Here is a 54,223-nt window from a genome sequence, read left to right as displayed (position 1 = left end):
TGGCGCCGCCGCCGGCGGAAGACCGAGCCGGTCGCCGCTGAGCCGACGCCTGCTGCTGAGCCTGACCCGACGCCTGCTGCCGAGCCTGAGCCGACGCCTGCCGAGGCTGAGCCGACGCCTGCCGAGGCTGAGCCCACGTCTGCTGCGGCCGCCGAGTCGGCTGCTGCCGCTGAGTCGAAGCCGGCCACCGAGGCCGAGCCGACGCCGGCCGCCGAGGCTGAGGCGAAGGCTGCCGCCGAGCCGACGCCTGGTGCTGAGCCCGAGGCGACGCCGGCCGCGAAGGCCGACCCAGCCCCGGAGCCTGAGGCAACCGACGAGCCGGCCGCTTCCGTGCCCGAAAGCGCCGAAGCGTCTGCCCAATCCGGCAAGCCCGAGGCCGCACCGGAGCCCGCCGTACAGCCGACGAACACCTCCGACGACAACTCCTCCGAAGCGGATGACTCCGACGAGGACCGCCCGAGCGTGGGCGTGACCTACGAGCCGGAGGAGTCCCCGGAGGGCTTCCCGCTGGAGTACGGCGAGATCATCATCGGCCTCCCCAAGCCCGGCGAGGTCCCCGAGTCCGAGCGCATGGTCGACCCGCAGTCGGTAGCCGCCGAGGTCCCGCCGAAGAAGCCCAAGCGCACGGCGAAGAAGGCGGCCTCTAAGCAGCCCGAGCCTTCGGATGATGCCCAAGGCACCAATGCCGAGCCGCTGCCCGAGGCAACCGAAGAGCCGCAGCCGGAGACTCCGGTAGCCGCCGAGGAAACCTCCGCCGCGGACGCGACCGACGAGACGCCAGTCGAGGACTCCACCCCGGCCAAGGCCGCGGAGGAGAAGGTCGCGGACCAGCAGTCCGACTCGGACGCAGCTGAGCAGACGACTGACGACAGCAAGTCCGAAGCTTCGGACGATGCAGTTGCTTCTGCGGAAGCCACCGAGCCTGCGACGGACGAGGTAGCTCCTGAGGGCGCCGCCGAGTCCGACGCTGCGCCCGCGGAGGCAGCCTCCGACGCAGATGCATCTACAGAGGCGGACGCACCTGCTGAAGCAGACGAGCCTGCTGACACCAAGGCGACCGGCGACACCCCGTCGGAGGATGCCCCCGAGGCAGCGTCGGACACTGATGAGTCTGCTGACGCCGCCGAGCCGACCGACGCAGCTGCAGCCGACACCGCTGCCGCTGCCGACGACACTGCCTCCGACGCCGCCGACGTCACTAAAGCCGACGCGGTCGCCGAGACCTCCGCCGAGAAGAGCGCCGACGCGCCCTCCGAGGACAGTGCCGACGCCTCTACCCAGGACAGCGCCGAGGCCTCCTCCGAGGACGGCGCTGACGCGCTCTCCGAGGACAGTGCCGAGGCCTCGTCCGAGGACAGCGCCGAGGACGGCCCGGACGCCTCCACCCAGGAGCGCGCCGAGGACAGTGCCGACGCCTCCACCCAGGACAACGCCGACGCCTCCACCGAGGACAGCGCCGACGCATCCGCCGACGACGGCGCCGACGCCTCCACCGAGGACAGCGCCGACGTACCCGCCGAGGACGCCGCCTCCGACGACGCTGCCTCCGAGGAGACCAACTCCAACGACGCGTCCCCCGCAGACGACGCGTCCCCCGAGGAAACCCCCGAGCCCGAGCTCTCCGCCGAGGAGCTCGCCGCGAAGGCCGCCGAGCAGCAGGCGGCCATGGCGCTCATCACCGCGCTGATGAAGCTCCGCGGGGCGCTTGCCGACAGCAAGCTTCCGCTCGACGTCGTCGGTGCCGACGAGGCCCGGCAGCAGCGCAAGGCGATGCTCGACCAGCTCGACGACTACGTGCTCCCGCGGCTCGTCCAGCTCGAGGCCCCGGTGCTCGCCGTCGTGGGCGGCTCGACCGGTGCCGGCAAGTCGACGCTCGTCAACAGCCTGATCGGCCAGGTGGTCAGCGAGCCCGGCGTACTCCGTCCGACCACTCGCTCTCCGGTCCTCATCCACAACCCGGCCGACGCCGAGTGGTTCGCCGGCGACCGCGTCCTGCCCGGCATGGCGAGATCGAGCGGTGACAGCCCGGGCGGCATGGAGGACCCCGGCCAGATCCGTCTGGTCGCGGCCGACACCATCCCCAAGGGCCTCGCGGTCCTCGACGCCCCGGACATCGACTCCGTCGTCGAGGCCAACCGCGACCTCGCGACGCAGCTCCTCGCCGCGGCCGACCTCTGGCTGTTCGTCACCACCGCGGCCCGGTACGCCGACGCCGTCCCGTGGGAGTTCCTCCAGAGCGCCTCCGACCGCAGCACCGCGGTCGCCGTCGTACTGGATCGCGCCCCCGCGGACACCATCGACGACATCACCGGTCACCTGGCCCAGATGCTGCTCGAGCGCGGCCTCGGCGACTCGCCGTTGTTCTCGATCAAGGAGACGACGGTCGACGAGCGCGGCATGCTGCCGACCGAGACCGTTGCCTCGATCAAGGACTGGCTGATCGATCTGGCCGCCGACGCGGAGGCGCGGTCGGCCGTCGTACGGCGGACGCTGCAGGGCGCGGTGACCGCGATGACGAAGAAGACGCCGGCGTTCTCGAAGGCGGTCCGCGACCAGGCCGACACCTTCGTCGAGCTGCGCGCGAACGCCGAGACGGCGTACGAGCGGGCTGTGAAGGACATCGCGAAGGCGACGGCGGACGGCACGATGCTGCGCGGTGAGGTGCTGGCGCGCTGGCAGGAGTTCGTCGGGACCGGCGAGCTGCTGAAGGGGCTGCAGACGAACGTCGGGCGCCTGCGCGACAAGGTCCGGACGTCGATCGTCGGCAAGCCGGCGCCGACCCGGGACCTGAACGACGCGGTCGAGTCCGGGCTGGACTCGTTGCTGCGTGAGCACGCCGAGGCCGCGGCCGAGCGGGCCGAGGAGTCGTGGCAGTCGACGGCGGCGGGACGGCAACTACTCGCCGCGGGCGACCGCGATCTCGGCCGGATGTCGAAGGACTTCCCGGCGGCCGCCGGCCGTGCGGTGCGCGAGTGGCAGGGCTACGTGCTCGACCTGGTCCGCAAGGAGGGCGCGGACAAGCGCTCGACGGCGCGCATCCTCGCGTACGGCGTGAACGGGCTGGGCCTGTCGCTGATGGTCGTCATCTTCGCCAGTACGGCGGGGATCACCGGCGCCGAGGTCGGTGTCGGGGCGGGCACGGCGGTGGTCGGGCAGAAGCTGCTGGAGGCGGTGTTCGGCGACCAGGCGGTCCGGACCCTGGCGGCGAAGGCCCGGCAGGACCTTGACGATAGGGTTCATGCGTTGATGGATGCGGAATTCGCCCGCTACCTGGCTGTGCTCGACCAGCATCCGGTCGATCCCGAAGCACCCAGGCAACTGACCGAGGCCGCGCGCGCGGTGGAGGACTGCACGTGACGGGAATTGTGGATACGGTCAAGGGCCTGGTGCGCGGCTCTTCCGATGTCCTGACCAAGATCGAGGCGCTGGAGGACGCGGCCGAGGCCGGCAAGGGCCGCCTCGACCAGGTGGTGCTCAGCGAGGCCGAGCAGATCGTGGACCGGGCCGGGCAACGGCTGCGGATGTCCGGCGACCTGACGGTGGTGGCGCTGGCCGGTGCGACCGGTTCCGGCAAGTCGTCGCTGTTCAACGCGCTGACCGGGCTGGACCTGGCGGCGATCGGCACGCGGCGTCCGACCAGCTCGATGCCGCTGGCCTGTGTCTGGGGCGAGGAGCCCGCTGGTGAGGTGCTGAACTGGCTGGGCATCCCGCGCCGGCACCAGGTGCAGCACCGCAGCTCGCTGGAGGAGGCGCAGTCGGAGGACCTCGACGGCCTGGTCCTGCTCGACCTGCCCGACCACGACTCGACCGAGGTGGAGCACCGGCTGATCGTCGACCGCCTGGTCGAGCTGGTGGACCTGCTGATCTGGGTGGTCGACCCGCAGAAGTACGCCGACGCCGCGCTGCACAACCGCTACATCAAGCCGTTCGCGTCGCACTCGTCGGTGATGGTGTTCGCGCTGAACCACATCGACAAGCTCACCGAGGAGCAGCGCAAGAGCTGCCTCACCGACCTGGACAAGCTGCTGAAGTCCGACGGGCTGAAGAACCCGACAGTCGTCGGTACGTCGGCCGTCAGCGGCGCCGGGCTGGACGAGATGCGCGGCCTGCTGGTCAAGCGGGTCAGCAACAAGCGCGCCGCGCGCGAGCGGCTCGCGGCCGACGTCGACCGCGTCGCGGACCGGATGGCCAGCCAGTGCGGCAACGCCAAGACGCCGGAGATCGCGAAGTCGGACATCACCGAGCTGATCGACGCGCTGTCGGATGCTTCCGGCGTACCGGTGGTTGTCGATGCGGTACGACGCTCATATCTGCAGCGCGCTCGCTCCGCGACGGGCTGGCCGGTGACCAAGTGGCTGGGCCGGTTCCGGCCGGACCCGCTGCGCCGGTTGCACCTGGACGGTGCTGCTCGCCAGCTGGGCAAGGCGGCCCGCAAATCCGCGTCGAGCGAGGTGTCGATCGCCCGCTCTTCGTTGCCTGCGGCAACGCCGGTGCAGCGGGCCCGGATGGACACCGCGGTCCGGACGATCACGAACAAGGCCGCCGAGGGACTGTCGCGGCCGTGGGCCGACTCGGTGCGGTCCGCCGTACGGAAGCGTGAGGAGTCGCTGGGCGACGAGCTGGACCAGGCGGTGGCGCGGACCGATCTCGGTGCGACGTCGACGCCGGGCTGGTGGGGTGCCGCGCGGTTCTTGCAGTGGCTGCTGTTCCTGGTGGCGCTCGGCGGAGCCGTGTGGCTGGCCGTGATGGCCGTGTTCGGGTACCTGCAGCTCGAGGACCCGCCGCTGCCGCGCTGGAACGGGATCCCGTACGCGACGCTGATGCTGATCGGCGGCGTGGTGATCGGGGTGCTGGTGTCGGTGGCCTGCCGGCTGTTCGCCACGAACGGCGCGAACCGGCGAGCCCGGCTGGTGGCCCGCGCGCTGCGCTCGGAGCTGGAGAAGGTTGCCGACAGCCACGTCGTCGACCCGGCCCGCGCCGAGCTGGACGCGTACACGATCTGCCGCGACAAGCTGGCGATCGCGCGCCGCTGACCACGCGGACGACGCGGATCGCGCGGACCGGAGCCGGGCGCGGCGGATCGGATTCTGGCGCGGCGGATCGTCGTACTGGCGGAGGTTTGAACACAGAGACGGGGCCGTGAACAGGTTATTGCCTGTTCACGGCCCCGGTTTCTTGTTCAGGGCGCGCCTAGTTCTCCGGCGGGGTCTCCGGGACGTACTGGGCCATCGAGATGGCGATCGCCTCGTCGAGGTCCTTGTCGGTCGTCGTGCCGGAGGCCTTGATCGCCTCGATCCAGGCCTTGATGCAGGCCTCGTTGTACGCGATCACCTCGGGGGAGTTGGCCATCACCGCGGGGTCGGTGTCCTCGGGGAGGTCTCCGTCCAGGTAGAGGGCGAGGCCCATGATCGCGCCGTCCCAGCCCGGGCCGACGTACAGGGCACCGGCGCCGCCCGGCGCGGGCGGGCCCTCCATCGAGTGCTCCAGCTCGAACTCGGTGGTGTCACCGGTGCCCGGCGTGAGGCGGACCTCGAGGGTGCTGGTCGGGCCGCCGAAGGTGACCTTGTAGCGCTTCGGCGGCTCGCACTCGAGGATGTCGCCGCCGGCGTTGCCCTGGATCTGGAAGCTGCCGCCCGGCTTGAGCTCGCCGGTGACGGGGGAGAACCAGCGCGCCATCCGCTCGGGGTCGGTGAGCGCGTCCCAGACCTCCTCGGGCGTCCCGTGGTAGGTCCGCCGCATCCGCACGGTCGCCGTCTCACCGGTCCGGCTGACCTCGCGCTGGACCGCGGTGATGTGTTCCAGGATGTCCATCGGTGTGCTGCCCTCTGTGTCGTCGGTGACTGTCGGGGCCAGAATGCCGGGCTTTGCTTATATAAGTCAAGGCTAAGGCTTGTCGGTTGTCCCCAGGTTTGTTTTTGCTCGTCGTTCGAGGGCTGTTTCGCGGCATCTTCTCTGGTGACAGCACATCCGCGATCGGAGGAACGACATGAGCAACGACGCGTACCTGACTCTGCAGGGCTGGGTCGGCAGCGAGGTGCAACTGAAGAACCTGGACGGCGGTACGACGGTGGCGTCGTTCCGGGTCGGTTCGACAGCACGCAGCTTCGACAAGACCCAGAACCTCTGGGTCGACCGCCCGACGACCTGGTTCACCGTCGACTGCTGGCGCTCCCTGGCCCAGAACGTCGCCGAGTCCATCAACCGCGGCGACCCCGTCGTCGTCTACGGCCGCCTGCGAACCAACGAGTGGACCGAGAACGGCGAACCCCGCTCCCGCACCCTGATCGAGGCCTTCTCGGTCGGCCACGACCTCTCCCGCGGCACCACTACGTTCCGCAAACAGCTCCCATCGGGCTTTGCCGGCACGCCTTCACCCTTCGACGACCTACCGGTGCTGGGCGCGGAGGAGCTCGACCCGTTCAGCACGTCGTCCTCCTCGGAGGCTGCCTAGAGGGCTAGGTCGCCGGGGTGCGTGGGTACCGGTTCGACATGGTTTGGACTCTGCTCGCCGCACCTCGGTGGATCGTCGCCGCTGTGACAGCGCTGATCGCGTTCACGGGGTACTCGATCGCGTTCAAGCTGACCAAGGATCTGAGCTGGACGGCTGCCCTGCTGATCGGCGCGGCCGGCGCCGCGGTTGTCTTCCTGGCGGTCTTCGTGGGCCTCACGCTGCGCCGCCGGGATCTGAGAGCAGTGGGAGCCGACGAGCTGTCTCCGCGGCAACAGCTGAAGGCCTACCGAGCTGTCCAGCGCGGGCGGCTCGATCCCGACCCTGCCCTCCGTGAAGTCACCCTGCGCATCGCCGACCGTCGGCTGAAAGGATTTCAACGTCATCGACTTCTCGTGATCATCACCGCAGCTCTGCTGGCGGTGTCGGCAGTGCTCAGCATCTTGGACGGCCGCATGGTCGGCGCCGCGATCACCTTGGCCGGTGCCGCCGGGGCTGTCGGACTCCTCGTCCAGGCGAGGATTCTGAAGAAGCGGGCTGCCCAGCTCCTGGCTGCCGCGACCGGCGCCGGTTGGGACTGGGTGGGGGGCAGCGCATAGGCTCTGGAGCATGGCGGAATTCATCTACACGCTTCGTGGGGTCCGGAAGGCGCACGGGGACAAGGTCGTGCTCGACAACGTCACCTTGAACTTCCTGACCGGGGCGAAGATCGGCGTGGTCGGGCCGAACGGCACCGGCAAGTCTTCGCTGTTCAAGATCATGGCGGGGCTCGACCAGCCCTCCAACGGTGAGGCGCGGCTGGCCGAGGACGCGACGGTCGGGATCCTGCTGCAGGAACCGCCGCTGACCGAGGGCAAGACGGTGCTGGAGAACGTCGAGGAAGGCGTTGGCGACACCAAGAAGAAGCTCGACCGGTTCAACGAGATCAGCGCCGAGCTGGCCGATCCGGACGCCGACTACGACACGCTGCTCGCCGAGATGGGAGACCTGCAGACCGAGCTCGACCACCGCAACGCGTGGGACGTCGACGCTCAGCTGGAGCAGGCGATGGATGCGCTGCGCTGCCCGCCGGCCGACGCGATCGTCGACAACCTGTCCGGTGGTGAGCGCCGCCGGGTCGCGCTGTGCAAGCTGCTGCTGCAGCAGCCCGACCTGCTGCTGCTCGACGAGCCCACCAACCACCTGGACGCCGAGTCGGTGCTCTGGCTGGAGCAGCACCTGCAGAAGTACCCGGGTGCCGTCCTGGCGATCACCCACGACCGGTACTTCCTGGACAACGTCGCCGAGTGGATCCTGGAGATGGACCGCGGCAAGACCTACGGGTACGAGGGCAACTACTCGAAGTACCTGGAGACCAAGCAGGCGCGTCTCGTCGTCGAGGGCCAGAAGGACGCGAAGCGGCAGAAGATCCTGGAGCGCGAGCTCGAGTGGGTCCGGTCGAACGCGAAGGCCCGGCAGACCAAGAGCAAGGCGCGGCTGGCCCGGTACGAGGAGCTGGCCGCCGAGGCCGAGCGCGCCAAGAAGCTCGACATCGACGAGATCAACATCCCGGCCGGTCCGCGACTGGGCAGCACGGTGCTCGAGGTCAGCAAGCTGGAGAAGGGCTTCGGCGACCGCAAGCTGATCGACGGCCTGAGCTTCTCGCTGCCCCGGGCCGGCATCGTCGGCATCGTGGGCCCGAATGGCGTCGGCAAGTCGACGCTGTTCCGGATGATCGTCGGCGAGGAGACCCCCGACGTCGGCACCCTGAAGCTCGGCGAGACGGTCAAGATCTCGTACGTCGACCAGTCCCGCGGCGGCCTGGACCCGCAGAAGACGGTCTGGCAGCAGGTCTCCGACGAGCTCGACTACATCAAGGTCGGCTCGTTCGAGATGCCGAGCCGGGCGTACGTCGCGTCCTTCGGGTTCAAGGGCCCGGACCAGCAGAAGCCGACCGGCGTCCTGTCCGGCGGTGAGCGCAACCGGCTGAACCTGGCCCTGACGCTGAAGATGGGCGGCAACCTGCTGCTCCTCGACGAGCCCACCAACGACCTGGACGTCGAGACGCTGCAGTCGCTCGAGGACGCGCTGCTCGAGTTCCCCGGCTGCGCCGTGGTGATCTCCCACGACCGGTGGTTCCTCGACCGCGTCGCGACCCACATCCTGGCCTGGGAGGGCACCGACGAGGACCCGGCCCAGTGGTTCTGGTTCGAGGGCAACTTCGCGTCGTACGAGGCGAACAAGATCGACCGCCTCGGCGCCGAAGCCGCCCGCCCGCACCGAGTCACGCACCGCAAGCTGACGCGCGACTGACGCGGGCGGGGACAGCCGCTCCGCACGCCCGGCGGTAGTGCCCCTCGGTGAAGCGACCGAGGGCCTGAGCGCCCAGGCCAAGACCACGGTCGGCAAGGCCAAGGCGGCCCGGGTCACCGCCGGGTGGGCTCGGGCTCACAGCGCTCGTTCTCCCTTCCATGGAGTCCATCGAAGCCCCATCTCCCTGACCGGGAGGTGGGGCTTCGTCATGTCTCAGGCCCGAACAGTTTGCCTCCGAGCTAAGTATGGCTAATACTTAGCCTCATGGCACAGTATTCAGCGGACGTCGACGGCGTCTTCGTCGCACTCGCCGACCCGACCCGGCGTGGGGTGGTCCGGCGGCTCGGCCGCGGACCGGCGAGCGTCGGGGAGCTGGCGGACGAGTTCCCGATGACGCTCCCGTCGTTCATGAAGCACGTCCGGACGCTGGAGTCGAACGGGCTGATCCGGACCGTGAAGACCGGCCGGGTGCGGACCTGTGTGCTGAACCGGGAGCGGCTCGCGGTGCTGGACGACTGGCTCGCCGAGCAGCGCGCGGTGTGGGAGGAGCGGACCGATCGGCTGGAGAGTCTGGTCGACGAGCTGATGGAGGAGGAGCGATGAATCCGGAGCTCGATCTGGTGGTGGAACGCGTGATCCGGGCGCCGCGGGCGGTGGTGTGGAGCGCCTGGACCGAGCCGGCGCGGTTCGCGCGGTGGTGGGTGCCGGCGCCGGCGGTCTGCCGCGTGGAGCGGCTCGAGGTACGGCCGGGCGGCGGGCTGGTGACGCGGATGAGCGAGGACGGCGTCGACTTCGTCCCGCACCTGGACGCGATGTTCGTCGTCGCCGAGGAGCTGGAGCGGATCGTGTTCACCAACACGGTCGACAGCGCCTGGCGGCCCGCGAACCCGGCGCCGGTCGCGATGACAGCGGAGATGACGATGGCCGACCACGCGGACGGTACGGCGTACCGGATCGTGGTGCGGCACGGCGATCCGGCGTCGCGGAAGCTGCACGCGGAGCTGGGGTTCGCGGACGGGTGGGGATCGGTGACGGCGCAGCTGGCTGGAGTGGCGGAGGGGGAGGTTGCGGGATGAGGCTGGTGCTGACGGAGTTCGTGACGCTGGACGGGGTTTGTCAGGGGCCGGGGTCGCCGGAGGAGGATCCGAGTGATGGGTTCACGCGGGGCGGGTGGTTGATTCCGTTCCTGGACGAGACGTTCGTACGGCGTACGTCGGAGTGGCTGGACCTGGCGGACGGGCTGCTGCTCGGGCGGCGGACGTACGAGGCGTTCGCGCGGGACTGGCCGGCGATCACGGACCCGGACGACCCGTTCACCGGGCGGATGAACGCGCTGCCGAAGTACGTGGTGAGCAGCACGCTCACCGAGGCGTCGTGGGAGCCTTCGATGATTCTCTCGTTCGAGTCGGTGGCGGAGCTCAAGGCGCGGCCCGGGCGGGAGCTGCAGATCCATGGGAGCGGGCGGCTGGGGAACGCGCTGCTCGCGGCTGGGTTGGTCGATGCTGTGCGGTTGGTGGTCGCGCCGACGGTCGTTGGGTCGGGTCGCCGCTTGCTCGACCATCCTGGAGCACCCGTCGGGCTGCGGTTGACCAAGCACGAGGTCACGGGGACGGGCCTGCTGTTGCTCGAGTACGAAGCTATGGGCGCTGCTGAGGTCGGCACCTACGAAGGCGTCGGCGCCTTCGTCTGAGTGAGGGAACGCCCAGCAGCCGGAGACTCAGTCCCCTAAAACTCGGGTCGGCGGACGTGCAGCACTCAGTAACTGTCGCGTTGCCGGTCGGCCCACGCTCAGGTGGGCGCGGATGCGCGAGGCGGGCGAGGGTTAGTGAGTGGTGGAGTGACACTGACCGACGCCCACCACTGTCCACGCAGCCGCCGGCGGCATCGGCCTCGCCCGGAGACGGCGAATCGGGCGCGTGCGAAGGGCGTTGATCAGTGGTGGGTGTCGGCCGTGTGTTCGACCAGCTCAGCCAGCAGCAGGTGGCGGAAGGGCTGCAGAACGGTCCGTGTCGTGGGGACCGCACGATCGGGCTTCGTTCAGTGCGGCAGGGTCAGGATCTCCGCGCCGTCCTCGGTGATCGCGATCGTGTGTTCGCTGTGTGCCGTGCGGCCGCCCGTCACGCTGCGCAGGGTCCAGCCGTCCTCGTCGGTGACCAGTTCGGCGGTGTCGGACATGATCCACGGCTCCAGTGCCAGCAGGAGGCCGGGGCGGAGCTTGTAGCCGCGGCCCGGGCGCCCGGTGTTGGAGATGTGTGGGTCCTGGTGCATCGTCGAGCCGATGCCGTGGCCGCCGAACTCGGTGTTGATCTCGTACCCGGCCGCGCTGAGCACCTCACCGATCGCGTGCGACAGGTCGCCGATCCGCGCACCGGGACCGGCGGCGGCGATGCCCGCGGCGAGGGCGCGCTCGGTGGTGGTGATCAGCGCGACGCTCTCCGCCGGCTGCGAGTCGCCGACGATGAAGCTGATCGCGCTGTCCGCGGCGATGCCGCCGAGGAGCACCGCGAGGTCGAGGGTCAGCAGGTCGCCGTCGGCGAGTGTGTAGTCGTGCGGCAGGCCGTGCAGGACCGCGTCGTTGACCGACGTACAGATGTAGTGACCGAACGGCCCGCGCCCGAACGACGGCTCGTAGTCGACGTAGCAGGACTGTGCGCCGGCGTCGGCGATCATCGCCTTGGTCCACTGGTCGATCTCGAGCAGGTTCGTACCGACCGTGGCCCGGCTGCGCGCGGTCTGCAGGATGTTCGCGACCAGCGCGCCGGTCTCCCGCGCGCGGGGCAGCTCGCTGGGGCTCAGGATCTCGATCATGCGGGCGCCTCTCCGGTGCTACCAATAACTATCCCGGCCATATTATCCCGGGACTAGAATCGGTTCATGGTCAGGTTGCCGCTCACCCCCGCGGAGGTCGAACGCGGCCAGCGCCTCGGCGCGCTGCTGCGGCTGGCCCGGGGCGAGCGCTCGATGCTGGAGGTCGCGCTCGACGCGCGCGTCTCCCCGGAGACCCTACGCAAGATCGAGTCCGGCCGGGTGGCGACCCCGGCCTTCCAGACCATCGCGGCGATCGCCGGGGTGCTGGGGCTGTCGCTGGACGCGGTGTGGGTCGAGATCAGCCGGCCCGAGGGCGAGCCGGGGCGCAACGCGCGGGAGTGGCTGGCGTCGTAGCGCCGGGTTGTCCGCGTACGGCGATCGCCTGGGTGCCTAGTGCGTCTCGTACTGAGCGCGCATTGCTGCTGCTCGCTCGTACAGGGTGCTGCGAAGCCAGTCAGGCTGCAGGACCTCTGCGTGCGTGGCGAGCTGCCAGAACGCCCAGGTGGCATGCCGGGCGTCCTGGAACGTGACCTCCATGCGGAGGTGAGTGCTGGCGGCTGCGGTCCCCTCGGGCAGTTCCGGCTCCCCGGACGGCACCGGCTCCTCCGACAGTACGGCGAGCGCCGTGTCGACCAGCTCCTTGCGGCGCGCTGGGTTGACCTCCGCGAGGACCGTCACCTGGTCGCCGCTCGTGCGGAAGCGAGTACTGCGCTCCTGCCAGGCCTGGTCGAGGTCTACCTCGGCTGGGCGCTCAGCTGGTTCCGGCAGTGCCTCAGCGGCTAGCACACGGGAGAGGCGGTACGTGCGGTCGTCGCCGGCCTTCGTGGCGAGCAGGTAGCCCTGCTCGCGGACGGTGACGAGCCCGATCGGGTCCACCGTCCGCCACTCCGGCGGCTGCCCGGCAGGCGCGTACTGGATCCGCAGGCGATGCCCGGTGAGCACCGCGCGCCGGATCTCGCCCATCACCGGCTCGGGGATCTCGTCCGGGTCCCGCCGCCGCGACAGGATGTCGATCTCCGGGTCGAGCAGGAGTCGCTGCGCGGCGCCGGTGGCGGTGTCGCGGTAGCTGTCGGGGAGGGCGTCGACGAGCTTCAGCATCGCGGAGGCGAGCGCCGAGCCGAGCCCGAAGGCCTGCGCGCCGCGGCGCGAACCGGCGACCAGCAGGGCGAGGGCCTCGTCCGGGCCGAGGCCGGTGAGCTCGGTCTGGAAGCCGGGGAGCAGGGCGAAACCGCCGTGGCGGCCGCGTTCGGCGTACACGGGGACGCCGGCGGTGGAGAGCGCCTCGATGTCGCGCAGCACGGTGCGCGTGGAGACCTCGAGCTCGCGGGCGAGCGTCGCGGCGGACAGCCGGCCGCGCTGCCGGAGCAGGAGGACGAGCGAAACCAGACGGTCGGCGCGCATCGCCCGAAAATACCTGACCAAGGGTGTCGTGAATTGTTGGCAGGCTCATCAGCTCGACGAACCGAATGGAGCTGATGTGGCTGTGGAACGAACCGCGATCAACCCGGTGACGTGGTCGGTGGGGATGGGCTTCAACCAGGGCGAGCTCGTCACCGGCGCGACCCGCACGCTGTACTGCTCCGGGCAGACCGCGATGAACGCCGACGGTAAGCCCGAGCACGACGACGACCTGGCCGGTCAGCTCACGCTGAGCCTCGACAACCTGGAAGCGGTGCTGGCCGAGGCGGGGATGACGCTGGGGGACCTGGTGCGGCTGAACGTATACACGACGGATGTGGACATGCTGTTCCAGCACTACGGCGTACTGGCCTCGCGCCTGGGCGCAGCGGGGGTGGCGCCGACCACGACGATGCTGGGGGTGACCCGGCTGGCGATCCCCGGGCAGCTGGTGGAGCTGGAAGGCACAGCGGTCGCCTGAGGTAGTTGACGCCGCCTTACTGTCGTGCGGGCGGGAGCCTACGCTCTAGTGACCTACCGCGAACGGAAGGGTCTGCGTGGCAATCCTCCGCGCAGACCCAATCCGCCTCAGCGTTGGCCGATGTTTTCCGAGACCGCGTCGAAGACCCGGCCCACCGCGGCGAAGTCCTCCGGGGAGGCGAGGTCCACTAGGTGTTCACGGACGCCGGCGACGTGGGAGGGGGCGGCCTGTTCCAGGAGGGTGAAGCCGGCGTCGGTGAGTTCGGCCCAGACTCCGCGCTTGTCGGACTTGCAGGAGGTGCGGCGGACCAGGTCCGCGGCCTCCAGGCGGCCTACAGTGTGGGTCAGGCGGGAACGGCTCTGGTGCAGGCGGTCGGCGAGCTCGGCCATCCGCAGGCGCCGGTCGGGGGCCTCGGAGAGGCGGACCAGGATCTCGTAGTCGTTGATGCCCAGGCCGAACTGCCGCAGGTCGTCGTCCAGCTTGGCCATCAGGCGCGCCGTGCCCAGCAGGTACGCGCGCCACGCCACCTGCTGCTCGGAGTCCAGCCACCGGGTGCCAGTCGTCATCGTCACCCGGACAGTGTACCGGGAATGTAGTTCAGATTTAAACCGTTAGGGCTCACATAACAGGTTGAAATTTTAACTAGCCCCCGAGAGGACCTGATGAGCATCACCGGTACGACGACCGCGACCAGCACCATCCCCGGCCTGGTGGCCGGCACCTACGCCCTCGACACGGCGCACACCGAGATCGGCTTCACCGTGCGTCACCTGATGACCAAGGTGCGTGGCACCTTCCGCGAGTTCGAGGGTGAGATCGTGGTCAAGGACTCGCTGGAGGAGTCGACCGCCGCGGTCAGCGTCGAGCTGGCCTCCGTGCACACCCGCAGCGAGCAGCGCGACGGGCATCTGCGCTCCGGCGACTTCTTCGACGCCGAGAACAGCCCCAAGATGACCTTCACCAGCACCGCGCTGAAGCCGGAGGGTGACGACTTCGTCCTGGCCGGTGAGCTGACCATCAAGGGTGTCACCAAGCCGATCGAGTTCGCCGTCGAGTTCCTCGGCGTCGACCAGAACCCGTACGGCCAGAAGATCATCGGCTTCGAGGCGTCCACCTCGATCAGCCGCAAGGACTGGGGGATCGACTTCAACGTCCCGCTGGAGGGCGGCAAGCTCCTGATCGGCGACAAGGTGGAGATCCACCTCGACGTCCAGGCTGCGCTGCAGGACTAGCCGGTACGCCGGACCAGGCGCAACCGCGTACGCCGTACGAAGGCCCCGGCCCCTCGGAAGAGGGCGCCGGGGCCTTCGTCCTGTCAGGCCTGGACCATCCGCAGCGCGAGGTCGGCGTACAGGCTGCCGAGCGACTCGGGTTTGGTGCGGTGCGGGGTGTACCAGCGGGCGACGTCGATCGACAGGGACAGTACGGCGAGCGTCGTACCGGGGAGGTCGTCGACCGCGAACGAGCCGTCGGCGACGCCGTCGGCGAGGACCTGCTCGATCTGGGCCGAGATCGTACGGCGGATCGCCGCGACCTCGGCGAAGTGCTCGGGGGTTAGCGCGGCCAGCTCGTACTGGACGACGCGCGCGATGGTGTGGTGCTCGGCGTGCCAGGCGGTGAAGGCCGAGACCATCGCCCGCAGGCGCTCGGCGGGGGAGCCGGAGTCGGCGTCGGCGAGGACGGCGAGCGCCGCCTGGTGCCCGTACCGGCTGATCTCGAAGAGCAGCCGCTCCTTCGACGGGTAGTGGACGTAGAGCGCCGCCGGGGACATGCCGGCCCGGGACGCGATGTCGCGGGTGGTGGTCGCCTGGAAGCCGCGTTCGGCGAAGGCGTCGATGGCGCCGGTGAGCAGCCGGCGGGCGGCGGCCGGCTGGACGTGCTCCCACACGAGGGGACTGGTGACTGCGGACACGTTGACACTCTGCACCGGATTCGGGAAGCTAAGCAAGCGCTTAGCCATTTGTCTCACCCACCAGGTGACGACGGCCACAGCGCCGGACACAGCAGACCGCAGCTCGGGAGGCGCAAGCGATGGAACGGATCATCTTCGGCGAGGACCACCACGCGTTCCGGGCCAGTGCGAAGGAGTTCTGCGACCGCTCGCTGGTGCCGCGGATGGAGCAGTTCCTCGAGGAGAAGACGATCGACCGCGCGGTCTGGCTGGAGGCCGGCAAGCAGGGCTTCCTCGGGCTCGACGTCCCCGAGGAGTACGGCGGTTCGAGCGTCGGCGACTACCGGTTCAACGCGGTGTTCGCCGAGGAGGTCTCGAAGGTCTCGGCGTCGCTGTCGAGCTGCTTCGGGATCCACTACGACTGCGCCGCGCCGTACCTGGTCGACCTCGGCACCGAGGAGCAGAAGCAGCGCTGGCTGCCGAAGTTCAGCTCCGGCGAGCTGGTCGCCGCGATCGGGATGACCGAGCCGTCCGGCGGCTCCGACCTGGCCGGGCTGAAGACCAGCGCCAAGAAGGTCGACGGCGGCTGGGTGCTGAACGGCTCCAAGACCTTCATCACCAACGGCGACATGGCCGACCTGACCGTCACCGCCGCCCGGACCGACCCGAGCAAGGGCGCCAAGGGCATCACGCTGTTCGCCGTCGAGGAAGGCATGGACGGGTTCGCCCGCGGCCGCAAGCTCGACAAGGTCGGGCAGACCGAGTCCGGCACCTCGGAGCTGTTCTTCGAGGACGTGTTCGTGCCCGACGAGAACGTGCTCGGCGAGGTCGACCGCGGTTTCATCCACATGATGGAGCGGCTGGCCCAGGAACGCGTCGGGGCAGCGGTCTCGAACATCGCGCACGCCGTACAGATCCTCGACGAGACGATCGAGTACGTGAAGCAGCGCAAGGCGTTCGGTCAGCCGGTCGGGTCGTTCCAGTACAACAAGTTCCTGATCGCCGAGCTGGTCACCAAGGCCGAGGTGACCCAGGCGTACGTCGACAACGCGATCGTCGCGCACGACGAGGACCGGCTGTCGGCGGTCGACGCCGCGAAGACCAAGTGGTGGAGCGCGCAGGTGCAGAACGAGATCCTGGACGCCTGCGTCCAGCTGCACGGCGGCTACGGCTACATGAACGAGTACCGGGTGGCCCGCGCCTGGCGCGACGCCCGGGTCACCAAGATCTGGGCCGGCAGCAACGAGATCATGAAGGAACTCATCGGCCGCGACCTCGGCCTGTAGAAGGAGAACCCCCGTGCCTGAAGCAGTCATCGTCTCCACCGCGCGGTCGCCGATCGGGCGCGCCTACAAGGGATCGCTGAAGGACATCCGGCCCGACGACCTGGCCGTGCAGATGATCCAGGCCGCGGTCGAGAAGGCCGGGCTGACCGGCGACCAGGTCGAGGACCTGATGCTGGGCTGCGCCGAGCCGCACGACGAGCACGGCGGCAACATGGCCCGCCGGGTCGCCGTTCAGCTCGGCTGGGACAACACGCCCGCGACCACGGTCAACCGGTTCTGCGCGTCGTCGACGCAGACCGCGCGGATGGCGTACCACGCGATCAAGTCCGGTGAGGGCGACATCTTCGTCAGTGCCGGCGTCGAGTGCGTGTCGCGGTACAAGAACTTCGGCTCCGCCGGGGTCGGCGACCCGAGCTCGTTCAACCAGGCCTTCGCCGACGCCGTCCAGCGGACCGAGAAGTACGCCGAGACCAACGACGTCTGGCACGACCCGCGCGAGGACGGGCTGATCCCGGACATCTACATCTCGATGGGCCAGACCGCCGAGAACGTGGCGACGCTGCGCGGGATCAGCCGGGCGGATCAGGACGCGTTCGGCGTACGGTCGCAGAACCTCGCCGAGAAGGCGATCGGGAACGGCTTCTTCGAGCGCGAGATCACCCCGGTGACGCTGCCCGACGGGACGGTCGTGTCCAAGGACGACGGACCCCGCGCCGGTACGACGCTGGAGAAGGTCAGCCAGCTGCAGCCGGTCTTCCGGCCGGACGGGACCGTGACCGCGGGGAACTGCTGCCCGCTGAACGACGGCGCCGCGGCGGTCGTGATCATGAGCGACACCAAGGCGCGCGAGCTCGGACTGACGCCGCTGGCGCGGATCGTGTCGACCGGGGTCAGCGGGTTGTCGCCGGAGATCATGGGCCTCGGTCCGGTCGAGGCGTCCAAGCAGGCGCTCGCGCGGGCCGGGATGAGCATCTCCGACATCGACCTGGTCGAGATCAACGAGGCGTTCGCCGTCCAGGTGATCGGCTCGGCGCGCGAGCTCGGCATCGACGAGGACCGGCTGAACGTGCACGGCGGCGCGATCGCGCTGGGGCACCCGTTCGGTTCGACCGGCGCGCGGATCATGACCACGCTGGTGAACGGCCTGCAGTTCGAGGACAAGCAGTTCGGGCTGGAGACGATGTGCGTCGGCGGCGGCCAGGGCATGGCGATCGTGCTCGAGCGGCTCAGCTGAATCCTGTACGTCGTACCGATCGAAGAGGACACGGTTGATGGGTTTGCAGGGCCGGACGGCGATCGTCACGGGTGCGTCGCGGGGCATCGGGCTGGCGGTCGCGCAGCGGCTCGTCGCGGACGGCGCCCGGGTGGTGATCACCGGGCGCACCCAGGAGACGCTCGACGCGGCGGTGCTGGAGCTCGGCGGCGTCGAGCACGCGATCGCCGTCGCCGGGAAGGCGGCCGATCCCGACCACCGCGCCGCGGTGATCGAGACGGCGCTGGCGACGTACGGGTCGGTGGACCTGCTGGTCAACAACACCGGCATCAACCCGATCTACGGCTCGCTGCTCGACGTCGATGCCGCGGTCGCGGCGAAGATGGTCGACACGAACGTGCTGGCCACGATCGCGTGGGTGAAGGCTTGCCGCGACGCGTGGATGGGTGAGCACGGGGGATCGGTGGTCAACCTGTCGTCGGTGGCGGGGCTGGCGCCGTCCCCCGGCATCGGCTGGTACGGCGCGACGAAGGCGATGCTGTCACGCGTGACGATGGAGCTCGCGGTCGAGCTGGCGCCGACGATCCGCGTGAACGCGGTTGCGCCGGCGGTGGTGAAGACGAAGTTCGCCGGCGCGCTCTACGAGGGGCGCGAGGCCGAGGTCGCGGCGACCTATCCGATGAAGCGGTTGGGGCGGCCGGAGGATGTGGGCTCGCTGGTGTGGTTCCTGCTGTCGGACGAGGCGTCGTGGATCACGGGGCAGACGCTGACGATCGACGGCGGGCTGACGCTGAACGGTGGGATGGTCGGCTAGACCGGAGCGCCAGCGACCGGAAGGGCCTGCGTCGGGGCTTTTACTCCGCGGTCGACAGGATCAGCGAGCGGAGCTTCGTGATCGCCAAGGTCAGCGCGGTGATGGTCACGGCGACGAGCAGCACCGAGGCGATGGGGAGCTTGACCGCTGACTCCACGCGCGGAGCGTCCGTCAGCTTGCTGATCAGGGCCAGGGACCACTGCTGGACCGACAGCACCTTCGCGCCGTCGACGTACTGGCCCATCACGCTTTCCCAGAGCAGGCAGTAGATCAGGCCGATGGTCACCGCGTTGCCGGAGAAGACGGACAGCGCCGTGAAGATGGCGACGTAGGCGATGCCGGCGACCAGGGCGCCGAGGGAGAAAGCGAACGCCGTGGTGAGGTCGTGTGGGTCCAGCACGATGCCGGCGATCAGCATCGGGAGGGCGCCCAGGGCCAGGACGACGCAGATGGCGACCAGGGCCTTCGTGAGGACGATGGTGGAGCGTTTGATGGGCTTGCTGAGCAGGTAGACGATCGAGCCGTCGTCGATCTCGGAGGCGATCGCGCCGGTGCCGGCGACGAGCGCTACCAGCGGCAGGATGACGGCCAGGCCGAACATGTTGAGCAAGGCGACCTGGAGGCCGGATTTGTCGTCGACCGTCAACGCCAGCAGGACGCAGAGGCCTACGAAGACCGCGGGGAGGATGTAGAGGAGCAGCCCTCGCCGTGAGCCGAAGAGGGTGGCGAGGGTGAGGCGGACGATGGTGCGGACGACCATCAGTTCCTCCCGACCAGGTAGGAGAAGACGCTCTCGAGGGACTCGTCGGTGGGGGAGACCTCGAGCAGGCGGATGCCCAGGTCGCGGGCGAGCGCGGGCACGATGCGGCTGAAGCGTTCGAAGTCGACGACGCGGACCTGCAGCGTCGCCGCGTCGAGGTCGGCGCCGGCGGTCGACGGGTCGGCGATCAGCGCGGAGGCCAGGCGGCGGTTGTCGCTGGAACGCAGGCGGTACAGCATCGGGCGGTCCGTCATCAGCGTGCGGATCGCGCGGTAGTCACCGGAGGCCGCGTGCCGCCCGGAGACGACGACCTCGATGTGGGTCGCGACCTGCTGCACTTCCTCCAGGATGTGCGAGCTGAACAACACCGTCCGCCCGTCGCTGCCCATCTTGCGCAGCAGCTCCATGAGGTGCAGCCGTTGCCGCGGGTCCATGCCGTTGAAGGGTTCGTCGAGCAGCAGCACCGACGGCTCGTGGACGAGCGCGGCGGCCATCTTGATCCGCTGCTTCATCCCCTTCGAGTACGTCGAGATGCGCCGCCCAGCCGCATCCTCCATCGCCACCACAGCAATCGCCGCGGCCGCCGCCGCACCCGGCGAAGCGAGCCCGTGCAGCGAAGCGTTGGCCTGCACGAAAGCAGCACCCGTCAGTACGTCGTACACGGCCTCGGTCTCCGGCACCAGCCCGATCGCGGAGTACGCGCGTTCGTTCCGCCACACCGGTACGCCGTCTAGCGTGACCGCGCCGACCGACGGCGGCAGGAAGCCCGCCATCATCGTGATCAGCGTCGACTTGCCCGCACCGTTCGGCCCGAGCAGCCCGGTCACGCCCGGACCGATCGTCATCGTCACGTCGTTGACCGCGACGACGTTGCCGTACCAGCGCGACACCTTCTGGATCTCGATCACGCTCACCCGCGGGCCACCTTCGCGTAGCGCCGGTTGAGTCCCCACAGGCACAGCCCGACGACGACCAGGTAGACCGCGAGGAACACCAGCCCCTGCGTCGTGGTCGGGATCCAGCCGTCGCTGTCGTCGCGGAACAGGAACGTGCTCAGCGTCCTGGACAGCGTGAACGGCGAACCCAGGTTGGCGAACCGGGCCGCGGTGCTCTTCATGTCCTGGTCGGTGTCGAGGATCGCGGTGGTGGTGATGGTCGCGGTGAACGACACGATCAGCACGGTGATGATCGCGGCGACGGCGAAGCCGCGGCGCGGGGTCGCGGCGGCGATCAGGCCGCCGATCGCGGCGAGCAGCACCGACAGCATCAGCCCGCCGGCCAGCCCGGTCCCGAACTCGCGCGTCATGTCGACGAAGTCGAACTTGGCGAGCAGCGCACCGGCGTACAGGACGGTGAGCGGGATCGAGATCAGGATCATCAGCGCGATCACCAGCGCGCCGAACTTGGCCAGCGCATAGTCCGTACGCCGGGGCGGCCGCGCCAGGTACAGCACGATCGAGCCGTACCGCAGGTCGCGGGAGAACAGCTGCGGCGCCTGCGAGGCGAGGTAGAGCGCGATCACCGGCTGCAGGTAGAAGACGTAGTGCGCCGGGATCACCGGCGGGCTGTCGAGCTGCAGCGAGATCTCGACGCCGACGATGATCGCGACCGGCACGACCATGACCGCGAGCAGCAGGATTGGCATCACCTTGGACTTGCCGGACCGCCCGATCCCGTACGCGTGCCGAACGCTTGCCGCGAGCAACGCCTGGGTGATCGCCAGCCGACCGAGCCGCGGCCCGTCGTAGTGCCGGTACCCGATGTCGTGGATGACGCCGGTCCGCGGCGGCGGCGGAACCTGCTCAGACACTGAAGACCTCTTCCAGCCGATGCCGGTGCGGCTCGATCCGAACGATCCCGAGCCCGAGCCCGGCCACCGCGTCGCGCACCAGGTCGTACGTCGCGTCGCCGCTGATCTCGACCAGCACCAACGGTCCCTCGGCGCGAGCCCGAGCCCCGGCCCGCTCCAGCGCAGCGCCGAGCCGATCGCGACCACTCAGATCACGAACCTCCACAGCCAGTACGCCGGTCTCGCCGGTCAGCGCGGCCTTCGATTCCGACCGCAGCAGCCGCCCGCCGTCCAGGACGACGATGTGGTCGCAGACCGACTCCAGCTCGCCGAGCAGGTGCGAGGTGATCAGCACCGGAATGCCGAACTCGGTCCCGATCCGGCGCACCAGCGCGAGCATCTCGTCGCGCCCGGCCGGGTCGAGCCCGTTGGTCGGCTCGTCGAGCAGCACGAGCTTCGGGTCGTGGGTGAGCGCCTGCGCGAGCTTCACGCGCTGCTTCATCCCGGTCGAGTAGCCGCCCATCGGGCGGTAGCGCGCTTCGTCGAGCCCGACGTGGCGTAGGACGTCGGCGGCGCGTTCGCGGGCCGCGGTGGCCGGCAGGCCGGACATCTGGCCGAGGTGCACGACGAACTCGGTCGCGGAGACGTCGGGCGGCAGGCAGTCGTGCTCGGGCATGTAGCCGACGAGCGCCCGGACCGCCTCGCCGCCGGTGACCACGTCGTGTCCCAGCACGATGGCACTTCCGGCGGTCGGGGCGATCAGTCCGAGCAGGATCTTCAGCAGGGTCGACTTGCCGGCACCATTGGCTCCGACCAGCCCGGTCACGCCGGACCCCACCTCGACGGTCAACTCGTCCAGTGCCGTCACGCGGGGGTAGCGCTTGGTCAGCGCGGTGGTCGCGATCACGGGCACCCGCCAACACTAGTGCTTCGGCGGCTCGTCGCAGAATCGTCCGCCGTTGCGATCCCGTTCCAAAACCAGTAGCTCGTACGCCGCCCGCCTGGTTACCGTCGGCGGATGGAGATCAGGCCCGCTCACCCCGACGACGCCGAGGCGCTGGCCGCCGTCCGCCGCGACGTCTTCGCGTTCGCCGTGATGTCCCCGGCGACCGTCGCGCACATGATCACGACCTCGACGCCGGACGAGCAGCCGCTGCACCTGGTCGGCCTCGACGAGGGCCGCGTGGTCGCCTGGGGATCGGCCGCGATCAACACCTGGACGAGCGATCCGGGCCAGGCCGGGATCAACGTCCACGTGCATCCCGAGCACCGCCTGCGCGGCATCGGCGGAGCCCTGTCGGACCGCCTGCACGAGCACCTGCAGGAGATCGGCGCCGTCCGGGCGCGTGCGTTCGCGTCGTCGTCCGGTGTCGAGTTCGCCAAGCGGCGCGGGTACGACGGCACCCGGCAGATGCACTACTCCGGGATCGACCTGCGGCAACCGCTGCCCGACCAGCCGCCGACGCCGGACGGGATCGAGCTGGTCGGCCTCGACCAGGTGACCGCCCGGCAGGCGTACCTGGTGGACTCGATCGCAGGTCTGGACGAGCCGGGTGACTCACCCTCCGACGCGGTCGAGTTCGACCAGTGGGTGCAGGAGATCTGGGAGAGTCCCGGGCTGGACAAGGCGTTGTCGGTGGCGGCGCTGGCCGGTGACGAGATCGTCGCCTACCACGCCGTCGAGACGGCCGGTGACCGCGCCTGGGCCGGGATGACCGGCACGCTTCCGGCGTACCGGGGCAAGGGGCTGGCGAAGCTGGTGAAGTCGGTCGCGCTGCGGCGGGCGGCGGCGGCCGGGATCGTCGGCGCGTTCACCTCCAACGACGACGAGAACGGTCCGATGCTTGCCGTGAACAACTGGCTCGGCTACCGCCGGGTGGAGACCCAGACCGGCCTGCTGCGGTTGCTCTGACCGGGCTCCTGCTCACGCTGCGAAGTTTGCCCGGATGTTTACGGCGGTCCAGTCCGGATCGACCCGGCGCAGGAGATATCTTCCCCAGTACTTCGGTGGAAGGAGTTCCGATGGAGATCAGGCCGCCTCAGCTGGGTGACGCCGAGTCTGCGCTGGCGCTGCACCTCCTGGTCGCGCCGTTCCTGGCGACCACCGCCTCGGCGCTGCGCCGGCGGCTCAGCACACTGAGGAACGAGCCGGGCTCCGCGGTGTTCGCCGCGCTCGACGGCGACCAGGTGGTCGGCTGGACGAGCACCGGGCTGATCGACGGCTCGGACCCGCTCGACGGGCAGCTGCGGCTGATCGTCCACCCGGAGCACCGCGGCCGTGGCGCCGGTACGGCGTTGCTGGAGCTGGCCCACGAGAACCTGAAGGCCGGCGGCGCCGTCACGTCGCGGGTCTTCGCCGACCCGGAGTCGTCGGGCTGGGCGTCGCAGTGGGGCTACCGCGAGACCCGCCGGGTGCACTACGCGAGCATGGCCCCGGCCGACGCGCCCGCGCTGCCGCCGGTCCCCGAGGGAATGCGGTTGTCGCCGCTGAACGAGGTCGATCCGCACCGGGTCTGGGAGGCCGACGTGATCGCCCAGCGGACCAAGCCCGGTGACGCGAAGATCGCCGGCCGCTCGTACGAGAGCTGGTTGGAGGCGATCTGGGAGTCGCCGGCCATGGTGCTCGATCTGAGCACGGCACTGCTCGACGCGGACGGCCGGGTGATCGCGTTCACGCTGGGCAACGGCGACCACGAGAAGATCTGGTCGCAGATGACCGCGACCCTGCCGGAGTACCGCGGCCAGGGACTGGGCAGGCTGGTGAAGTGCGCGGCGCTGCACCGCGCGGCGGAGGCCGGGGTGACCGGCATGTACACCGCCAACTACGACGGAAACGGACCGATGATCGCTGTCAACGAGTGGCTGGGCTACACCCGGACCGCCACCCACGCCGTCCTGATCGCACCGCTGTGACCGGGCAGATCCTCGCCCTCGGTGGCGGCGGTTTCTCGATGGAGCCGGACAACCCGCTGCTCGACGACTATTTGTTGTCCTTGGCAAGGAACACCGAGCGGCCGCGAGTCTGTTTCGTGCCGACCGCCAGCGGTGACGCCGAGGGCTACAGCCAGCGCTTCCGGGACGCCTTTGGCCCGGACCGCGCCGAGGCCTCGGTGCTGAACCTGTTCCAGCGCGAGGTCGTCGACCTCGAGGAGTTCGTCCGCGGCCAGGACGTGATCTACGTCGGCGGCGGCAGTACGGCGAACCTGCTGGCGGTCTGGCGCGTGCACGGGCTCGACCGCGCGCTCAAGGCGGCGTACGACGACGGCGTGGTGCTGGCCGGGATCAGCGCCGGGATGAACTGCTGGTTCGAGGCCTCGGTCACCGACTCGTTCGACGTGAACAGCCTGGCGCCGCTGGAAGACGGCCTCGGCCTGCTGCCCGGCAGCGCCTGCCCGCACTACGACGGCGAGGAGCTGCGCCGCGGCACGTACCTCGACCTGGTCGGCAAGGGGTTCCCCGGCGGGTACGCCGCCGAGGACAGCGTCGGGCTGCACTTCCGCGACGGCGAGCTGGTCGCGGCCGTCACGTCGACGCCGGGCAAGGCCGCGTACGCCGTACGGGCTGGTGACGGCGGCGTGGTCGAAGAACCGCTGGCCGTGCGCTACCTAGGGGACCAGTAGGACGACGGTCTCGGCGACGCAGGCCGGCTTGGTCGAGCCCTCCAGCTCGACGACCCACTGCAGGGACACCTGTACGCCGGCCGGCGTCTCCTGCGCGCCCGCGATCGACGCACCGGCCCGGACCCGCGCGCCGACCGGGACCGGCGTCGGGAAGCGGACCTTGTTGACGCCGTAGTTGAGCTTCGCCGAGACGCCGTCGACGTCGAACAGCTCCGCGCCGAAGCGGGCGATCAGGCTGAGCGTCAGGTACCCGTGGGCGATCGTGCCGCCGTACGGGCCGGCGGCGGCGCGCTCGACGTCGACGTGGATCCACTGGTGGTCACCGGTCGCCTCGGCGAACTGGTTCACCTGCTCCTGGGTGATCTCCAGCCACTCGGTCTCGCCGAGCTGGGTGCCGACGGCGCCGACGACAGCGTCGACGCCGGTGAAGGTGCGGGGCATCAGGATCTCCTAGTTGCGGGGGCCGCCGGCGACGTACAGGACCTGGCCGGACACGAAGCCCGACTCCTCGCTGCAGAAGAACGACGCGGCGGCCGCGATGTCGGCCGGCGTACCGGTGCGCTGGACCGGGATCGCCGCGGCGGTCGCCTTCTTGAACTCCTCGAAGTCGATCCCGACCCGGGCCGCGGTCGCCGCGGTCATGTCGGTCTCGATGAAGCCCGGCGCGATCGCGTTCGCGGTGACGCCGAACTTGCCCAGCTCGAAGGCCAGCGTCTTGGCCAGGCCCTGCAGACCGGCCTTCGCCGAGGCGTAGTTCGCCTGGCCGCGGTTGCCCAGCGCCGACGTCGAGGACAGGAAGACCATCCGGCCGTAGCCCGCCTCGACCATGTGCGCCTGGCAGGCCTTCGACATCAGGAAACTGCCCTTGAGATGCACCGACATCACGGTGTCCCAGTCGTCCTCGGACATCTTGAACAGCAGGTTGTCGCGCAGGACGCCGGCGTTGTTGACCAGGATCGTCGGCGCGCCCAACTCGGCCACCACCCGCTCGACCGCGGCGGCCACCTGGTCGGACTGACTGACGTCGCAGCCGATCGCGACGGCCTTGCCGCCGGCCGCGGTGATCGCCTCGACCGTGCCCGCGCAGGCCGCCTCGTCCAGATCCAGGACGGCGACGGCGTTGCCGTCCGCGGCGAGCCGCTGCGCCACCGCGGCGCCGATTCCCCGGGCCGCCCCGGTCACGACCGCCACCCGCTGCTGCTCGCTCATCGCCACCTACTCCTGAGTTCGGTTTGGTATCCGGGATGACATTACCCACGTCGCGCCGGTCCGGGGTGCCTTGGATGCGATGATCCCCGTGTGGATCATCACAACCGGCACGTCTACCACTGCCCGCTGCGCTGGGGGGACATGGACGCGCTCGGCCACGTGAACAACGGCCGGTACGTCGACTACCTGCAGGACGCCCGCGTCGACTTCCTGTTCCGGACCGCCAAGGAGCTCGGCGCCGACGACCTGGAGACCGGGCTGCTGGTCGCCCGGCACGAGGTGCAGTACCGGGCCGCGCTGCGGTTCCGGCCCGAGCCGGTGCGGATCGAGCTGTGGATCTCGGAGATCCGCGCGGCGTCGTTCACGGTCGACTACGAGATCTGCGACGACGGGCCCGCGGGCCGTACGACGTACGTCGAGGCCAAGACCCGGCTGGTGCCGTTCGACTTCACGGCGAACCGGCTGCGGCGGATCACGCCGGTGGAGCGCGAGGCGCTGTCGAAGCTGGTGGGCGCATGACCTTCACGCATCCCGTGCTCGTGCGGTGGTCGGACATCGACTCCTACGACCACGTCAACAACGTGCGGTACTTCGACTACCTGCAGGAGGCCCGGATCGCGTTCCTGGCCGAGGTGTTCGGGGTCGGCGTGCACGAGTTCTTCGGTACGTCGCCGGTGGTGCTGGTCAGCCAGACCGTGGACTACCTGCGGCCGATCCTGCTCCGGCACCCGCCGTACGACGTGGAGGTGTGGGTGTCGGCGATCGGCACCTCGTCGTACACGCTGCAGTCGCGGATCGTGGACCACGAGGAGGGGCTGACGTACTGCAAGGCCACCTCGGTGCTGGTCACGGTGACCGCGGACACGCACGCCAAACGGCCGCTCGACGAGGCCGAGCGGGCAGCCCTCGGCGCGCACGTTTCGGTGGCTTGAGACACTGAGTGGCGATGAGTGAGCCACAGAGCTTCTACGACGCCGTAGGCGGGGCGGACACGTTCCACCGGCTGATCGCCGCGTTCTACCGCGGCGTCGCGGCCGACCCGGAACTGCGCCCGATGTACCCGGAGGAGGACCTCGGCCCGGCCGAGGTGCGGTTCCGGATGTTCCTCGAGCAGTACTGGGGCGGGCCGCGGACCTACTCCGAGCAGCGCGGGCACCCCCGGCTGCGGATGCGGCACCACCCGTTCGCCGTCACCCCGAGCGCACGGGACCGCTGGCTGGGTCACATGCGGGCCGCCCTGGACGAGATCGCCCTGTCACCGGAGCGGGACGAGGAGATCTGGAAGTACATGGTGATGGCCGCGCACAGCATGGTGAACACCGACGAACCGACGTACCCGGGCGCGATCGACGTGTCCGAGAACCAGAGCTAGGGAGACACACGAGCATGGCAACAGTTCGCACTGCCAAGGCCCACTGGGAAGGCTCGCTGATGGAGGGCGCCGGCCAGGTCGCCCTGGAGTCGTCCGGGATCGGCACGTACGACGTGTCCTGGGCCTCGCGGGCCAACGACGCGAACGGCAAGACCAGCCCCGAGGAGCTGATCGCCGCCGCGCACTCCACCTGCTTCTCGATGGCGCTGTCGCACGCGCTGGCCGGCGCCGGCAACGCGCCGGAGTCGATCGACACCACCGCCGACGTCACCTTCCAGCCCGGCGAGGGCATCACCGGCATCAAGCTCTCGGTCAACGGCAAGGTCCCCGGCCTGACCGCCGACCAGTTCGCCGAGTTCGCTGAGCAGGCCAAGAAGAACTGCCCGGTCTCCCAGGCGCTGGCCGCCGTGAACATCACCTTGGACGTCACCTTCACGGCCTGACGTTCACGCAGTACGCCGAACGGCGCCGGTTCCCCTGTCGGGAACCGGCGCCGTTTTCAGTCGGGTGGGGTGTGGCCGCCGGACGGGCGGCTGTGAGCTTCGGCCGGCGGCGGGGGCTCTTCCGGAGCCTCGAGCACCTGTTGTTCTTCCTCGCGTTCCGTTGCCGAGCCGACGCCGGACGGGCCGCCCCCGGGGTCGCGGTTGGTGAGGTTGCCGATGCGGAGGACCTCGCCGTTGCGGACGTACCAGATGGTGCCGTCCTCGCCGCGCAGGCGGGTGACGCGCAGGCCGACGGCTTCGACGACGCCGGTGGCCTTCTCCATGTCGATCAGGTCGCCGACGCCGTACTGGTCCTCGAAGATCATGAAGATGCCGGCCAGGAAGTCCTTGACCAGTGTCTGGGCGCCGAAGCCGAGCGCGACGCCGATGATGGAGGCCGACGCGACCACCGGCAGGATGTTGAAGCCGAGCTCGGCCAGCACCATCACCACCGTGACGGCGGTCAGCACGATCGTCACCGTGCTGCACAGCAGCGACGCGATCGTCTCGGCGCGCTGCGCCCTCCGTTCGTTGGCGAGCGTGTTCTCGACGAACTCCTGACCCCGTTTCGACCGGGCCAGGACACCGGCGACGGCGCCGTTGCCGGTCCGCCGGGCGAACCGGCGGATCGCCTTGTGCAGCAGCCAGCGCAGCACGAAGAAGGCCAGGACCAGCCCGACGATCCGGGCCGGGACCATGACGACCTGGTCGGTGACCTCGAGCTTGCCGTCGTTACCGCGCCGGAAGAAGGTCGGGAACTGCTCCGGCAGCGAAAGCAGGGGGTGACTGAGCAGGGACACGGGGTAGCTGAGCAGAATAGGCATCTCGCCGCCCTACTGTAGTGACCACCGCCTGAACTCACGAACCCAATCGCAGGAGGAAAGACGGTCTATGCCGAGCAGGCTGGATGACGAGCTCTTGCGTCTGGTGAGCGCGGGGGTGCTCCGCCAGTACCAGGCGGACGCGCTGCGCGACGCGGCCGACGCTGACAGTGCGGAGCCGGCGGCCAAGCAGCCTGAGACGCCCGCTCTGAAGCAGCCCCGCCCGGCTTCACCGCACAGCTCCGCGCTGATGGAGGTGCTCGGCTACATCGGCGGCGCTCTCCTCCTCGGCGCCGTGGCCCTTCTCACGGTCGCCAACTGGGGTGAGATGGGCCGAGCCGCCCGCATCACCACCGGTACGAGCGCAGCCGTCCTCCTCCTTGCAGCAGCCGTCGTGCTCGGCCTGTTCCGTCGCCGTGAGCAGCTGAGCTCAGCGCTCGCTTCGCTCGGCTGCTGCGTCGCCGGCTTCGCCACGTACGTCGCGATCGAGGGGGAGACCGGCCGGATCGTCGGTGTCGCGGTCGCTCTCGCGCTGGCTGTGGCCGGCGTCTGGTGGTTGCAGGGCTCGTCGCTGCTGGTGGCGATGTTCGCCATCCTCGCTGTCGGCGTGCTGGTGATCACCAGCGACGTGCTGACCCCCGCCGACAGCGTGCACACCAACAGCGCGGGCATCGCCGGCACCGGCTTCATCCTGGTCGCCTTCGTGCTGGCCATGGTCGGCCTGGTCCGCGACCAGGTGACCTCCTGGTCGCTGGCGGGCGCGGCGATGTTCAGCTCGTCGATCTGCTGGCTGATCCAGGAGCGCGGCGAGATCATGGCGCTCGCCGTCGGTACGGCGGGCCCGGCGGCGCTGCTGGTCGCGTACGGCCGGGTGCACGCGTCGTCGTACGCCGTGGTCGGCTGCTCGATCCTGCTGGTGATCTGGCCGACCGCGCTCTACCAGCTCACCGACAACGTGGCGGGCGTGGCCATCGGGCTGGTGGTCGCCAGCGCCGGACTGCTGGTCGCCGTACTCGTGCTGTCGCGTCGCCAGCGGCGGGCCACGTGAAGGTCGTCGTACTCGGCGCAGGGATCAGTGGGCTCTCCACGGCCCTGCTCCTGCGCGAGCGCGGCGACGACGTCGTCGTGGTGAGCGCCGATGCCACCGAGGCGACCACCTCCCACCTGGCTGCGGCAGTGTGGTTCCCCACCTCAGCTGGGCCGGCTGACAAGGTCGCCTCCTGGGGCAGTACGACGTACGACGTCCTGGCCCGCGAAGCCGCCGACCACGTCCCCGGCGTCGTGATGCGCGAGTCGCTCGTCGTCTACCGCGAGGAGCCCGGCCCGCAGCCCTGGGCCGCTGCAGTCGGCGAAGTCCGACCAGCAACGCCCGATGAGCTTCCCGCCGGTTACTCCCACGGCCTGCGCTTCGCCGTCCCCTTGGTCGAAATGCCCACCTACCTCCCGCGCCTGCACCAGCGCTACCTCGACACCGGCGGCCACCACCTCGTACGCCGGGCAGCCGCGCTCACCGACCTCCTCGACCTCCAGCCCGACGCCATCGTCAACTGCGCCGGCCTGGCCGCAGGCGAGCTGGTCGGCGACCGTACGACGTACCCGATCCGCGGCCAGATCGTCCGCGTCCGCAACCCCGGCCTGACGCTGTCGGTCCGCGACGAGCACCATCCGGCGGGCCGCGCCTACGTTCATCCGCGCACCGACGACTGCATCCTCGGCGGCACGCTCGACCAGGGCAGCTGGGACACCGCCGTCGACGACGCGACCACCGCCTCGATCGTGCAGCGCTGCACGGACCTGGTTCCAGCGCTGGCCGGTGCCGAGGTCATCGAGGCGCTGGTCGGTCTCCGCCCCGGCCGGCCCGAGGTGCGGCTGGAGCGGGACGAGCAGCTCATTCCTGGCGTTCCGGTGGTCCACAACTACGGCCACGGCGGCAGCGGCATCACCCTGGGCTGGGGCTGCGCTCAGGACGCGGTCAGCCTCGTGTGACCTTCAGTCCGCGCAGCGACAGCGTCCCGTCGAGCGAGCCGCGGCCCAGGTGCAGGTAGCCGCCCCGGAACGCCGTGTCGTTCACGGTGATCCGCGCCGGCTTGTCCAGCCGGCTCCAGGCCAGCTTGGTCGGCGTGACCTCCAGCCGGAACTTCATCCACCGGCCGCGGACCGGCTCGGCCGTCACCTCTGAGCCGAGCAGCGTCCCGGACCCTTTGCCGACCCTGTGCTCGTACAGCCCGAGCTCGCCGTCCCGCTGCAGGATCGCGTGGTAGCCGTTGGAGACACCGAGCCGGTGCTCGTAGTAGCGGTCGTCGGTGTGCCCGAAGGCCAGCGTCAGGTTCGCCGCCGGGTCCTCCGGCAGGACGTCGTACGACGCCTCGAACTCGATCGTGTACGCCGGCGCGGTGATCGGCCCGAGGTTCCCCAGCGTCAGGAAGTGCTGCGCCTTGCTGGCAGCGAGCCGGACAGAGCCGCCCGGTCCCCACTGCAGCGCGAAGCGGTCGTCGTACGGGTCTCTGGTCAGTTCACCCGCTACCGCGAGGCCGCGTGACCACTGGTCGGCCACACCGACCTCTGTCTTGCCGAGCAGGTAGGCGATGTTCGAGGTGACCGCACCGGTCATGCCGACCGCGTTGTAGTGGGTCAGGTCGGAGCGGCGGTGCAGCGGGTACGGCCAGATGGTCATCCCGGTGGCGACGGCCTCCTCGACCAGCGACGGCGCCAGATAGCCGCCTGGCCCGGAGTTCGGTACGACGATCGCGTCGGTGCGCGGCGACAGCAGGCTGGCCACCGTCTGCACCGACTCGGCGGTCATCTCCGCCGGTGTCGTGTAGTACGCGAAGACGCCCAGGCCCTGGCTCTTCGCCTCGGTGATCCGCTTGCTGCGGTAGTAGGCCTTGAGCATCACCGACGTCTCCAGCCGGTGCTTGGCGATCATCGCCATCATCGGCGCGTGGGCCCGGTCGTCCTTGGCCTCGACGCAGAGGATCGCCCGGCCGCCGAAGCGTTTGAGCACGTCCTCGAACAGCGGTACCCGGGCCTTCGTGCTCTGCCAGTACGGGCCCAGCCGAGCGACGTCGATCCAGCCCTTCTGCAGGTCGGCGTAGCTGATGCCACTGAGCTTGCCGGCCAGGTTGGTGGTCCGGTCGACGCTCTGGTCGTGCAGGCAGACCAGCACATTGTCGGAGGTGAGCCCGACGCTCACCTCCATCGCGCGGGCACCAGCGTCGTACGCCGCCTGGTACGACTCCATGCTGTGCTCGGGGAACACGTCACCGATGCCACGGTGCGCGACCAGGTACTTGTCACCGCGGTCGGCGGCCCAGTCGTCCAGCGTGAGTCCGCCGGGCTCCGACGAGTCCAGGTCCGCCGCGTCAGCGCCGCGACAACCAGTAGCCACCGCACCTACAGCCAGTGCGCCCAACCAGCCCAGCGTCGTACGACGTGTGATCTCCATGCGTGTCCTCCCGGCGGCACAGGCCCCCGCCTGCCGCTCTGCCACCGGCAGAGTAGATGCTGCGGAGCCTGGCAGCACAGGCTGTTTCGCGAGCTTGACCAACTTCTGCGGCGCGCTGCGTTCTGCTCAGGGGCCGGTCATGCGGCAGACTCGCACGCGTGACTGCACCCACTCCGGCCCTTGTCGAGCTAGCGGTAGCCCATGGCGTGGCGACGGAGTACTGGGACTGGCAGGGCCAACATGTGCTCGTGTCCAGCGAGGTGGTGTCAGCTGTGCTCGCCGCACTGGGCGTGGATGCGTCGACGCCGGCCAAGGCCGCCGAGGCGCTCGACGAGCACCAGTTGGACCGCTGGCGCCGGGTGCTGCCCGCCACGCTGGTGATGCGCGAGGGCTGGACGCCCTGGTTCCCGCTGCACGTGCCGCACGGGTCGACCGCCGAGGTCTGGGTCGACCTGGAGGACGGCGGGCAGCGTCGCGACGTACCGCAGCAGGAGAAGTGGGTCGAGCCGGTCTGGGTGGACGGCGTCCAGGTCGGTGAGGCGACGTTCCAGCTGCCGGGGGACCTGCCACTCGGCTACCACCGGCTGTGCGCACGGATCGGCAGCAGCCCGGAGGTGTTCACCGGCACGGTGATCGTCACGCCGCAGCGCCTCGAGCCGCAGCGGCTCGACCGCACCTGGGGCTGGGTGCTGCAGCTCTACTCGGTCCGCTCCCGCCGCTCCTGGGGCATCGGCGACCTGCACGACCTCGCCGACCTGGCGGCCTGGTCGGCCGGGGACCTGGGCGCCGGGTTCGTGCTGATCAACCCGCTGCACGCGGCGGAGACCGCGGGCCGGATGGAGCCGTCGCCGTACCTGCCGGCCTCGCGCCGGTTCGCCAACCCGATCTACCTGCGGATCGAGGACATCGACGAGTACGGCGACCTGGCGCCGGCCGAGCGGGACCGGGTCCGCACGCTGGGCCTGCAGAGCCGGGCGCTGAACGAGGACGTCGACTGGCTCGACCGGGACACCGTCTGGGCGGCCAAGCGGGAGGCGCTGCAGCTGCTGTTCGGCGTCCGCCCGTCGATCGGCCGGATCGCCGAGTACGGCGCTTACTGCGACCGCGAGGGCCAGGGACTGATCGACTTCGCCACCTGGGCGGCGATCGCCGACGTGCACGGCCCGGAGTGGAGCAAGTGGCCCGAGGAGCTGCGCGACCCGGCCGCCCCCGCTGTTGTTGCCTTCCGCAACGAAAACCCGGACGCGGTGGAGTTCCACTGCTGGCTGCAGTGGCAGCTCGACGAGCAGCTGGCCCGGACCCAGGCCCGGGCGAAGAACGCGGGCATGCAGCTCGGAGTCGTGCACGACCTGGCGGTCGGCGTACACCCTGATGGTGCCGACGCGTGGGCGCTGCAGAAGGTGCTCGCGGCCGGGATCCACGTCGGCGCGCCGCCGGACGCGTTCAACCAGCAGGGCCAGGACTGGTCGCAGCCGCCCTGGCGGCCGGACGCGCTGGCCGAGACCGGGTACGCCGCCTGGCGGGAGCTGGTCAAGGCGCAGTTGCGGCACGGCGGCGGCCTGCGGATCGACCACATCCTCGGCATGTTCCGGCTCTGGTGGGTGACCTCGGAGGAGAGCCCGACGCAGGGCACCTACGTGCGCTACGACCACGAGGCGCTGATCGGCATCCTGGTGCTGGAGGCAGCGCGAGCCGGTGTCGTCGTGGTGGGGGAGGACCTCGGGACTGTCGAGCCGTGGGTCCGCGACTACCTCACCGAGCGCGGCGTACTCGGTACGTCGGTGCTCTGGTTCGAGCGGGACGCCGACGGCAAGCCGCTGGCGCCGGAGCGCTGGCGGGAGCTCTGCCTGGCCACGGTGACGACCCACGACCTGCCTCCGACGGCCGGTTACCTGGCCGGTGACCACGTCGAGCTGCGCGACCGGCTGGGCCTGCTGACCCGGCCGGTGGCCGAGGAGCTGGCAGTGGACGAGGCGGACCGGGACGCCTGGCTGGCGGCGCTCCGCGAGCGGCACCTGCTGTCCGGCCACGAGGGTGAGGTCGAGCGGATCGTCGAGGCGCTGCACCGGTACGTCGCCCACACGCCGGCCAAGCTGATCGGCGTCGCGCTGGCCGACGCGGTGGGCGAGCGGCGTACGCAGAACCAGCCGGGCACGACCGACGAGTACCCGAACTGGCGGGTCCCGCTGGGCGGGCCGGACGGGATGCCGGTGCTGATCGAGGACCTGCCCAACAACACCCGGCTGCGGCGGCTGGTCGGCGTCCTCAGATAACTATCTGTCAGGAGCCGCTCACGAGCTGTTGACAATAAAATCGAACGGTTGCTATCTATTGTCCTTTCCGTACCGCCCCCCTTGACGGAAAGGATGTGTTCGCATGCGAGCACACAGGAAGACCCTGGCCGGGATCGCGCTCGGTGCTCTCGCACTGACCGGTCTGGCCGTCCCGACCGCCTACGGCCACGGCTACACCACGTCCCCGACCAGCCGGGCCAAGCACTGCGCCAACGGTGCCGTCCAGAACTGCGGCAACATCCAGTGGGAGCCGCAGAGCACCGAGGGCCCCAAGGGCTTCCCCGGCGGCGGTCCCGCCGACGGCAAGCTCTGCTCGGCCGGCATCGGTGCCTTCGACCAGCTCAACGACCAGCGCGGTGGCGCCTGGCCGACCACCCAGCTCAGCTCCGGGTCGCTCTACACGTTCAAGTGGACGCTGACCGCCGCCCACGCGACCACGGACTTCAAGTACTACATCACCAAGGACGGCTGGAACCAGAACGCTCCGCTGACCCGGTCCGCTCTGCAGCTGCAGCCGTTCCTGACCGTGCCGTTCAACGGCGCCCGCCCGGGGATGACGGTCACCCACTCCGGTCAGCTGCCGAACAAGAGCGGACGGCACATGATCCTCGCGGTCTGGACCATCGCCGACACCGGCAACGCGTTCTACCAGTGCTCGGACGTCAGGTTCTGACCGCCGGCGTTTGGTAACTAACTTTCCTGGGCAAGGCACTCCTTGAAACTGTCCGCCCCACTGTTTCAAGGAGTGTCCCCATGAAAACCTCCGTACGCCGTGCGCTGGTGACCGCGGTCGCTCTCGTCGCCGGGCTGACGCCCGGGGTCGTCGCCGTCCAGCAGGCCTCCGCCGTCACCAAGCTCACCCACAGCCAGGCCACCAGCCGGTTCAGCGCCGCCGGCGTCACCTGGTCGTCCAGCGGCGGCTGCTCCAGCCGCACCAACCCGACCTGTACGTCGTTCGACCAGATCAACCTGGCGACCGTGCAGGGCACGATCACCCTCAAGCAGGCCAGCGGGTGCGCCGTCCGGGTCACCGGCGGCACCGAGACCGGCCACGCCGGCGGGACCTACAGCCACTGGAACGGCTACAAGGTCGACGTCGCGGTCAGCGGCTGCGTCGACGGCTACGTGAAGGGTACCTTCACCCGGATCGCCAACCGCGGCGACGGTGCTCCGCAGTGGCAGTCCGGCGCCGGCAACGTCTACGCCAACGAGGGCAACCACTGGGACATCACCTACTACAACTGCGGCGGCTGCTGACCCCCTGAGCCCGGCTCCGGCTGTATTGCGTGCAGCCGGAGCCGGTCGCACCCGCGGGACCGCGATGGCCTAGGCTTCGAGCCGTGACTCCTTTGCTCTCCGGCCACACCTTGCTGGTGTTCGTCGGCATCCCGGCGCTGGTGATCGCGGTGGTCGCCCTGCTGGTCTTCGCGTCCACGATCGCGCAGGGCCCGCGCTACCGCCCGGGCCTGTCCTGGTGGGCCCCGCCGGTCTGGATCAACGGCCCGGTGGCGACCAAGCCGGACCCGGCCAACCTGCCCGAGCTCCCCGCCGGCAGCACCCCGACCGCGACCGCCGGCGGCGTCGCCCGAACGACCGGAGGCGCAAGTGCCAGCTGGTGACGCTTTCACCCACGACCAGCTGCTCGACCTCGAGCGCGCGGTCCGGCACGCGGAGGCCGCGTCCGGCCTGAACTTCTCGGTGTACGTCGGCGGTGCCGACTCCGAGACCCGGCCGTTCGCCCTCGAGCTGCTGAACGAGCTGCCCGACCCGGACCGCACCGTGCTGGTCTACGTCGACCCGGCCGGCCGCCGGCTGGAGATCGTCACCGGCGCCACCGCCAAGCGGCAGCTGTCGGACCACTCGGCCGGGCTCGCCGCGCTGACCATGCAGACGTCGTTCGCCACCGGCGACCTGACCGGCGGTCTGGTCACCGGCGTCCAGCAGCTCGGCGACCACGCGCACCAGGCGCCGCTGCTGCACCACGCCGACGAGCCGCACAAGCAGTAACTCAGCTGCCGCGGGGCCGGGTGCTCGGGTAGAAAGACCTGATGAGCACCACACGCCTCGAGCCGACCGAGATTCAGGCCGGCGACCTCCTGCTGCGTCCGTTCACCCTGTCCGACGAGCAGGCGGTCGCCGTCGCACTGGCTGACCCGGGCATCCTGCGCTGGACGGCCGGCAACGCCGTGATCCAGCTCCCCGCGGCCCAGCGCGCCCTTGCGTGGCTGGAGCCGCGGGTGCGCAGCTGGGCACTCGGCAACGCGGTCTTCGCCGTCGCCGACCTCAGCAGCGGTGAGCTGCTCGGCTCAGTGACGCTGCGGGACGTGCACCGAATCCCGGACCAGGCGCTGGCGGCGTACTGGGTGACACCGGCCGCGCGGGGGCGCCGGGTGGGCGCGCGGGCGCTCGACGCGGCCAGCCGCTGGGGCTACGAGAAGCCCGGCCTGCACCGGATCTCGCTGGACCACGCGCTGGTCAACGAGGGCTCCTGCCGCGTCGCGACGGCCGCCGGCTTCCAGCTGGAAGGCGTCATGCGCGACTACTACGTCGAGCCGACCGGCCGCCGCCACGACTCGCACCTGCACGCCCGGCTCTCCACCGACCCGGGCCTGCAGGCTTAGCGCCTGCGGAGGCCCGGCTGCGGTGAACTAGTCGAGCGAGGTCGCCGGCTCGTACGTCGGGCAGGCGTTGTTCTCGTGGATCTTCTGGACCTTCGGCGAGATGCAGGCGTTCATCGCGTTCTGCGACGAGGTGGCCGGTCCGACGAACACGATCCAGGTGGCCGTGGTCGGCTCGCCGCCGTCGACGATGCCCGGGTACTGGCCGTCGGCGAGCATCGCCCGCGCCGGGACACCGGCGTTGATCAGCTTGCCCGCCAGCTCCTTCGCGAGCTGGTCGGCGGCCATCCCGGCGTCGGTCGGGTAGGTGTCGATCACGGCGATCCACTGGCCGCTGCGGAACTTCGGCGAGGCCGGTCCGGTGTTCGGCGTCTTCGTCACGGTCGTCTTCTGGGTGGACGGCTTCGGCGCGGCCGGTTTGCGGTCCGCCTTCGCCGTGCTGGGGGCGGCCGGAACCGGTGGGTTCGACGGCGCCGCGGAGGTGACGACGGAGTCCCGGCCGGTGTCGGCGCTGCCGCCCGCCTGGGGATCCGGTGAACTGCCGTTGGTGAGGATGAACGCGAAGGTGCCGGCCATCGCCGTACCGGCGACGACGGCGGCGCCGATCGCTGCGCGCGACCGCCTCGGCCGGCCCTTGCCGCCGGTACCGCGGCGGTTGGTGCCGCTGTCGCCGCGGTCACCGGACGAGCCGGTCGCGGTGGCGGGTGCGTGGTCGTGGGCCGCGGCCCGGCGCTCGGCCGAGGACGTGGTCCGGGTGTCGCGGTTGGTCCGCCGGCCGGGTGCGCTGTGCGCGCCGTCGACGGGCGGGTAGTAGGCGTAGTCGTCCGGAAGGTTCTCGACTCCGCCGTACGACGTCGCGTGCGCCGCGGCGACGTGCCGCGACGGCTCGGTGTCGATCAGCTCGTCGAACGGCGCCGGGGCGATCCGGTCGGTCGGCGGCTGCGGCCGCGCGGGCTCGGCCCGTGCGGGGCCGGGGTGGGCCGGTTCGGGGTGGGCGGGTTCGGCGGCCGGTGCGGGCGCGAACGACGCACCCGCGGCAGCAGCCAGATCGGCAGCCGGACCCGACCAGAGGTCGGTGGGCGGATTCCGGTGGTCCAGGGATGTCACGGCAAAGGTCCTCCCCAAGTCCTTTCCGTTGGATTTTCCGGATCAGCTTAAGCCTGAACCCGCCGGTAAGTGAGTACTCCTCAGGTGCCGGAAATCTCCTTTACCTGCAGGCGATCGCGGTCCGGAATCACGTCACGACAGTGCGCCGAGAAACAATCGTTTGACAGTCACCGGTAGCGCACGCGCTACCACTGTCCGGGTTTTCAGGCGATGGCACCGAATTCCTTCGATCGCCAGGCTGACGGAAACACAGTCACCGAATTCGAAGGAAATCCATGGTTCTCAGGAGATTGCTGCTCACCGTCCTCGTACTGTCCGTGATCCCGGCGGCACCGGCCGTCGCGACCCGGACCGGCCCGCTGCAGCAGGACGTGAACCGGATCACGGCGGTCGGCGTCACCGGCGTACTGGCCCGGACGACAGCGCCGTCCGGGCGCTCGCGGACGGCCGTCGGAGGGGTCGCGTCCGCCGACGCTCCCGGGCGCCCGCGAGCCGACGGGCACTTCCGGATCGGGAGCACCAACAAGACGCTGGTCGCCACAATCGTGCTGCAGTTGGTCGGCGAGGGCCGGATGGGGCTGGACGACACCGTCGAGAAGTGGCTGCCGGGGTTCGTCCGCGGCCACGGGAACGACGGCCGGCTGATCACCGTGCGGCAGTTGCTGCAGCACACCGCCGGGATCTACGACGGCAACTTCCCGGTGATGGACAACGCCGAGCAGTACCACCAGCAGCGGTACGTCGTACGGACGGAGGAGGAGATCGTCCGCGCCGGGCTGAGCCACGCGCCGGACTTCGCACCGGGCACCGGGTGGCAGTACTCCAACACCGGGTACGACCTGGTCGGGCTGGTGATCAAGGCGGTCACCGGGCGGCCCTGGTACGACGAGGTGCAGCGGCGGATCGTCCGGCCGCTCGGGCTGCGGCACACGTACTGGCCGGGGACCAACCCGCGCATCGCCTGGCCGCACGCGCGCGGCTACACCAGGTTCGCCGCGGGGGAGCCGTACACGGACACGACCGAGCTGATCGACGTGGACGCGTCCGGTGGCTACATCTCCACGCTGGCCGACCTGGATCGTTTCCAGCGGGCGCTGTTCGCTGGCGAGCTGCTGCGGAAGGCTCAGCTACGAGAGATGACCCGGACGATCCCTGTCGGCGGGCAGGCGGCTGAGCTCTGGCCTGGCGCTCGCTACGGGCTGGGGATCTTCTCGCGGGACCTGGCCTGCGGCGGCACGCTCTGGATCCCCGGTGGGGATCAGCTCGGCTACCGGACCCGGCTGGGAGTCACTGCTGACGGCAAGCGCAGCGCGGCGGTGTCGATGTCGACGCAGCTGTACGACTCGGCGGAGATCGTCTTCGCGCAGGACAAGGCGGCGACCCGGTTGATCGACCGGGCGATCTGCGCGCGCTAGGTGCCGCGCGGTCTGCGCGAGCTAGGTGCCCGACGGGATGCCGTCGAGCTTCGGCGCCGGCCGGGTGTCGAGCGCGTCGTCGAGCCAGGCCTCGACGTCCACGTCGGCGTTCAGGATGTGGTGCACGTACGACGACCGCTCGTGCGTGAGCACCTCCAGCTCCCAGACCGTCGGCGCGACCCCGATCGGGGCCGGGCGCAGGTCGTCGACGTCGAGGCCGCTGAACAGGCTGAGCCGGGACTGGAAGTCCTTGGCCCACGTCTGCACCACCAGCGAGATGCCCTCCTCGGACAGGTGCAGCACGACCACGCCCAAGCCCAGCCCGCCCATCACGTCGTCGAAGTCGAGCTGACGGGTCGCGGTGGTCCGGGCGGCGGCGACCATCTCGTCGTCCCAGGCCCGGCCGCGCGCGGTCACGACGTACGGCTTCACCAGGCGGTGCGGGAAGCGCCAGGGCATCAGCGGCGTGACCGGTCGAGGCCGGTACGCCTCGGCGAGTCCGGTCAGAGCTACGGCAGCTGCACCGGCAAGGGCGGGATCAGGGGAAGCCACCGCGACAGTCTGCCCCACCCACGGACTCCGTGGGTGGGGCAGCCGTGTCAGCTCTCTACGCCGGTCAGCCCTCGGCGTCGCGACGCTGAGCGGACAGAGCGCGAACCAGGTCGGCCCGGGCCTCTCCGACGTAGCGCAGGGTCGGCGCGTCGACCGCGTCCGCCTCGCTGTCCAGCCAGCCGGTCAGCGCCTCCAGCGTGGACTCCTCCGCCAGGTTGCGCGGGGACAGGTAGACCAGGACGTTCTCACCCATCGAGGAGCCGAGCCGGGTGTAGACGTCCTTGGCCGCCGACAGGTACTTGCCGACGTACGGGCGCAGCAGCTCCTCCTGGCCCGGCTGCTGGAAGCCCAGGATCGTCCGGAACTGCGTCTCGTTCGGGGTGTCCTCGGACTCCACCGCGATCCGCCAGGCCGCTTCCTTCGCCTCCGCGGTCGGCCGGGCGGCCCGGGCCTGCGCGGCCCGCTCCTGCCCGGTGATGGTGGTGTCGCGGGTCAGCTCGTCCTCGATCGCGTCGCCGTCGACCCGGCCGAGCCGGGCCAGCGCGACGATCAGCGTCCAGCGCAGGTCGGTGTCGACGACCAAACCGTCCGGCAGGTCGTTGCCGTCGAGCCAGCCGGCCAGGCGGTCGGCGCCGGCCTCGGAGAAGACACCGCCGATGTAGGCCCGGGCGAACGCGAGCTGGTGGTCGCTACCGGCAGCGGCGTCGGCCAGCAGCCCGGCCAGCGCCTCCTCGTACTGCGCCCGCAGCGCGGCCCGGTTCTCCGGTACGGCGTAGTTGTTGATCGCCGTGGTCGCCTGGCCGAGCAGCGACCGGACACCGGTCAGGTCGGTCTCGGCGCGGATCCCCTTGAGCACGATGCCGACGTACTGCGAAGCAGGCATCTCGGCGTCGCGGGTCATGTCCCACGTCGCACCCCAGGCCAGCGCCCGCGGCAGCGACTCGGCCAGCTGGTCGATCGACTCGACCAGGGTCGTCCGGGAGCGCTCGTCCAGCCGGATCTTGGCGTAGGTCAGGTCGTCGTCGTTCAGCAGCACCAGGTCCGGCTGCGTCGCGCCGACCAGCTCGGCCAGCTCGGTGCGCGCGCCGTCGATGTCGACCTCGAACCGCTCGGTGCGGACCAGGCCGGCGTCGGTCCGCCGGTAGAGCCCGACGGCGAGCCGGTGCGGCCGCAGGACCGGGAAGTCGGCCGCCGCGGTCTGCTCGATCGCGAACGCGGTGAATGCGCCCTCGGCGTCGACGGTGAAGTCGGCGCGCAGCGTGTTGACACCCGCGGTCCGCAGCCAGCGCTCGGTCCAGTCGTCCAGGTCGCGCCCGGACGCCTTCTCCAGCGGCTTCAGCAGGTCGGCCAGTTCGGTGTTGCCGAAGGCGTGGTCGGCGAAGTACTCCTTGAGCGCCGAGATGAAGGTGTCCTCACCGACGAACGCGACCAGCTGCCGCAGCGTCGAGGCGCCCTTGGCGTAGGTGATGCCGTCGAAGTTCACCTCGACCGCGTGGAAGTCGACCATGTCCGCGGCGATCGGGTGCGTCGAGGGCAGCTGGTCCTGGCGGTAGGCCCAGGTCTTGCGGGCGTTGCAGAACGTCGTCCAGGCGTCGGCGTACTTGGTGGTCGCGGTCGCCTGGGCCCAGTGGCTGGCCCACTCGGCGAACGACTCGTTCAGCCACAGGTCGTCCCACCAGGTCATCGTGACCAGGTCGCCGAACCACATGTGGGCGAGCTCGTGCAGCACGGTGTTCGCGCGGCTCTCCAGCTCGGCGTGCGTGGTCCGGCTGCGGTAGATGTACTCGTCGCGGATGGTCACGCAGCCCGCGTTCTCCATCGCGCCCATGTTGTACTCCGGCACGAACGCCTGGTCGTACTTGCCGAACGGGTACGGCGTACCGAAGGCGCGCTCGAACAGCTCGAAGCCCTGCTTGGTGACCTCGAACAGGTCCTCGGTGTCCAGGTGGTCGGCCAGCGACGGCCGGCACAGCAGGGCCAGCGGGTAGCTCCCGTTCGGGCCCTCGTAGACGTCGGTGACGACGTGGTACGGACCGGCGACGACCGCGGTGATGTACGTCGACATCGGCACCGTCGGAGCGAACTCCCAGCGGGCCAGCTCCTCACCGTTCTCGCCGGCGTACGGCGTCGGCTCGGGCGTGGCGGCGTTGGAGATGACGACCCAGCGGGCCGGGGCGGAGACGGTGAACGTGAACGGTGCCTTCAGGTCGGGCTGCTCGAAGGTCGTGAAGACCCGGCGCGCGTCCGGCACCTCGAACTGGGTGTAGAGGTAGGTCTCCTTGTCGGCCGGGTCGACCGAGCGGTGCAGCCCTTCACCGGTGCGCGAGTAGATGCAGTCCGCGACCACGCGCAGTTCGTTGCGCTCGGCCAGCCCGTCCAGCTGGATCCGGGCACCGTCGTAGACGCTGTCCGGGTCGAGCGCGCGGCCGTTCAGGGTGATCTCCCGGACGGTGGCGGCGATCAGGTCGGCGAACGTGCTCGCGCCGTCCTCGGCGCCGAAGGTGAGCGTCGTCGTCGACGCGAACGTCGGTGCGCCGGCGGCGGCCGTGCTCAGGTCGAGCTCGATCGCGTAGCTCACGTCACGGAGCAGGCCGGCGCGGGTCCGCGCTTCGTCGCGGGTCAGGTTGGTTCCAGGCATATCGGCATCCTATGCAGCTGACCAGCCACTACGGTGAGGGTTTCCCCCAGACCTCACTCTTTTTATTTATCTTTGTATTATTTAGCTATGACTGCCCCCGCTGAATTCTGGTTCGACCCGGCCTGCCCCTGGGCCTGGATGACGTCTCGCTGGATGCTCGAGGTCGAGCAGGTCCGCGACGTGAAGACGACCTGGCACGTGATGAGCCTGGCCGTCCTGAACGAGGAACGTGACGACCACGACGAGAACTGGCAGCGCAAGCTCGGCATCGTCCGGGTGCTGATCGCCGCCGAGCAGGCGCACGGCAACGAGGTGCTCCTGCCGCTCTACACCGCGCTCGGTGAGCGGATCCACAACCAGGGTCGCGGCACCCGCGGATCCGACGGTGACGTGCTGGCCGAGGCGCTCGCCGAGGTCGGTCTGCCGGCCGCACTGCTGGAGGCCGCCGGCACCGACAAGTACGACGACGCGCTGCGCAAGTCGCACAACGCCGGGATGGAACTGGTCGGCATGGAGGTCGGTACGCCGGTGATCGCGGTCGAGGGCGTCGCCTTCTTCGGCCCGGTCGTCACCCCCGCCCCCAAGGGCGAGGCGGCCGGCAAACTCTGGGACGGCGTCCGCCTGGTCGCCGGCACCGACGGCTTCTTCGAGCTCAAGCGCACCCGGGACCGCAGCCCGGTCTTCGACTGAGACCTTCGGTCTGTCGTACAGGGGTTGAACCCACGACCGTCAGGCATGAAAGTTGTCGACCAAGTCTTTCCGTCGACGGTTGGTGGTTGCCTGTGAACGCTCTGCCGGTGGGTCCGTCCGCGTTGCCGACGGCCGGAGTGACCGTCTTCGACCGCGACACCGGACGGATCACCGAGCAGCTCAACCCGGACCTGTGCTTCCGCTCGGCGTCCGTGGTGAAGCTGCTGGTGGTGCTCGACTTCCTGTGGGACCGCGGCCCGGCGTACGAGTTGCCGGTCGAGGACCGGGAGCGGCTCGAAGTGATGCTGCGCAGCAGCGACGACGACGCCGCCAGCTACTACTGGGACGAGCTGGGCGGCGGCGCGATCGTCGACCGGATGGTGCGGCGGCTCGGCCTCACCCACACCACCCGGCCGCCCGCGACGCACCCGGGGTTCTGGGGGTACGTCGCGATCACTGCGGCGGACACCGTCCGGATCTACCGGTACCTGCTCGACGAGGCGCCGGCGCCGGTCCGCGAGTTCGTGATGGGGAACCTGCGCCGGCCGACCCGGTACGGGACCGACGGCTTCGACCAGTTCTTCGGGATCCCGTCGGTGTTCGGCGGCGACTTCAGCATCAAGCAGGGCTGGTCGGGTTTCCGCGGCAACGGCCGCTCGGCTCCGCCGGTGCAGGAGCTCGACCTGACCAGCGACGCGCTGCACACCACGGGCACGGTCGGCCCGGGGGACCGGACGATCGTCGCGGTCTACACGCTGCACCCGTCGGGTACGCCGTACGACAAGGCCTACGCCGACGTCACCGAGCTGGTCCGGGCCCTGGACGTCCCCGGCGTCCCGGGGGCGGAGTAGAGCTGCGAGACTCATGCCCATGCGAGTGCACATCGGCTCTGACCACGCCGGCTTCGAACTGAAGAACCACCTGGTGCAGCACCTCACGGCTGCCGGGCACGACGTCGTCGACCACGGCCCGGCCGTGTACGACGCGGTGGACGACTACCCGCCGTACTGCCTGCGGACCGCCGAGGCGGTGGTCCAGGACGGCGGCAGCCTGGGCATCGTGATCGGTGGCTCCGGCAACGGCGAGCAGATCGCCGCGAACAAGGTGAAGGGTGTCCGGGCCGCGCTGGCCTGGAGCACCGAGACCGCGAAACTCGGCCGCGAGCACAACAACGCGAACGTGATCAGCGTCGGCGCCCGGATGCACAGCACCGAGGAGTCGACCGGTTTCGTCGACACCTTCCTGGCCACGGACTACTCGGGCGAGGAGCGGCACACCCGCCGGATCGAGATGCTGTCGGGCTACGAGGAGACCGGCGAGCTGCCGCCGCTGCCGGAATCGTCCTGACCCTTCGGCTGTTGTCGATCACGGACGGGAGGGCGCGGCCGGGACACGTCCCGGGCGCGCATCGACCGTCCGGTCCCGATCACCGCGGGCGTCGGCGCACCCCTGCTCCGGCCCGCACCACCTGCTGACGTCGTACCCATAGAGGAATCATGCCCGAAGGCCACACCCTGCACCGGCTGGCGAACGACGTCTGGGACGCGTTCGGCGGCCGGGTCGTCCGCGCGTCCAGCCCGCAGGGCCGGTTCGTCGACGGAGCCGCGCTGCTCGACGGCCGGGTGCTGCGGCACACCGAGGCCCACGGCAAGCACTTCCTGGCCGAGTTCGACGGCGGCCGCTGGCTGCACATCCACCTCGGCCTGATCGGAAAGGTCGACTTCGGCACCGCGCCGATCCCGGAGCCGGTCGGGCAGGTCCGGCTCCGGCTGCAGAACGACGCGGCGTACGCCGACCTGCGCGGCGCGACGGTCTGCGAGGTGATCTCCGACGGCGAGCGCGAGACGCTGATCTCCCGGCTCGGCCCGGACCCGCTGCGCGACGACGCCGACCCCGATCTGGCCTGGAAGCGGATCCAGCGCAGCAAGCTCCCGATCGGCCAGTTGCTGATGGACCAGCAGGTGCTCAGCGGCGTCGGCAACGTGTACCGCGCCGAGGTGCTGTTCCGCGCCAAGCTGCACCCGATGACCCCGGGCAACCTGGTGAAGAAGCGCGAATGGCAGGGCATGTGGAGCGACCTGCTCGAGCTGATGAAGTACGGCGTGGAGACGGGCCGCATCGACACCGTCGCCGACGACCACACCCCGGAGGCGATGGGCCGCGACCCGCGCCAGGACGACCACGGCGGTGAGGTCTACGTGTACCGCCGTCAGGGTCAGCACTGCCTGGTCTGCGACTCGGTCGTGCGGACCGAGATCCTGGCCGGACGCAACCTGTTCTGGTGCCCGAAGTGCCAGCGCACAGGCCTGACCCGGAAGCCGTCGGTCAAGAAGTAGTGACGATCTGATGCGCGGACCGGTCGGTGCCGTTATCTTCGTCTCACCATGAGCGCCCGCGGCAGTTACGCGCGTCTGCGACGGGCCGGCCTGAGGGCTGCCCGGACGCTGGTTCGGCGTGCCCGGAAGTCGCACCCGCTGACGCTGATCATGCTGCTCTTCGTCACGGTCGCGATCAGTGCGGCGTCGCTGCTGCTGCCGTCATTGATACCCACTGCGGCGCTGACTATTCCGCTGCTGCTTGGCGGGTTGCTGCTGCGTTTCAAACCCCTGGTGGTGCTGACGTTCGTCGCGCTGGCGCTCGGGTCGTTCGTGATGTCGGAGCGCGCGGCCGGGCTGCCGAAGATCGGGTTCGTGGTGACGCTCGGCGTGGTCGGCTGGATCGTGCTGACCGGCGCCAAGGTGCGCAGCCGGCTCGGTGTCCAAGGCAGCCGTGGCGAGTCGATGCTGATCGAGCTGCGCGACCTGCTGACCGCCCAGGGCGAGTTTCCGCGGCTGCCGGCGGGTTGGAAGGCCGAGTCGGCGATCCGGTCGGCCGGCGGCCAGTCGTTCTCGGGTGACTTCGTGGTCTCCGCGACCCGCGGCGAGGATCAGCTCGAGGTCGCGCTGGTCGATGTCTCCGGCAAGGGCATCGACGCCGGGACACGGGCGCTGCTGCTGTCCGGAGCGTTCGGCGGACTGCTCGGCGTCGTACCGGTGGAGGAGTTCCTCCCGGCCGCGAACCACTACGCGCGCCGCCAGGACTGGGACGACGACTTCGCGACCGTCGTCCACGTCGCCGTCGATCTGAGCACGGGCGAGTTCGAGGTCCGTACGGCGGGCCACCCGCCCGCGATCCAGTTCGACGCGTGGTCGGGCCGCTGGTCGACGCGCGACGCGGAGGGCCCGCTGCTCGGCCTGGTCGAGAAGCCGGAGTTCGCCGTGAACAAGGGGCAGCTCAAGCTCGGCGACGCGCTCTTCCTCTACAGCGACGGCATGGTCGAGACGCCCCGCCGCGACATCGGCCTCGGCACCGACCGCCTGGCCGGCCACGCCGAACGCCTGGTGGCCAAGGGTTTCGACGGCGCCGCCGAGGAGCTCGTCGTCGAGATCGGCGGCCCCGGCGACGACTCCGCGATCGTCGTCATCCACCGCCAGACCCACCCCTCGGAAGCCACCGCCGACGCCTGCCCGGCCACCGGCCGCAACCAGCCGGCCGCACGGCGGCGTACGGCGATGCTGCGCACCCGCGCGAGCTGAGTCGCTGTCCCTGTAGCGTGCTCCACCGTGACGACCGATGAGACGTTGGACGGGACGAGCGCGCCGGAGGTGTCGTTCGAGGAGCTGGTCGCGACCATGCCCACGTCGGTCCGTGAGGTGATCCCGGACGCGCGCTGGAAGCTCGGCAAGCTCTGGGCGCTGGAGCTGCGCACCGAGCCGGTCGAGGTCGCCGACCTGGTCTGGATCTTCGACCTGCCGCTGTGGCAGCTGAACGGCGAGCGCTTCAAGGTCACCCCGCGTCAGGTCGCCGAGACGCCGATGAACTACCGCGACCACTACGAGCGCGTGATGGACGCCGACCTGGACTTCCCGATCCACCTGGTCGCGTACCGGGGGCGGCTGGTGGTGCTGGACGGCATGCACCGGTTGCTGAAGGCGCACTTCCTGAGGCGCCGCTGGATCGAGGGCAAGATCCTCACCGCAGCGCAGCTGCAGGAGTGCGTCGGCCCCTGAGCTGTACGGCGGTCAGCTCGTGGCTGCCTTGATGACTCGGGTCAGGTTGCCGTGCAACGACTCGAGCTCTTTCAGCGTCATCCCCAGCCGCTCGATGATCGCCGGCGGGATCTTCAGCGCTTGCTCACGCAGCGCCTGCCCGGACGGCGTCAGCTCGACGGCCAGTGAGCGCTCGTCCCGCGGATCGCGGCCACGCGTCAGGTAGCCCGCAGACTCCAGCCGCTTGAGCAGCGGCGACAGCGTGCCCGGGTCGAGCTGGAGCAGGTTGCTGAGCTGCTTCACCGACAGCGGCGACTCCTCCCACAGCGCGAGCATCACCAGGTACTGCGGGTGGGTGAGACCCATCGGGTCCAGCAGCGGCCGGTACAGCGCGATCACGCTGCGGGACGCGACGGCGAGTGCGAAACAGACCTGGCGGTCCAGCTGCAGCAGGTCGGCCTCTTCGGTCTGCGACACGGGTTTTCTCCTTCGTGCGGTCTCGTCTACACTAACACTTGGTACACCAATCATTGCCACACCAATCATCAGGGAGTCTGTGATGAGCGCGAAGAACGAGGGGCTCAGCCTGTTCTACCGGGTCCGGTGGCGGCTGACCTGGCTGCTGCTGCACGTGGCCGGCCCGGCGACGCTGCCGGACTCGCAGGACCCGCGCCGCCGGATGGAGCGTCAGCGGGCCGCGAAGGTGGCCGCCGCGCGGCAGGCCCGGGAACGCCGGGAGAGCGTGTAAACACCCGCTCGGGGGTACCTTGGGTGACATGTCATCTCAGAATGAATACGCCCCCAGCCCGACCGACTGGGTCCGGAACGCGGTCGAGAAGATCGACGCCACCGGATCCACCGACGCGGCGGGCTTCAACGGCATGGGCGTCGTGCTCATGACCATGATCGGCAACAAGTCCGGCAAGATCCGCAAGGTCCCGGTGATGCGGGTCGAGCACGACGGCGTGTACGTCGCGGTCGCGTCGCTCGGCGGCGCCCCGAAGAACCCGGTCTGGTACTACAACCTCAAGGCCGACCCGAACGTGAAGCTCCAGGACGGCACCGAGACCAGCGAGTACGTCGCCCGCGAGATCGAGGGTGCCGAGTACGACGAGTGGTGGCCGCGTTCGGTCGCGGCGTACCCGGACTACGCGGAGTACCAGAAGAAGACGACGCGCAAGATCCCGCTCTTCCTGCTCGAGCCGAAGAGCTAGTAGCTCAGCCACACCATGCTGGAGCCGGCGGCGATCTTCAGGACGCCGTCGGTGATCCAGAGGGCGCGGTAGGGGATCTCCGGGACAAGCAGGCCGAGGCCGGCGTTCACGATGCAGAGCAGGCCGAGCAGCCCGCAGATCGGTCCGTGCGAGAAGGCCAGGATCAGGAAGTGCACGCCGACCACGAGCAGGATCCACAGCCAGAACTCGCGCGACGTCCGGTCCGGCACCTTGGCCACCACCAGGTTGACCAGGCCGACCTCGGCGACCACGCCGATGCCGAAGGCGACGTACTGGTAGATCGCCGGGTAGCCGAGCCCGTCGAAGATCGTCTTGGTGATCCCGCCGACCATCATCACCACGACGGCGAGCGCGGCACCGGTGATCAGCCCCGGCAGGAACCACCGCCGGCCGCCCGCACCGCCGACCACGATCCCCAGCCCGACCAGCACCAGCAGGGCCCCACCGCCGCGCATCAACGGGAACGTCCGGGCCATCCCCGTAAAGTCCGTGATCAGATCCACCGCCGCAGGGTATGCGGTGCCGGGTGCAGCACCTGCGCTGTGAGACGCTGAAGGAGACTGTCCGACGCGTGGCGTCGACCGAGTTCTGGGAGTTCTGCTGACCACACACGACGCGGTGCGCGAACCTTTCGTCGGATCGACGCGGCTGCGGCTGGCCGGGCTGGCGCTGCACGCGTACACCGCGAGCGGCACCGTGCTGGCGCTGCTGATCGTGATCGCCGCGATCGACGGCGACGCCGTCCGGGCGCTCTGGCTGATGCTGGCCGCCCTGGTGATCGACGGCACCGACGGCATGCTGGCCCGCCGGCTGCGGGTCAAGGAGACCATCCCGTGGTTCGACGGCGCGATGCTGGACAACATCGTCGACTACCTCACGTACGCGTTCGCCCCGATCGTGCTGCTGTGGACCGGCGGGTACCTGCCGTCCGGCTCCTGGGGCGCGGTGCTGGCGGCGCTGCCGTTGCTTGCGTCCAGCTACCAGTTCTGCCGGGTCGACGCGAAGACCGACGACCACTTCTTCCTCGGCTTCCCCAGCTACTGGAACGTGGTCGCCTTCTACGTCGTCGTGCTCGGCCTCGGCCCGGCCGCGACCGGCGTGATCCTGGTGACCTGCTCGATCCTGGTCTTCGTCCCGGTCAAGTACGTGTACCCCTCGCGAACCAAGGCCTTCCGGTCGATGAACCTGTTGACCACGGCGATCTGGCTCGGCTCGTACGCCGTACTGCTGGCGCAGATGCCCGACCCCAACGCCGCCGTCGTCGCGCTGTCGCTGGCCTACCTGGTCTACTACGGCGTCCTGAGTCTGTACCTGACCTTCTGGGTGCCGCGGCGCAAGGCAGTCTGAGTGCTGCTCGGTCTGGGAGCCGCGCTCGGGGCGGCCGTGCTGTTCGGGGTCGCCGCGATCCTGCAGGCGGTCGGCTCCCGCAAGGTCCCGACCGGTTCCGAGCTGGATCCGCGCCGGTTCGCGGCGTTCGTCGCGGCGCTGCTGCGGCAAGGCCCGTTCCTGGCCGCCCTGGTACTGAACCTGGCCGGTTTCGGTCTGCACTTCGTGGCGCTCCGGCTGCTGCCTTTGTATCTGGCTCAGGCAGGCATCGCCGCGAGCCTGGTCGTGACCGCGCTGCTCGCGACGCGCTGGATGAGCGATCGCCTGTCGGCGGTCGAGTGGGGCGCGGTGATCGCGGTGTGCGTCGGGCTCGGCGTCCTGGCGGTGTCGGCCGGGCACGCGGGGGAGAGCGCCCGGCACCACGGGCTGACGATCGGCATCCTGCTCGGACTGATCGCGATCATCGTCCTCGGCGCCGTCGCCAGCCGCTCGGAGCACGCCGGCGCGACGGCACTCCTGGGGTTGCTGGCCGGCCTCGGCTACGCCGGGGTGGCGATCTCGGCGAGGCTGCTGGAAGACGGCTCGATCAGCGAACTGCTCCAGGGCTTCACGACGTACACGCTGCCGTTGAGCGGTGCGCTCGCGTTCATCCTGTACTCGCTGGCGCTGCAACGCGGCTCGGTGACGCTGGCGACGACACCGATGATCGCGCTGCAGACGATCACGCCGGCTGCGGTGGGGGTCTTCGTGCTGCATGATGCGGTCAGGCCGGGCTGGGGTCCTGCGGCGGTGGGTGGTTTCGTACTGACCGCAATAGGCGCACTGATCCTGGTCCGCTTCGAATCAGTGAAGGACTCGGCTGAGGAGACGACGTCGGGCGGCGGCCCGGCCTCGGCCGACGGGTCGGCGGGTGGTTCGGCTTCGGCTAGCGGGCCGGCCACTTCCACGGAGGCTCGTCCAGCGGGCCCTGACCCGCGATAGCGGTCTGGCCGAACTCCTTCACCAGCTCGATCGTCCGCAGATCCTGCCCGGTCTCGTCCGCTCCCGCCTGCAGCGCGGCGAGGAACGGCCGCGAGTGCGTCACCAGGATCACCTGCGTCTCCTTCGCCGCGGTGATCACGAGATTGGCGAGCGCCGGCAACAGATCGGGGTGCAAACTCGTCTCCGGCTCGTTCAGCACCAGCAGCTCCGGCGGCCTCGGCGTCAGCAGCGCGGCGACCCACAGCAGGTACCGCAGCGTCCCATCCGACAACTCCGCCGCAGCCAACGGCCGCAGCAGCCCGTGCTGCCTGAACACCAGCTCGAACAGCCCGCTCCGATTCCCGATCGCCACCGCGCTCCCCGGAAAGGCCTGCTCGACCGCCTCGTTCAGCGCCGCGCGGTCCCCGATCTGACTGATCGTCTCCAACGCCGCCGCCAGATCGGCGCCCTCGGCATCGAGCACCGGCGTCCGCGTCCCCACCCGCGCCTGCCGCGCGGGCGCGTCGGCGTCGGTCCGCAGGTGGTCGTAGAACCGCCACCCCCGAATCCGCTCCCGCACCGCCATCAGCTCCGGCGCCCGATGCGGATCCGCGAACTCGCTCAGCATGCTGTCGAACGTCTGCAGCTGATGCCCGCCGTCCTCCCACTCGCCGCTGTCACCCCGGATCCGCACCGCCGCGTGCTTGCGATCCACCAGCAACGACGCCGGCCGGAAGAACGGCCCCGCCCAGAGCGCCTCCCGCTTGATCTCCGGATCCTGCCCGAACGGCCCACCCATCGTCGGCAGCCCGAAGTCCACGGCGTACCCGTAGTCCTCGGAAGCGAACCCCATCCGCAAACTCACCGGCCCCGACCGCACCGTCCCCTGCACCGCGAACTCCCCACGCCGCACAGCCTTTCCCACCACCTCAGGCCCGGCCCACAACGTGCTCTGCAACCCACCCTCCCGAGCCAACGCCGCCACCGCCCCGTTCCGAGAGGCATCCGCCAGCAACCGCAGCGCCCGGTACAACGAAGACTTCCCACTCCCGTTGGCCCCCGTCACCACATTCACCCGCCCCAACGGCACCACCACCCGCCGCAACGACCGATAACTCTCCACCGCCAACGTCGTGAGCATGCCGCCACGCTACAAACCCCCACCGACAAGCGTCCGCCCGTACGGCGTCCAGCAGACCCCGTCGTCAAAGCTGCCAAGGGCTGATCGCTCACCGCCCGACCGCCCGCCGAGCTGGAATCCGCTCCCCGCCGGCACCCGAACGTCCCGCACCAACTCCTGCGGCCCGAGCAACTCGGGCCCCTGGTAGTCGACGTAGAGCCATCCCTCCGCGGACACGTAGCACCCGACCCGCCCGTCCACGACCAGACTGGGCTCGCCGTACAGCTCCTCGAGCTCGCTCCGCCGAAGATCCCCCAACCCCGCCCGAGCCTTCTCAGCAAGCGGCCCCCAGTCCACGGCTCGGTCGATCGCCAGATACCCCAGCCGATGAAAATGCCGCGCGTACACCGACACAACCCCGGCCGCAGACCGAGTACCAGCGCCGAACACCCGCTCGAACGCCCCGCTCACCCCGGTCGATCCGTGCCCCTGGCGATCCGCGTCGACGAAGTCCGAGTCGACCTCCTCCAGGAAGCACACGTCCTCGACCAGTTGCCCGCACAGCACCTCAGCCTCGCGCGCGGTCGACACGTACATGCAGGTCGGCAGCACGATTGCCGAGATCTCGGCAATCCACCGTTCCTTCAACTCAGCCACTGTCCGCACCCCGGAAGCGTAGATACGCACTCAGGGTGCAGACTCGACCAGGTGATCACGCGTGCGGTGCGGCTGGGGATCGTTGGCCTCGGAGCGATGGGTGGGCGTGTCCTCCAGATCGCTCAGTCCCACCCCGACTACGAGGTGGTCGCCGCCGCCGACCTGGACCCGACGGTGGTTGAGCGGTGGGCCAGGGAGTTCCCGGCGATCCACTTCACCACCGATCCCGCAGAGGTTGTCGCCGCCGAGATCGATGCCCTCTATGTCGCCACCCCACCCGCCACACACGCGGACCTCACCGTGGCGGCCTTCGCGGCGGGGCGTGCGGTGTTCTGCGAGAAGCCGCTCGCGGTCAGCCTGGCCGATGGGCAACGGATGGTCGAGGCGGTCGCCGGCTCAGGACGCGCGGCTGCGGTGAACTTCGCGCTGTCGGACCAACCGGCGACGCGCTACCTCGAAGAAGTCCTCGGTGCCGCCGGTGAGATCCGCGCCGTCGAGATCCGCCTGGCCTTTCCGCACTGGCCCCGGCCGTTCCAGGCGTCGGCAGCTTGGCTGGGCGAGCGGGCCCAGGGCGGATTCATCCGCGAGGTCTTCTCGCACTTCGCCTACCTGACCGATCGCCTGATTGGCCCGCTGACTCCTGTCGACCTGGTGCTCGACCATCGCGGTCCCGGCGCCGAGGTCGCGGCGTTCGGGTTGTACCGGGCCGGTGACGTCCCGGTTCAGGTCAGCGGTGTGATCGCCGGGCCGACGACGTACGAGTGGATCGTGCGCGGAACCGAGCGCTCGTACCTGCTGCGCGACTGGACCGAACTGTTTGTTGCTGAGGGCAATGAATGGGAACGGGTCGGCCTGCCGGAGGAGCGCAGTGGTGACGCGTCGCGGCTGTCGCTGTTCGCCGAGGCCGTCCGGGGTAACCATCCGGAGAACCTCGCCGACTTCGCCTCGGCGTACCGCGTGCAGCAGGCCGTCGAGGCCTGGCACACCAGCTAGCCCAGCAGATGACGAACAGGGCCTCTTCCACCGAGGTGGAAGAGGCCCTGTCTCAACAAACCAATCTCAGCCGCGAACCCGCCTTCGCGCCCTGCCTCAGCAAGGTCCCCGGCAGCAGCGCCAGGGTCCCGGCGACGCCCGCCGGTGACGCCGATCAACCTCTCAACTGGCAACGCCGCCTGCCGCGACTCGGCCGCAAGCCCGTCGAGCATCCGACGTTCTCCGCCGGCCCCGCAGCGCCGGATCAGCCGCAGACAGGCCTCGACCGTGCCGCCGGTGGCGAGCACGTCGTCCGACCACCACGACGACCTCGTCGGCCGGCGTCGGCGCCTTGACCTTCACCTGCTCGGGCCGGCGCCAGCGTCTTGACCTTCACCTGCTCGGGCCGGCGCCAGCGTCTTGACCTTCACCTGCTCGGGCCGGCGCCAGCGTCTCGGCCTTCACCTGCTCGGGCCGGCGCC

Annotated in this window: 61 protein-coding genes (1 of these 61 only partly in view); 41 read left to right on the top strand and 20 right to left on the bottom strand. The window is 70.0% G+C overall.

All coding sequences use genetic code 11. The features are described from left to right. Together AB0M01_RS32425 and AB0M01_RS32420 are read left to right on the top strand one after the other, a co-directional pair. A protein-coding gene (locus AB0M01_RS32425) for an AAA family ATPase (RefSeq protein WP_363676287.1) crosses the window boundary here: on the top strand, positions 1-3,357 show its 3' portion. The gene continues 36 nt to the left of window position 1, outside the view; 3,357 of the gene's 3,393 nt are visible here — the last part of the coding sequence; the start codon falls outside the window, past its left edge; its stop codon occupies positions 3,355-3,357. Then, a complete protein-coding gene (locus tag AB0M01_RS32420) occupies positions 3,354-5,033 on the top strand; it encodes a GTPase (RefSeq protein ID WP_363676286.1) in 1,680 nt (559 codons plus the stop codon). Before AB0M01_RS32425 ends, AB0M01_RS32420 begins: the two co-directional genes overlap by 4 nt. A 157-nt stretch (positions 5,034-5,190) precedes the next feature. On the opposite strand, the gene AB0M01_RS32415 is transcribed toward AB0M01_RS32420, so the two are convergent. Continuing rightward, positions 5,191-5,811 carry an SRPBCC family protein gene (locus tag AB0M01_RS32415; RefSeq protein WP_363676285.1) on the bottom strand — a complete coding sequence of 207 codons (621 nt, stop codon included), beginning with the start codon at positions 5,809-5,811 and terminating at the stop codon, positions 5,191-5,193. A gap of 175 nt (positions 5,812-5,986) precedes the next feature. Here AB0M01_RS32415 and AB0M01_RS32410 point away from each other — a divergent pair, with 175 nt between their 5' ends. From AB0M01_RS32410 to AB0M01_RS32385, 6 genes are all read left to right on the top strand, one after another. Next, positions 5,987-6,451, top strand: coding sequence for a single-stranded DNA-binding protein (locus tag AB0M01_RS32410; RefSeq protein WP_363676284.1), 465 nt, complete (start codon positions 5,987-5,989; stop codon positions 6,449-6,451). Between the two features lie 83 nt (positions 6,452-6,534). Then, positions 6,535-7,047, top strand: a complete 513-nt coding sequence (locus AB0M01_RS32405) for a hypothetical protein (RefSeq protein WP_363676283.1) — start codon at positions 6,535-6,537, stop codon at positions 7,045-7,047. A gap of 10 nt (positions 7,048-7,057) precedes the next feature. Continuing rightward, positions 7,058-8,740 (top strand): energy-dependent translational throttle protein EttA, encoded by a 1,683-nt coding sequence (ettA, locus tag AB0M01_RS32400; protein ID WP_363676282.1) that lies wholly within the window; start codon positions 7,058-7,060, stop codon positions 8,738-8,740. A 264-nt stretch (positions 8,741-9,004) separates the two neighbouring features. Continuing rightward, positions 9,005-9,343: a metalloregulator ArsR/SmtB family transcription factor gene (locus AB0M01_RS32395; protein ID WP_363676281.1), complete on the top strand. Its 339-nt coding sequence runs from the start codon at positions 9,005-9,007 to the stop codon at positions 9,341-9,343. After that, positions 9,340-9,816, top strand: coding sequence for an SRPBCC domain-containing protein (locus AB0M01_RS32390; protein ID WP_363676280.1), 477 nt, complete (start codon positions 9,340-9,342; stop codon positions 9,814-9,816). The genes AB0M01_RS32395 and AB0M01_RS32390 overlap by 4 nt, the downstream gene beginning before the upstream one ends. Next, complete coding sequence (locus tag AB0M01_RS32385) at positions 9,813-10,430, top strand: dihydrofolate reductase family protein (RefSeq protein WP_363676279.1); 618 nt, start codon at positions 9,813-9,815, stop codon at positions 10,428-10,430. Before AB0M01_RS32390 ends, AB0M01_RS32385 begins: the two co-directional genes overlap by 4 nt. Positions 10,431-10,777: 347 nt before the next feature. Here AB0M01_RS32385 and map read toward each other — a convergent pair whose 3' ends face one another. Continuing rightward, on the bottom strand, positions 10,778-11,548 hold the full coding sequence (gene map / locus AB0M01_RS32380; protein ID WP_363676278.1) for a type I methionyl aminopeptidase: 771 nt from the start codon (positions 11,546-11,548) through the stop codon (positions 10,778-10,780). A gap of 66 nt (positions 11,549-11,614) precedes the next feature. On the opposite strand from map, the gene AB0M01_RS32375 reads away from it, so the two are divergent. Then, on the top strand, positions 11,615-11,902 hold the full coding sequence (locus AB0M01_RS32375) for a helix-turn-helix transcriptional regulator (protein ID WP_363676277.1): 288 nt from the start codon (positions 11,615-11,617) through the stop codon (positions 11,900-11,902). A gap of 36 nt (positions 11,903-11,938) precedes the next feature. Here AB0M01_RS32375 and AB0M01_RS32370 read toward each other — a convergent pair whose 3' ends face one another. Then, positions 11,939-12,949: a WYL domain-containing protein gene (locus AB0M01_RS32370; protein WP_363676276.1), complete on the bottom strand. Its 1,011-nt coding sequence runs from the start codon at positions 12,947-12,949 to the stop codon at positions 11,939-11,941. Between the two features lie 82 nt (positions 12,950-13,031). Here AB0M01_RS32370 and AB0M01_RS32365 point away from each other — a divergent pair, with 82 nt between their 5' ends. Next, the gene (locus AB0M01_RS32365; RefSeq protein WP_363676319.1) at positions 13,032-13,427 is read left to right on the top strand and encodes a RidA family protein; all 396 of its coding nucleotides are present in this window, start codon (positions 13,032-13,034) and stop codon (positions 13,425-13,427) included. A gap of 107 nt (positions 13,428-13,534) precedes the next feature. On the opposite strand, the gene AB0M01_RS32360 is transcribed toward AB0M01_RS32365, so the two are convergent. After that, a complete protein-coding gene (locus AB0M01_RS32360; protein ID WP_363676318.1) occupies positions 13,535-13,993 on the bottom strand; it encodes a MarR family transcriptional regulator in 459 nt (152 codons plus the stop codon). Between the two features lie 96 nt (positions 13,994-14,089). On the opposite strand from AB0M01_RS32360, the gene AB0M01_RS32355 reads away from it, so the two are divergent. After that, complete coding sequence (locus AB0M01_RS32355; RefSeq protein ID WP_363676275.1) at positions 14,090-14,659, top strand: YceI family protein; 570 nt, start codon at positions 14,090-14,092, stop codon at positions 14,657-14,659. 83 nt (positions 14,660-14,742) lie between these two features. On the opposite strand, the gene AB0M01_RS32350 is transcribed toward AB0M01_RS32355, so the two are convergent. Further along, positions 14,743-15,339 (bottom strand): TetR/AcrR family transcriptional regulator, encoded by a 597-nt coding sequence (locus AB0M01_RS32350; RefSeq protein ID WP_363676274.1) that lies wholly within the window; start codon positions 15,337-15,339, stop codon positions 14,743-14,745. Positions 15,340-15,458: 119 nt separating this feature from the next. On the opposite strand from AB0M01_RS32350, the gene AB0M01_RS32345 reads away from it, so the two are divergent. Genes AB0M01_RS32345 through AB0M01_RS32335 form a run of 3 tightly spaced genes read left to right on the top strand, consistent with a single transcriptional unit; the run spans position 15,459 to position 18,631 of the window. Beyond that, on the top strand, positions 15,459-16,604 hold the full coding sequence (locus tag AB0M01_RS32345; RefSeq protein ID WP_363676273.1) for an acyl-CoA dehydrogenase family protein: 1,146 nt from the start codon (positions 15,459-15,461) through the stop codon (positions 16,602-16,604). A 13-nt stretch (positions 16,605-16,617) separates the two neighbouring features. Beyond that, a complete protein-coding gene (locus AB0M01_RS32340; protein ID WP_363676272.1) occupies positions 16,618-17,838 on the top strand; it encodes an acetyl-CoA C-acetyltransferase in 1,221 nt (406 codons plus the stop codon). Between the two features lie 37 nt (positions 17,839-17,875). Further along, positions 17,876-18,631 carry an SDR family oxidoreductase gene (locus AB0M01_RS32335; RefSeq protein WP_363676271.1) on the top strand — a complete coding sequence of 252 codons (756 nt, stop codon included), beginning with the start codon at positions 17,876-17,878 and terminating at the stop codon, positions 18,629-18,631. A 40-nt stretch (positions 18,632-18,671) separates the two neighbouring features. Here the strand turns inward: AB0M01_RS32335 and AB0M01_RS32330 are convergent, their stop codons facing one another. From AB0M01_RS32330 to AB0M01_RS32315, 4 genes are read right to left on the bottom strand one after another with little or no spacing between them, the layout of a single operon-like run. Then, positions 18,672-19,391: an ABC transporter permease subunit gene (locus tag AB0M01_RS32330; RefSeq protein ID WP_363676270.1), complete on the bottom strand. Its 720-nt coding sequence runs from the start codon at positions 19,389-19,391 to the stop codon at positions 18,672-18,674. Beyond that, positions 19,391-20,305 carry an ABC transporter ATP-binding protein gene (locus tag AB0M01_RS32325; RefSeq protein WP_363676269.1) on the bottom strand — a complete coding sequence of 305 codons (915 nt, stop codon included), beginning with the start codon at positions 20,303-20,305 and terminating at the stop codon, positions 19,391-19,393. Before AB0M01_RS32325 ends, AB0M01_RS32330 begins: the two co-directional genes overlap by 1 nt. Continuing rightward, the gene (locus tag AB0M01_RS32320; RefSeq protein ID WP_363676268.1) at positions 20,302-21,201 is read right to left on the bottom strand and encodes an ABC transporter permease subunit; all 900 of its coding nucleotides are present in this window, start codon (positions 21,199-21,201) and stop codon (positions 20,302-20,304) included. The genes AB0M01_RS32325 and AB0M01_RS32320 overlap by 4 nt, the downstream gene beginning before the upstream one ends. Continuing rightward, complete coding sequence (locus AB0M01_RS32315; RefSeq protein ID WP_363676267.1) at positions 21,194-22,093, bottom strand: ABC transporter ATP-binding protein; 900 nt, start codon at positions 22,091-22,093, stop codon at positions 21,194-21,196. The genes AB0M01_RS32320 and AB0M01_RS32315 overlap by 8 nt, the downstream gene beginning before the upstream one ends. A gap of 105 nt (positions 22,094-22,198) precedes the next feature. On the opposite strand from AB0M01_RS32315, the gene AB0M01_RS32310 reads away from it, so the two are divergent. From AB0M01_RS32310 to AB0M01_RS32300, 3 genes are all read left to right on the top strand, one after another. Then, positions 22,199-23,092: a GNAT family N-acetyltransferase gene (locus tag AB0M01_RS32310; RefSeq protein ID WP_363676266.1), complete on the top strand. Its 894-nt coding sequence runs from the start codon at positions 22,199-22,201 to the stop codon at positions 23,090-23,092. A gap of 110 nt (positions 23,093-23,202) precedes the next feature. Continuing rightward, entirely contained in the window at positions 23,203-24,093 is an 891-nt protein-coding gene (locus tag AB0M01_RS32305; protein ID WP_363676265.1) for a GNAT family N-acetyltransferase, read from the top strand. Beyond that, a complete protein-coding gene (locus AB0M01_RS32300) occupies positions 24,090-24,800 on the top strand; it encodes a peptidase E (protein ID WP_363676264.1) in 711 nt (236 codons plus the stop codon). Before AB0M01_RS32305 ends, AB0M01_RS32300 begins: the two co-directional genes overlap by 4 nt. Here AB0M01_RS32300 and AB0M01_RS32295 read toward each other — a convergent pair. Both AB0M01_RS32295 and AB0M01_RS32290 read right to left on the bottom strand, forming a co-directional pair. Continuing rightward, on the bottom strand, positions 24,786-25,241 hold the full coding sequence (locus AB0M01_RS32295) for a MaoC family dehydratase (protein ID WP_363676263.1): 456 nt from the start codon (positions 25,239-25,241) through the stop codon (positions 24,786-24,788). The two genes, AB0M01_RS32300 and AB0M01_RS32295, sit on opposite strands and share 15 nt — an antisense overlap. 9 nt (positions 25,242-25,250) lie before the next feature. Then, complete coding sequence (locus AB0M01_RS32290; protein ID WP_363676262.1) at positions 25,251-26,009, bottom strand: SDR family oxidoreductase; 759 nt, start codon at positions 26,007-26,009, stop codon at positions 25,251-25,253. A 90-nt stretch (positions 26,010-26,099) separates the two neighbouring features. On the opposite strand from AB0M01_RS32290, the gene AB0M01_RS32285 reads away from it, so the two are divergent. From AB0M01_RS32285 to AB0M01_RS32270, 4 genes are read left to right on the top strand one after another with little or no spacing between them, the layout of a single operon-like run. After that, positions 26,100-26,528 carry a thioesterase family protein gene (locus tag AB0M01_RS32285; protein ID WP_363676261.1) on the top strand — a complete coding sequence of 143 codons (429 nt, stop codon included), beginning with the start codon at positions 26,100-26,102 and terminating at the stop codon, positions 26,526-26,528. Further along, on the top strand, positions 26,525-26,941 hold the full coding sequence (locus AB0M01_RS32280; RefSeq protein WP_363676260.1) for an acyl-CoA thioesterase: 417 nt from the start codon (positions 26,525-26,527) through the stop codon (positions 26,939-26,941). Before AB0M01_RS32285 ends, AB0M01_RS32280 begins: the two co-directional genes overlap by 4 nt. Positions 26,942-26,955: 14 nt before the next feature. After that, a complete protein-coding gene (locus AB0M01_RS32275; protein WP_363676259.1) occupies positions 26,956-27,381 on the top strand; it encodes a globin in 426 nt (141 codons plus the stop codon). Between the two features lie 14 nt (positions 27,382-27,395). Beyond that, entirely contained in the window at positions 27,396-27,824 is a 429-nt protein-coding gene (locus AB0M01_RS32270) for an OsmC family protein (RefSeq protein ID WP_363676258.1), read from the top strand. Positions 27,825-27,880: 56 nt separating this feature from the next. On the opposite strand, the gene AB0M01_RS32265 is transcribed toward AB0M01_RS32270, so the two are convergent. Continuing rightward, entirely contained in the window at positions 27,881-28,687 is an 807-nt protein-coding gene (locus AB0M01_RS32265) for a mechanosensitive ion channel domain-containing protein (protein WP_363676257.1), read from the bottom strand. Positions 28,688-28,754: 67 nt separating this feature from the next. Here AB0M01_RS32265 and AB0M01_RS32260 point away from each other — a divergent pair, with 67 nt between their 5' ends. After that, positions 28,755-29,732: a DUF2157 domain-containing protein gene (locus AB0M01_RS32260; protein WP_363676256.1), complete on the top strand. Its 978-nt coding sequence runs from the start codon at positions 28,755-28,757 to the stop codon at positions 29,730-29,732. Next, positions 29,729-30,670, top strand: a complete 942-nt coding sequence (locus tag AB0M01_RS32255; RefSeq protein ID WP_363676255.1) for an FAD-dependent oxidoreductase — start codon at positions 29,729-29,731, stop codon at positions 30,668-30,670. Before AB0M01_RS32260 ends, AB0M01_RS32255 begins: the two co-directional genes overlap by 4 nt. Here the strand turns inward: AB0M01_RS32255 and AB0M01_RS32250 are convergent. Continuing rightward, positions 30,657-32,129: a glycerophosphodiester phosphodiesterase family protein gene (locus AB0M01_RS32250; protein ID WP_363676254.1), complete on the bottom strand. Its 1,473-nt coding sequence runs from the start codon at positions 32,127-32,129 to the stop codon at positions 30,657-30,659. The two genes, AB0M01_RS32255 and AB0M01_RS32250, sit on opposite strands and share 14 nt — an antisense overlap. A gap of 158 nt (positions 32,130-32,287) precedes the next feature. Here AB0M01_RS32250 and malQ point away from each other — a divergent pair, with 158 nt between their 5' ends. From malQ to AB0M01_RS32220, 6 genes are all read left to right on the top strand, one after another. Continuing rightward, on the top strand, positions 32,288-34,402 hold the full coding sequence (gene malQ / locus AB0M01_RS32245) for a 4-alpha-glucanotransferase (RefSeq protein ID WP_363676253.1): 2,115 nt from the start codon (positions 32,288-32,290) through the stop codon (positions 34,400-34,402). A gap of 103 nt (positions 34,403-34,505) precedes the next feature. Then, positions 34,506-35,096, top strand: coding sequence for a lytic polysaccharide monooxygenase auxiliary activity family 9 protein (locus AB0M01_RS32240; RefSeq protein WP_363676252.1), 591 nt, complete (start codon positions 34,506-34,508; stop codon positions 35,094-35,096). An 80-nt stretch (positions 35,097-35,176) separates the two neighbouring features. Next, entirely contained in the window at positions 35,177-35,680 is a 504-nt protein-coding gene (locus AB0M01_RS32235) for a hypothetical protein (RefSeq protein ID WP_363676251.1), read from the top strand. Between the two features lie 83 nt (positions 35,681-35,763). After that, positions 35,764-36,042 carry a hypothetical protein gene (locus tag AB0M01_RS32230; protein ID WP_363676250.1) on the top strand — a complete coding sequence of 93 codons (279 nt, stop codon included), beginning with the start codon at positions 35,764-35,766 and terminating at the stop codon, positions 36,040-36,042. Further along, the gene (locus tag AB0M01_RS32225; RefSeq protein ID WP_363676249.1) at positions 36,029-36,430 is read left to right on the top strand and encodes a DUF5130 family protein; all 402 of its coding nucleotides are present in this window, start codon (positions 36,029-36,031) and stop codon (positions 36,428-36,430) included. Before AB0M01_RS32230 ends, AB0M01_RS32225 begins: the two co-directional genes overlap by 14 nt. 41 nt (positions 36,431-36,471) lie before the next feature. Beyond that, positions 36,472-37,044 carry a GNAT family protein gene (locus AB0M01_RS32220; RefSeq protein ID WP_363676248.1) on the top strand — a complete coding sequence of 191 codons (573 nt, stop codon included), beginning with the start codon at positions 36,472-36,474 and terminating at the stop codon, positions 37,042-37,044. Between the two features lie 27 nt (positions 37,045-37,071). Here the strand turns inward: AB0M01_RS32220 and AB0M01_RS32215 are convergent, their stop codons facing one another. Then, complete coding sequence (locus AB0M01_RS32215; RefSeq protein ID WP_363676247.1) at positions 37,072-38,148, bottom strand: hypothetical protein; 1,077 nt, start codon at positions 38,146-38,148, stop codon at positions 37,072-37,074. A gap of 275 nt (positions 38,149-38,423) precedes the next feature. Here AB0M01_RS32215 and AB0M01_RS32210 point away from each other — a divergent pair, with 275 nt between their 5' ends. Beyond that, on the top strand, positions 38,424-39,563 hold the full coding sequence (locus tag AB0M01_RS32210; RefSeq protein WP_363676246.1) for a serine hydrolase domain-containing protein: 1,140 nt from the start codon (positions 38,424-38,426) through the stop codon (positions 39,561-39,563). Positions 39,564-39,584: 21 nt separating this feature from the next. Here the strand turns inward: AB0M01_RS32210 and AB0M01_RS32205 are convergent, their stop codons facing one another. Both AB0M01_RS32205 and pepN read right to left on the bottom strand, forming a co-directional pair. Continuing rightward, a complete protein-coding gene (locus tag AB0M01_RS32205; protein WP_363676245.1) occupies positions 39,585-40,115 on the bottom strand; it encodes a hypothetical protein in 531 nt (176 codons plus the stop codon). 64 nt (positions 40,116-40,179) lie between these two features. Next, positions 40,180-42,753, bottom strand: a complete 2,574-nt coding sequence (gene pepN, locus AB0M01_RS32200) for an aminopeptidase N (protein ID WP_363676243.1) — start codon at positions 42,751-42,753, stop codon at positions 40,180-40,182. Positions 42,754-42,840: 87 nt separating this feature from the next. On the opposite strand from pepN, the gene AB0M01_RS32195 reads away from it, so the two are divergent. From AB0M01_RS32195 to AB0M01_RS32170, 6 genes are all read left to right on the top strand, one after another. Beyond that, a complete protein-coding gene (locus AB0M01_RS32195; RefSeq protein WP_363676241.1) occupies positions 42,841-43,443 on the top strand; it encodes a DsbA family protein in 603 nt (200 codons plus the stop codon). A 92-nt stretch (positions 43,444-43,535) separates the two neighbouring features. Next, positions 43,536-44,294 (top strand): hypothetical protein, encoded by a 759-nt coding sequence (locus AB0M01_RS32190; protein WP_363676239.1) that lies wholly within the window; start codon positions 43,536-43,538, stop codon positions 44,292-44,294. Positions 44,295-44,313: 19 nt separating this feature from the next. Further along, positions 44,314-44,790, top strand: a complete 477-nt coding sequence (locus AB0M01_RS32185; RefSeq protein WP_363676237.1) for a ribose-5-phosphate isomerase — start codon at positions 44,314-44,316, stop codon at positions 44,788-44,790. A gap of 149 nt (positions 44,791-44,939) precedes the next feature. Then, on the top strand, positions 44,940-45,779 hold the full coding sequence (locus tag AB0M01_RS32180; RefSeq protein ID WP_363676235.1) for a DNA-formamidopyrimidine glycosylase family protein: 840 nt from the start codon (positions 44,940-44,942) through the stop codon (positions 45,777-45,779). Between the two features lie 48 nt (positions 45,780-45,827). Further along, on the top strand, positions 45,828-47,018 hold the full coding sequence (locus tag AB0M01_RS32175) for a PP2C family protein-serine/threonine phosphatase (protein WP_363676233.1): 1,191 nt from the start codon (positions 45,828-45,830) through the stop codon (positions 47,016-47,018). 27 nt (positions 47,019-47,045) lie between these two features. Beyond that, the gene (locus AB0M01_RS32170; RefSeq protein WP_363676231.1) at positions 47,046-47,492 is read left to right on the top strand and encodes a hypothetical protein; all 447 of its coding nucleotides are present in this window, start codon (positions 47,046-47,048) and stop codon (positions 47,490-47,492) included. Positions 47,493-47,504: 12 nt separating this feature from the next. Here AB0M01_RS32170 and AB0M01_RS32165 read toward each other — a convergent pair whose 3' ends face one another. After that, positions 47,505-47,948 (bottom strand): MarR family transcriptional regulator, encoded by a 444-nt coding sequence (locus AB0M01_RS32165; protein WP_363676229.1) that lies wholly within the window; start codon positions 47,946-47,948, stop codon positions 47,505-47,507. Positions 47,949-48,030: 82 nt separating this feature from the next. Between AB0M01_RS32165 and AB0M01_RS32160 the strand changes: the two genes are divergently transcribed. Both AB0M01_RS32160 and AB0M01_RS32155 read left to right on the top strand, forming a co-directional pair. After that, positions 48,031-48,219: a hypothetical protein gene (locus AB0M01_RS32160; RefSeq protein WP_363676227.1), complete on the top strand. Its 189-nt coding sequence runs from the start codon at positions 48,031-48,033 to the stop codon at positions 48,217-48,219. Between the two features lie 28 nt (positions 48,220-48,247). Further along, positions 48,248-48,685: a nitroreductase family deazaflavin-dependent oxidoreductase gene (locus AB0M01_RS32155; protein WP_363676225.1), complete on the top strand. Its 438-nt coding sequence runs from the start codon at positions 48,248-48,250 to the stop codon at positions 48,683-48,685. Here AB0M01_RS32155 and AB0M01_RS32150 read toward each other — a convergent pair. Continuing rightward, on the bottom strand, positions 48,682-49,209 hold the full coding sequence (locus AB0M01_RS32150; protein WP_363676223.1) for a DUF6609 family protein: 528 nt from the start codon (positions 49,207-49,209) through the stop codon (positions 48,682-48,684). The two genes, AB0M01_RS32155 and AB0M01_RS32150, sit on opposite strands and share 4 nt — an antisense overlap. Positions 49,210-49,324: 115 nt before the next feature. Here AB0M01_RS32150 and AB0M01_RS32145 point away from each other — a divergent pair, with 115 nt between their 5' ends. Both AB0M01_RS32145 and AB0M01_RS32140 read left to right on the top strand, forming a co-directional pair. After that, positions 49,325-50,053, top strand: coding sequence for a CDP-alcohol phosphatidyltransferase family protein (locus tag AB0M01_RS32145; protein ID WP_363676221.1), 729 nt, complete (start codon positions 49,325-49,327; stop codon positions 50,051-50,053). Then, positions 50,054-51,013, top strand: a complete 960-nt coding sequence (locus AB0M01_RS32140; RefSeq protein ID WP_363676219.1) for a hypothetical protein — start codon at positions 50,054-50,056, stop codon at positions 51,011-51,013. It begins immediately after the preceding gene. On the opposite strand, the gene AB0M01_RS32135 is transcribed toward AB0M01_RS32140, so the two are convergent. Then, positions 50,958-52,133, bottom strand: a complete 1,176-nt coding sequence (locus AB0M01_RS32135; RefSeq protein ID WP_363676217.1) for an AAA family ATPase — start codon at positions 52,131-52,133, stop codon at positions 50,958-50,960. The genes AB0M01_RS32140 and AB0M01_RS32135 overlap by 56 nt on opposite strands. Positions 52,134-52,142: 9 nt before the next feature. Beyond that, positions 52,143-52,778, bottom strand: a complete 636-nt coding sequence (locus AB0M01_RS32130; protein ID WP_363676215.1) for a hypothetical protein — start codon at positions 52,776-52,778, stop codon at positions 52,143-52,145. Between the two features lie 42 nt (positions 52,779-52,820). On the opposite strand from AB0M01_RS32130, the gene AB0M01_RS32125 reads away from it, so the two are divergent. After that, positions 52,821-53,762, top strand: a complete 942-nt coding sequence (locus AB0M01_RS32125) for a Gfo/Idh/MocA family oxidoreductase (protein ID WP_363676213.1) — start codon at positions 52,821-52,823, stop codon at positions 53,760-53,762. Positions 53,763-54,223: the final 461 nt, after the last annotated feature.

It is taken from the genome of Kribbella sp. NPDC051770 (assembly GCF_040681455.1).
GTDB lineage: Bacteria > Actinomycetota > Actinomycetes > Propionibacteriales > Kribbellaceae > Kribbella.
The sequence above is the reverse complement of the archived record's forward strand: the minus strand, read 5'-3'. Positions and strand labels throughout refer to the sequence as shown.

What these genes read in the sequence shown, in the direction of transcription:
- ettA (WP_363676282.1), top strand. Translation starts at nt 7,058, where the DNA reads ATGGCGGAATTCATCTACACGCTTCGTGGGGTCCGGAAGGCGCACGGG.
- AB0M01_RS32375 (WP_363676277.1), top strand. Translation starts at nt 11,615, where the DNA reads ATGGTCAGGTTGCCGCTCACCCCCGCGGAGGTCGAACGCGGCCAGCGC.
- AB0M01_RS32265 (WP_363676257.1), bottom strand. Translation starts at nt 28,687, where the DNA reads ATGCCTATTCTGCTCAGCTACCCCGTGTCCCTGCTCAGTCACCCCCTG.
- pepN (WP_363676243.1), bottom strand. Translation starts at nt 42,753, where the DNA reads ATGCCTGGAACCAACCTGACCCGCGACGAAGCGCGGACCCGCGCCGGC.
- AB0M01_RS32355 (WP_363676275.1), top strand. Translation starts at nt 14,090, where the DNA reads ATGAGCATCACCGGTACGACGACCGCGACCAGCACCATCCCCGGCCTG.
- AB0M01_RS32310 (WP_363676266.1), top strand. Translation starts at nt 22,199, where the DNA reads ATGGAGATCAGGCCCGCTCACCCCGACGACGCCGAGGCGCTGGCCGCC.
- AB0M01_RS32175 (WP_363676233.1), top strand. Translation starts at nt 45,828, where the DNA reads ATGAGCGCCCGCGGCAGTTACGCGCGTCTGCGACGGGCCGGCCTGAGG.
- AB0M01_RS32160 (WP_363676227.1), top strand. Translation starts at nt 48,031, where the DNA reads ATGAGCGCGAAGAACGAGGGGCTCAGCCTGTTCTACCGGGTCCGGTGG.
- AB0M01_RS32135 (WP_363676217.1), bottom strand. Translation starts at nt 52,133, where the DNA reads ATGCTCACGACGTTGGCGGTGGAGAGTTATCGGTCGTTGCGGCGGGTG.
- AB0M01_RS32305 (WP_363676265.1), top strand. Translation starts at nt 23,203, where the DNA reads ATGGAGATCAGGCCGCCTCAGCTGGGTGACGCCGAGTCTGCGCTGGCG.
- AB0M01_RS32220 (WP_363676248.1), top strand. Translation starts at nt 36,472, where the DNA reads ATGAGCACCACACGCCTCGAGCCGACCGAGATTCAGGCCGGCGACCTC.
- AB0M01_RS32385 (WP_363676279.1), top strand. Translation starts at nt 9,813, where the DNA reads ATGAGGCTGGTGCTGACGGAGTTCGTGACGCTGGACGGGGTTTGTCAG.
- AB0M01_RS32390 (WP_363676280.1), top strand. Translation starts at nt 9,340, where the DNA reads ATGAATCCGGAGCTCGATCTGGTGGTGGAACGCGTGATCCGGGCGCCG.
- AB0M01_RS32240 (WP_363676252.1), top strand. Translation starts at nt 34,506, where the DNA reads ATGCGAGCACACAGGAAGACCCTGGCCGGGATCGCGCTCGGTGCTCTC.
- map (WP_363676278.1), bottom strand. Translation starts at nt 11,548, where the DNA reads ATGATCGAGATCCTGAGCCCCAGCGAGCTGCCCCGCGCGCGGGAGACC.
- AB0M01_RS32180 (WP_363676235.1), top strand. Translation starts at nt 44,940, where the DNA reads ATGCCCGAAGGCCACACCCTGCACCGGCTGGCGAACGACGTCTGGGAC.
- AB0M01_RS32250 (WP_363676254.1), bottom strand. Translation starts at nt 32,129, where the DNA reads ATGGAGATCACACGTCGTACGACGCTGGGCTGGTTGGGCGCACTGGCT.
- AB0M01_RS32345 (WP_363676273.1), top strand. Translation starts at nt 15,459, where the DNA reads ATGGAACGGATCATCTTCGGCGAGGACCACCACGCGTTCCGGGCCAGT.
- AB0M01_RS32360 (WP_363676318.1), bottom strand. Translation starts at nt 13,993, where the DNA reads ATGACGACTGGCACCCGGTGGCTGGACTCCGAGCAGCAGGTGGCGTGG.
- AB0M01_RS32415 (WP_363676285.1), bottom strand. Translation starts at nt 5,811, where the DNA reads ATGGACATCCTGGAACACATCACCGCGGTCCAGCGCGAGGTCAGCCGG.
- AB0M01_RS32290 (WP_363676262.1), bottom strand. Translation starts at nt 26,009, where the DNA reads ATGAGCGAGCAGCAGCGGGTGGCGGTCGTGACCGGGGCGGCCCGGGGA.
- AB0M01_RS32335 (WP_363676271.1), top strand. Translation starts at nt 17,876, where the DNA reads ATGGGTTTGCAGGGCCGGACGGCGATCGTCACGGGTGCGTCGCGGGGC.
- AB0M01_RS32155 (WP_363676225.1), top strand. Translation starts at nt 48,248, where the DNA reads ATGTCATCTCAGAATGAATACGCCCCCAGCCCGACCGACTGGGTCCGG.
- AB0M01_RS32185 (WP_363676237.1), top strand. Translation starts at nt 44,314, where the DNA reads ATGCGAGTGCACATCGGCTCTGACCACGCCGGCTTCGAACTGAAGAAC.
- AB0M01_RS32330 (WP_363676270.1), bottom strand. Translation starts at nt 19,391, where the DNA reads ATGGTCGTCCGCACCATCGTCCGCCTCACCCTCGCCACCCTCTTCGGC.
- AB0M01_RS32210 (WP_363676246.1), top strand. Translation starts at nt 38,424, where the DNA reads ATGGTTCTCAGGAGATTGCTGCTCACCGTCCTCGTACTGTCCGTGATC.
- AB0M01_RS32410 (WP_363676284.1), top strand. Translation starts at nt 5,987, where the DNA reads ATGAGCAACGACGCGTACCTGACTCTGCAGGGCTGGGTCGGCAGCGAG.
- AB0M01_RS32395 (WP_363676281.1), top strand. Translation starts at nt 9,005, where the DNA reads ATGGCACAGTATTCAGCGGACGTCGACGGCGTCTTCGTCGCACTCGCC.
- AB0M01_RS32195 (WP_363676241.1), top strand. Translation starts at nt 42,841, where the DNA reads ATGACTGCCCCCGCTGAATTCTGGTTCGACCCGGCCTGCCCCTGGGCC.
- AB0M01_RS32295 (WP_363676263.1), bottom strand. Translation starts at nt 25,241, where the DNA reads ATGCCCCGCACCTTCACCGGCGTCGACGCTGTCGTCGGCGCCGTCGGC.
- AB0M01_RS32235 (WP_363676251.1), top strand. Translation starts at nt 35,177, where the DNA reads ATGAAAACCTCCGTACGCCGTGCGCTGGTGACCGCGGTCGCTCTCGTC.
- AB0M01_RS32260 (WP_363676256.1), top strand. Translation starts at nt 28,755, where the DNA reads ATGCCGAGCAGGCTGGATGACGAGCTCTTGCGTCTGGTGAGCGCGGGG.
- AB0M01_RS32270 (WP_363676258.1), top strand. Translation starts at nt 27,396, where the DNA reads ATGGCAACAGTTCGCACTGCCAAGGCCCACTGGGAAGGCTCGCTGATG.
- AB0M01_RS32280 (WP_363676260.1), top strand. Translation starts at nt 26,525, where the DNA reads ATGACCTTCACGCATCCCGTGCTCGTGCGGTGGTCGGACATCGACTCC.
- AB0M01_RS32275 (WP_363676259.1), top strand. Translation starts at nt 26,956, where the DNA reads ATGAGTGAGCCACAGAGCTTCTACGACGCCGTAGGCGGGGCGGACACG.
- AB0M01_RS32370 (WP_363676276.1), bottom strand. Translation starts at nt 12,949, where the DNA reads ATGCGCGCCGACCGTCTGGTTTCGCTCGTCCTCCTGCTCCGGCAGCGC.